Source organism: Pseudovibrio sp. W74, assembly GCF_001623085.1.
Classification (GTDB): domain Bacteria; phylum Pseudomonadota; class Alphaproteobacteria; order Rhizobiales; family Stappiaceae; genus Pseudovibrio.
Genome location: NZ_LMCJ01000064.1, coordinates 1 through 50,568 on the forward strand (window position 1 = coordinate 1; position 50,568 = coordinate 50,568).

General features: G+C 50.1%; 46 protein-coding genes. 28 read left to right on the plus strand and 18 right to left on the minus strand.

Going from position 1 to position 50,568, the window contains the following annotated elements; genetic code table 11:
- Positions 1 to 238: 238 nt before the first annotated feature.
- Complete coding sequence (gene mutS, locus PsW74_RS27065; protein WP_063286239.1) at positions 239 to 2,977, minus strand: DNA mismatch repair protein MutS; 2,739 nt, start codon at positions 2,975 to 2,977, stop codon at positions 239 to 241.
- A 140-nt stretch (positions 2,978 to 3,117) separates the two neighbouring features.
- On the opposite strand from mutS, the gene PsW74_RS27070 reads away from it, so the two are divergent.
- Together PsW74_RS27070 and PsW74_RS27075 are read left to right on the plus strand one after the other, a co-directional pair.
- Entirely contained in the window at positions 3,118 to 5,400 is a 2,283-nt protein-coding gene (locus PsW74_RS27070; protein WP_057463194.1) for an NADP-dependent malic enzyme, read from the plus strand.
- Positions 5,401 to 5,651: 251 nt separating this feature from the next.
- On the plus strand, positions 5,652 to 8,948 hold the full coding sequence (locus PsW74_RS27075) for a hypothetical protein (protein WP_063286238.1): 3,297 nt from the start codon (positions 5,652 to 5,654) through the stop codon (positions 8,946 to 8,948).
- A gap of 35 nt (positions 8,949 to 8,983) precedes the next feature.
- On the opposite strand, the gene PsW74_RS29540 is transcribed toward PsW74_RS27075, so the two are convergent.
- The gene (locus PsW74_RS29540; RefSeq protein ID WP_208986373.1) at positions 8,984 to 9,331 is read right to left on the minus strand and encodes an SH3 domain-containing protein; all 348 of its coding nucleotides are present in this window, start codon (positions 9,329 to 9,331) and stop codon (positions 8,984 to 8,986) included.
- Positions 9,332 to 9,372: 41 nt separating this feature from the next.
- Here PsW74_RS29540 and PsW74_RS27085 point away from each other — a divergent pair, with 41 nt between their 5' ends.
- Together PsW74_RS27085 and trpB are read left to right on the plus strand one after the other, a co-directional pair.
- On the plus strand, positions 9,373 to 10,089 hold the full coding sequence (locus PsW74_RS27085; RefSeq protein WP_063286237.1) for a phosphoribosylanthranilate isomerase: 717 nt from the start codon (positions 9,373 to 9,375) through the stop codon (positions 10,087 to 10,089).
- Positions 10,090 to 10,104: 15 nt separating this feature from the next.
- Positions 10,105 to 11,319 (plus strand): tryptophan synthase subunit beta, encoded by a 1,215-nt coding sequence (trpB, locus tag PsW74_RS27090; RefSeq protein ID WP_057463198.1) that lies wholly within the window; start codon positions 10,105 to 10,107, stop codon positions 11,317 to 11,319.
- 80 nt (positions 11,320 to 11,399) lie between these two features.
- Here trpB and PsW74_RS27095 read toward each other — a convergent pair whose 3' ends face one another.
- Both PsW74_RS27095 and PsW74_RS27100 read right to left on the minus strand, forming a co-directional pair.
- Positions 11,400 to 12,311, minus strand: coding sequence for a bifunctional helix-turn-helix domain-containing protein/methylated-DNA--[protein]-cysteine S-methyltransferase (locus tag PsW74_RS27095; protein WP_063286236.1), 912 nt, complete (start codon positions 12,309 to 12,311; stop codon positions 11,400 to 11,402).
- Positions 12,312 to 12,418: 107 nt separating this feature from the next.
- Positions 12,419 to 12,928, minus strand: a complete 510-nt coding sequence (locus PsW74_RS27100; protein WP_208988185.1) for a DUF2244 domain-containing protein — start codon at positions 12,926 to 12,928, stop codon at positions 12,419 to 12,421.
- A gap of 100 nt (positions 12,929 to 13,028) precedes the next feature.
- Between PsW74_RS27100 and nth the strand changes: the two genes are divergently transcribed.
- Positions 13,029 to 13,748, plus strand: coding sequence for an endonuclease III (gene nth, locus PsW74_RS27105; protein ID WP_063286235.1), 720 nt, complete (start codon positions 13,029 to 13,031; stop codon positions 13,746 to 13,748).
- Between the two features lie 16 nt (positions 13,749 to 13,764).
- Here the strand turns inward: nth and irrA are convergent, their stop codons facing one another.
- A complete protein-coding gene (irrA, locus tag PsW74_RS27110; RefSeq protein WP_057463201.1) occupies positions 13,765 to 14,196 on the minus strand; it encodes an iron response transcriptional regulator IrrA in 432 nt (143 codons plus the stop codon).
- Positions 14,197 to 14,569: 373 nt separating this feature from the next.
- On the opposite strand from irrA, the gene fabA reads away from it, so the two are divergent.
- From fabA to fabI, 3 genes are all read left to right on the plus strand, one after another.
- Entirely contained in the window at positions 14,570 to 15,085 is a 516-nt protein-coding gene (fabA, locus tag PsW74_RS27115) for a 3-hydroxyacyl-[acyl-carrier-protein] dehydratase FabA (protein WP_063286234.1), read from the plus strand.
- A gap of 94 nt (positions 15,086 to 15,179) precedes the next feature.
- Complete coding sequence (gene fabB / locus PsW74_RS27120; RefSeq protein ID WP_063286233.1) at positions 15,180 to 16,397, plus strand: beta-ketoacyl-ACP synthase I; 1,218 nt, start codon at positions 15,180 to 15,182, stop codon at positions 16,395 to 16,397.
- Positions 16,398 to 16,452: 55 nt separating this feature from the next.
- Positions 16,453 to 17,280, plus strand: coding sequence for an enoyl-ACP reductase FabI (gene fabI, locus PsW74_RS27125; RefSeq protein ID WP_057463204.1), 828 nt, complete (start codon positions 16,453 to 16,455; stop codon positions 17,278 to 17,280).
- Positions 17,281 to 17,365: 85 nt separating this feature from the next.
- Here fabI and PsW74_RS27130 read toward each other — a convergent pair whose 3' ends face one another.
- Positions 17,366 to 17,914, minus strand: coding sequence for an SH3 domain-containing protein (locus PsW74_RS27130; protein WP_063286232.1), 549 nt, complete (start codon positions 17,912 to 17,914; stop codon positions 17,366 to 17,368).
- A gap of 249 nt (positions 17,915 to 18,163) precedes the next feature.
- Here PsW74_RS27130 and PsW74_RS27135 point away from each other — a divergent pair, with 249 nt between their 5' ends.
- Positions 18,164 to 19,150, plus strand: a complete 987-nt coding sequence (locus tag PsW74_RS27135; RefSeq protein WP_057463206.1) for a D-glycerate dehydrogenase — start codon at positions 18,164 to 18,166, stop codon at positions 19,148 to 19,150.
- Positions 19,151 to 19,198: 48 nt separating this feature from the next.
- Here PsW74_RS27135 and dnaQ read toward each other — a convergent pair whose 3' ends face one another.
- The 5 genes from dnaQ to PsW74_RS27160 form a co-directional block, all read right to left on the minus strand.
- Positions 19,199 to 19,906 carry a DNA polymerase III subunit epsilon gene (gene dnaQ / locus PsW74_RS27140; RefSeq protein WP_063286231.1) on the minus strand — a complete coding sequence of 236 codons (708 nt, stop codon included), beginning with the start codon at positions 19,904 to 19,906 and terminating at the stop codon, positions 19,199 to 19,201.
- A gap of 2 nt (positions 19,907 to 19,908) precedes the next feature.
- Positions 19,909 to 20,508 carry a dephospho-CoA kinase gene (gene coaE / locus PsW74_RS27145; RefSeq protein ID WP_063286230.1) on the minus strand — a complete coding sequence of 200 codons (600 nt, stop codon included), beginning with the start codon at positions 20,506 to 20,508 and terminating at the stop codon, positions 19,909 to 19,911.
- Positions 20,509 to 21,342, minus strand: coding sequence for a shikimate dehydrogenase (locus PsW74_RS27150; protein WP_063286229.1), 834 nt, complete (start codon positions 21,340 to 21,342; stop codon positions 20,509 to 20,511). It abuts the gene before it with no gap.
- Positions 21,339 to 21,935 carry a Maf family protein gene (locus PsW74_RS27155; RefSeq protein WP_063286228.1) on the minus strand — a complete coding sequence of 199 codons (597 nt, stop codon included), beginning with the start codon at positions 21,933 to 21,935 and terminating at the stop codon, positions 21,339 to 21,341. The genes PsW74_RS27150 and PsW74_RS27155 overlap by 4 nt, the downstream gene beginning before the upstream one ends.
- A gap of 61 nt (positions 21,936 to 21,996) precedes the next feature.
- Complete coding sequence (locus PsW74_RS27160) at positions 21,997 to 22,845, minus strand: pyruvate, water dikinase regulatory protein (protein ID WP_082596851.1); 849 nt, start codon at positions 22,843 to 22,845, stop codon at positions 21,997 to 21,999.
- 427 nt (positions 22,846 to 23,272) lie between these two features.
- Here PsW74_RS27160 and hemE point away from each other — a divergent pair, with 427 nt between their 5' ends.
- From hemE to PsW74_RS27190, 6 genes are all read left to right on the plus strand, one after another.
- Positions 23,273 to 24,301 carry a uroporphyrinogen decarboxylase gene (gene hemE, locus PsW74_RS27165; RefSeq protein ID WP_057463211.1) on the plus strand — a complete coding sequence of 343 codons (1,029 nt, stop codon included), beginning with the start codon at positions 23,273 to 23,275 and terminating at the stop codon, positions 24,299 to 24,301.
- Between the two features lie 32 nt (positions 24,302 to 24,333).
- Positions 24,334 to 24,762: a protoporphyrinogen oxidase HemJ gene (gene hemJ, locus PsW74_RS27170; RefSeq protein ID WP_063286227.1), complete on the plus strand. Its 429-nt coding sequence runs from the start codon at positions 24,334 to 24,336 to the stop codon at positions 24,760 to 24,762.
- Positions 24,763 to 25,029: 267 nt separating this feature from the next.
- On the plus strand, positions 25,030 to 26,295 hold the full coding sequence (gene rho, locus PsW74_RS27175; RefSeq protein WP_057463213.1) for a transcription termination factor Rho: 1,266 nt from the start codon (positions 25,030 to 25,032) through the stop codon (positions 26,293 to 26,295).
- Positions 26,296 to 26,420: 125 nt separating this feature from the next.
- Positions 26,421 to 27,011, plus strand: a complete 591-nt coding sequence (locus tag PsW74_RS27180) for a GNAT family N-acetyltransferase (protein WP_063286226.1) — start codon at positions 26,421 to 26,423, stop codon at positions 27,009 to 27,011.
- Positions 27,004 to 27,594, plus strand: coding sequence for a GNAT family N-acetyltransferase (locus PsW74_RS27185; RefSeq protein ID WP_063286225.1), 591 nt, complete (start codon positions 27,004 to 27,006; stop codon positions 27,592 to 27,594). The genes PsW74_RS27180 and PsW74_RS27185 overlap by 8 nt, the downstream gene beginning before the upstream one ends.
- Positions 27,587 to 28,177 (plus strand): GNAT family N-acetyltransferase, encoded by a 591-nt coding sequence (locus PsW74_RS27190; protein WP_063286224.1) that lies wholly within the window; start codon positions 27,587 to 27,589, stop codon positions 28,175 to 28,177. Before PsW74_RS27185 ends, PsW74_RS27190 begins: the two co-directional genes overlap by 8 nt.
- A 135-nt stretch (positions 28,178 to 28,312) precedes the next feature.
- On the opposite strand, the gene PsW74_RS27195 is transcribed toward PsW74_RS27190, so the two are convergent.
- A complete protein-coding gene (locus tag PsW74_RS27195) occupies positions 28,313 to 30,319 on the minus strand; it encodes a thioredoxin domain-containing protein (protein ID WP_063286223.1) in 2,007 nt (668 codons plus the stop codon).
- Positions 30,320 to 30,414: 95 nt separating this feature from the next.
- Here PsW74_RS27195 and mnmE point away from each other — a divergent pair, with 95 nt between their 5' ends.
- The 5 genes from mnmE to PsW74_RS27220 all read left to right on the plus strand — a co-directional run bounded on the left by mnmE (position 30,415) and on the right by PsW74_RS27220 (position 36,447).
- Positions 30,415 to 31,764, plus strand: coding sequence for a tRNA uridine-5-carboxymethylaminomethyl(34) synthesis GTPase MnmE (mnmE, locus tag PsW74_RS27200; protein WP_063286222.1), 1,350 nt, complete (start codon positions 30,415 to 30,417; stop codon positions 31,762 to 31,764).
- Between the two features lie 286 nt (positions 31,765 to 32,050).
- Positions 32,051 to 33,934, plus strand: coding sequence for a tRNA uridine-5-carboxymethylaminomethyl(34) synthesis enzyme MnmG (gene mnmG, locus PsW74_RS27205; protein ID WP_063286221.1), 1,884 nt, complete (start codon positions 32,051 to 32,053; stop codon positions 33,932 to 33,934).
- Between the two features lie 46 nt (positions 33,935 to 33,980).
- Positions 33,981 to 34,601, plus strand: a complete 621-nt coding sequence (rsmG, locus tag PsW74_RS27210; protein WP_063286464.1) for a 16S rRNA (guanine(527)-N(7))-methyltransferase RsmG — start codon at positions 33,981 to 33,983, stop codon at positions 34,599 to 34,601.
- 11 nt (positions 34,602 to 34,612) lie between these two features.
- Complete coding sequence (locus PsW74_RS27215; RefSeq protein ID WP_063286220.1) at positions 34,613 to 35,440, plus strand: ParA family protein; 828 nt, start codon at positions 34,613 to 34,615, stop codon at positions 35,438 to 35,440.
- Between the two features lie 107 nt (positions 35,441 to 35,547).
- Positions 35,548 to 36,447, plus strand: coding sequence for a ParB/RepB/Spo0J family partition protein (locus PsW74_RS27220; RefSeq protein ID WP_057463221.1), 900 nt, complete (start codon positions 35,548 to 35,550; stop codon positions 36,445 to 36,447).
- 98 nt (positions 36,448 to 36,545) lie between these two features.
- Here PsW74_RS27220 and PsW74_RS27225 read toward each other — a convergent pair whose 3' ends face one another.
- From PsW74_RS27225 to leuS, 4 genes are all read right to left on the minus strand, one after another.
- Positions 36,546 to 36,908 carry a hypothetical protein gene (locus PsW74_RS27225; protein ID WP_063286219.1) on the minus strand — a complete coding sequence of 121 codons (363 nt, stop codon included), beginning with the start codon at positions 36,906 to 36,908 and terminating at the stop codon, positions 36,546 to 36,548.
- 76 nt (positions 36,909 to 36,984) lie between these two features.
- On the minus strand, positions 36,985 to 38,025 hold the full coding sequence (gene holA / locus PsW74_RS27230; protein WP_063286218.1) for a DNA polymerase III subunit delta: 1,041 nt from the start codon (positions 38,023 to 38,025) through the stop codon (positions 36,985 to 36,987).
- A 7-nt stretch (positions 38,026 to 38,032) separates the two neighbouring features.
- Positions 38,033 to 38,644, minus strand: a complete 612-nt coding sequence (lptE, locus tag PsW74_RS27235; protein ID WP_057463224.1) for an LPS assembly lipoprotein LptE — start codon at positions 38,642 to 38,644, stop codon at positions 38,033 to 38,035.
- Positions 38,631 to 41,243, minus strand: a complete 2,613-nt coding sequence (gene leuS, locus PsW74_RS27240) for a leucine--tRNA ligase (RefSeq protein ID WP_063286217.1) — start codon at positions 41,241 to 41,243, stop codon at positions 38,631 to 38,633. Before leuS ends, lptE begins: the two co-directional genes overlap by 14 nt.
- A 212-nt stretch (positions 41,244 to 41,455) precedes the next feature.
- Between leuS and PsW74_RS27245 the strand changes: the two genes are divergently transcribed.
- Positions 41,456 to 42,133, plus strand: coding sequence for a YggS family pyridoxal phosphate-dependent enzyme (locus PsW74_RS27245; RefSeq protein ID WP_063286216.1), 678 nt, complete (start codon positions 41,456 to 41,458; stop codon positions 42,131 to 42,133).
- 62 nt (positions 42,134 to 42,195) lie between these two features.
- Here PsW74_RS27245 and PsW74_RS27250 read toward each other — a convergent pair whose 3' ends face one another.
- Positions 42,196 to 43,116, minus strand: coding sequence for an alpha/beta fold hydrolase (locus PsW74_RS27250; RefSeq protein WP_208988186.1), 921 nt, complete (start codon positions 43,114 to 43,116; stop codon positions 42,196 to 42,198).
- Between the two features lie 141 nt (positions 43,117 to 43,257).
- A complete protein-coding gene (locus PsW74_RS27255) occupies positions 43,258 to 44,256 on the minus strand; it encodes an alpha/beta fold hydrolase (protein WP_063286214.1) in 999 nt (332 codons plus the stop codon).
- A 386-nt stretch (positions 44,257 to 44,642) separates the two neighbouring features.
- On the opposite strand from PsW74_RS27255, the gene ffh reads away from it, so the two are divergent.
- From ffh to PsW74_RS27295, 7 genes are all read left to right on the plus strand, one after another.
- Positions 44,643 to 46,199 (plus strand): signal recognition particle protein, encoded by a 1,557-nt coding sequence (gene ffh / locus PsW74_RS27260; RefSeq protein ID WP_063286213.1) that lies wholly within the window; start codon positions 44,643 to 44,645, stop codon positions 46,197 to 46,199.
- Positions 46,200 to 46,208: 9 nt separating this feature from the next.
- Positions 46,209 to 46,517, plus strand: a complete 309-nt coding sequence (locus tag PsW74_RS27265; RefSeq protein WP_075698472.1) for a chorismate mutase — start codon at positions 46,209 to 46,211, stop codon at positions 46,515 to 46,517.
- 21 nt (positions 46,518 to 46,538) lie between these two features.
- On the plus strand, positions 46,539 to 46,931 hold the full coding sequence (gene rpsP / locus PsW74_RS27270; protein ID WP_063286212.1) for a 30S ribosomal protein S16: 393 nt from the start codon (positions 46,539 to 46,541) through the stop codon (positions 46,929 to 46,931).
- A 36-nt stretch (positions 46,932 to 46,967) separates the two neighbouring features.
- Entirely contained in the window at positions 46,968 to 47,531 is a 564-nt protein-coding gene (rimM, locus tag PsW74_RS27275; protein ID WP_063286211.1) for a ribosome maturation factor RimM, read from the plus strand.
- Between the two features lie 110 nt (positions 47,532 to 47,641).
- Positions 47,642 to 48,346 (plus strand): tRNA (guanosine(37)-N1)-methyltransferase TrmD, encoded by a 705-nt coding sequence (trmD, locus tag PsW74_RS27280; RefSeq protein ID WP_057463234.1) that lies wholly within the window; start codon positions 47,642 to 47,644, stop codon positions 48,344 to 48,346.
- 203 nt (positions 48,347 to 48,549) lie between these two features.
- Positions 48,550 to 49,011 carry a 50S ribosomal protein L19 gene (gene rplS / locus PsW74_RS27285; protein ID WP_063286463.1) on the plus strand — a complete coding sequence of 154 codons (462 nt, stop codon included), beginning with the start codon at positions 48,550 to 48,552 and terminating at the stop codon, positions 49,009 to 49,011.
- A 706-nt stretch (positions 49,012 to 49,717) separates the two neighbouring features.
- Entirely contained in the window at positions 49,718 to 50,044 is a 327-nt protein-coding gene (locus PsW74_RS27295; RefSeq protein ID WP_063286209.1) for a hypothetical protein, read from the plus strand.
- Positions 50,045 to 50,568 lie beyond the last annotated feature (524 nt).

The window sequence follows — 50,568 nt, forward strand, 5'->3', positions numbered from 1 at the left end:
TCTGGATAAGCCACTTTCTTTCCGGGAAACCGGCTATCGTGCCTTATAGGCAAAAGAGGCGATGTTGTTCATTATAAAAAGCCCGGACAAGGCGTGTAGCTGATGCCGAAGACTCATTACTAATAAATAGCGCAGGCATTGCCTGCCGCCTTGCTCATCCCGACTTTCGGGTTTCACATGAAAACACCGCCGGAAATCTCCAGCGGTGCTAAAACTGTTTGTGCTTTCAGTACTCAGCTCAGTTTGAGCTGAGCTGTTTGTGCTTTTGCTTGAGAGCATAGAGCGCTTCCTGGGCCTGACGCGGTGTCATATCATCAGGATCAAAGGTCTCCAGCAGTTCAACAAGCTCATTGGAAACAAAGGCTTCCTCTTGCACTTCCGGCTCCGGAATGGTTTCAAGTGGTTGCGAGAAGGATGCAAAGAGCGGCAGATCATCCAAAAGCGTTTCAGCAGGCTTGTTGGTGTCTTGCTCTTCCAGCTGCGTCAGGATCTTTTGCGCGCGGCTGACAACAGTCTTCGGCAGACCAGCCAGTTTTGCGACCTGAATACCATAGGAACGATCAGCAGCGCCTTCGACGATTTCGTGAAGGAAGACAACATCGCCTTTCCACTCTTTCACACGCACGGTCGCATTGTTGAGACGCTCCAAGCGCTGCGAAAGCGCCGTGATTTCATGATAGTGCGTCGCGAAGAGCGAACGAGAGCGGTTGGTTTCGTGCAGATGCTCAATGGCAGCCCATGCAATGGAAAGACCGTCAAAGGTCGCCGTTCCGCGTCCGATTTCATCCAAAATAACCAGAGAGCGGTCCGTGGCCTGATTGAGAATAGCAGCCGTTTCCACCATCTCAACCATGAAGGTTGAGCGGCCTCTGGCAAGGTCATCAGCCGCGCCAACACGAGAGAACAAGCGATCGACAATGCCAATGTGGGCAGTCGTTGCAGGAACGAAACTACCCATTTGAGCCAGCACTGCGATCAATGCATTCTGGCGCAGGAAGGTTGATTTACCGGCCATGTTAGGACCAGTGATCAGCCAGATCTGGCCGTTTTCATAGCTTCCCTGCGGGCCGAGGTTGGCGTTGTTTGCCACAAATGGTTCGCCAGATTTGCGAAGAGCTTGCTCCACCACCGGGTGGCGGCCACCTTCAATTGTGAAGGCGAGCGAACCATCAACGATTGGACGGATGTAGTTTTCCGCTTCCGCCAAAACCGCGAGAGAGGTTGAAACATCAAGGACAGCAAGAGCTTCAGCCGCAGCTTTAATCAGGCCACCAGCCTCAACAACAGCTTTGGTCAGCTCGTTGAAGATTTCCAGTTCAATCGCAAGGGCGCGTTCTCCTGCGCTTGCGATTTTGCTTTCCAGATCAGCAAGATCAGTGGTCGTGAAGCGCATGGCGCCAGCCATAGACTGACGGTGAATGAAGCGAGCAGGGTCATCCTTCATCGGATCACACTGCGCGGTCGGCGCTTCCATGAACCAGCCAAGCACGTTGTTGTGCTTGATCTTCAGTGAGCGGATGCCAAGCTCTTCAGCCAGATCCGCCTGCATCTGTGCGATGACTTTTCGGCTCTGATCGCGAAGGGCTTTGAGCTCATCGAGGTCTGGATGATAGTCAGGAGCAATAAAACCGCCATCTCGCTTGAGAAGTGGCGGTTCTTCTGCAATCGCGACGCTAAGCTTTTCACCCAGCGCATGCGGTGCTTGCTCCAACTTTTGCACGGCAAAGCCAACTTCCTGAGGGAAGGCACCGCCAGAGGCCAGCAAACCTGCAATTTCTCGCGCAGATTTCATTGCAGACGCGATGGACTGCAAATCACGAGGACCACCACGATCCACTGCAAGACGGGACAGTGCACGAGACATATCCGGTGCGGATTTCAACAGGCTGCGGATATCCTCACGCTGCATGGTGTCGGACGCAAAAAACGCAATGGTGTCCTGACGATGACGGATTTGTTCCGGGTCCGTAAGGGGGCCTGACAGGCGACTGGCGAGCAGGCGAGAACCCGCTCCGGTCACGGTTTTATCAATGGCAGACAGCAAGCTGCCTCGGCGCTCGCCGGACAGGGTTCGGGTCAACTCAAGGTTGGCGCGGGTTGCCGGATCAATCAGCAACTGGCCTGCAGCGGCTTCTTTAACCGGTGGGTCGAGAGGAGGGCGCTCGCCGAGCTGGGTTTTGTCGATGTAAGCCAGAATGCCACTGGCTGCGATCAGTTCAGCACGGGTGTAATTGGCGAACCCGTCCAGCGTACCCACGGAAAAGTAGGTGGAGAGGCGATCCTGAGCGTTTGCGCCATCAAAAAATGTGCGAGGAACAGGAGAAAGGGCAGCGCCAAGTCCTTCGACTGTCGCTCGCAACTCGGTTTCCTGAAGAAGTGCGTCAGCAAGCACTAATTCTGATGGATCAATGCGCGCCAGATCAGCAGCAAGGCGCACATCGTCACTTTCAGCCACGCGGAACATGCCCGTGGACATATCAATCCAGGCGAGGCCATAGAGGTTTCCCTCAGCCGTGCTTCCGCCTTTGACCCGCGCTAACGAGGCAAGGAAGTTGTTTCGTCTGGCATCCAGAAGGCGGTCTTCCGTGATCGTGCCGGGTGTCACCAAGCGCACCACATCGCGGCGAACAACAGATTTGGAGCCACGTTTTTTGGCTTCTGCCGGATTTTCCGTCTGCTCACAGACAGAAACGCGGTGGCCAAGACCGATCAGTTTTTGCAGATAGTCATCAGCGGCATGCACAGGAACGCCGCACATGGGAATATCATCACCATTATGCTTGCCGCGTTTGGTGAGCGTAATTCCGAGAGATTGGGATGCAACTTCTGCATCTTCAAAAAACAGCTCGTAGAAATCACCCATTCGGTAGAACAGGAGACTGTCCGGATTTGCCGTCTTAATCTCAATATATTGCGCCATCATGGGTGTGACGCGGCCTTTTGCTGGGGAAGGCTTTTCAATATCTGCTGTAGTCATGGCGCAGACACTAGCAAATGGTTCTATGTGTTTCACCCGTGTCAGTTTAGTTCACAGCTTGAGAACGAGATTTTACGGGGATAATGTCGTCCAGTGATATTTGAAAAGAACACTGCGCTTGAGGGTGAGGAATTTTTCGCATGCCAACCACTGATAAAACAGCAAGCTCGCAGGTCAGCTTTACTGACCAAGACGCGTTAGCCTTCCATAACGAAGGCAAACCGGGCAAGCTTGAAATCTCGCCAACCAAGCCAATGGCCACTCAGCGCGACCTGAGCCTGGCCTATTCTCCTGGCGTTGCTGTTCCTGTGCTGGCAATTGCAGAAGACGCAAGCAAGGCATACGACTACACCACCAAAGGCAACATGGTTGCGGTTATCTCCAACGGTACCGCTATTCTTGGCCTCGGAAACCTTGGCGCATTGGCTTCCAAGCCAGTGATGGAAGGCAAATCAGTTCTCTTCAAGCGCTTTGCTGATGTGGATTCCATTGACCTTGAAGTGGACACTTCCGACGTTGAGGAGTTCATCGACTCTGTAAAGCACCTCGGCCCTTCCTTCGGTGGCATCAACCTTGAAGACATTAAAGCGCCGGATTGCTTTATCATCGAGCAGCGTCTTCGTGAGATCATGGATATTCCGGTGTTCCATGATGATCAGCACGGCACAGCTATTATCGCTGCTGCAGGCTTGATCAACGCGGTTCATATGACAGATCGCGACATCAAAGATGTGAAAGTGGTCTGTAATGGCGCGGGCGCGGCTGGCATTGCTTGTATCGAGCTTGTTAAAGCGATGGGTGTTCCGCATGAGAATGTGCTTCTCTGCGATACAAAAGGCGTGATTTATCAGGGCCGTGAAGCTGGAATGAACCAGTGGAAGAGTGCGCATGCTGTGAAGACTGACAAGCGCACCCTTGAAGACGCACTAGATGGTGCAGATGTGTTCTTCGGAGTTTCCGTGAAGGGCGCTTTGACACCTGACATGGTGAAGACCATGGCGCCGGACCCAATTATCTTTGCGATGGCGAATCCGGATCCTGAGATTACGCCGGAAGAAGCCAAGGAAGTTCGCCCAGATGCGATTGTTGCAACAGGTCGTTCTGACTACCCGAACCAGGTGAACAACGTTCTCGGGTTCCCGTATATCTTCCGCGGTGCGTTGGACGTTCATGCAACAACCATTAATGATGAGATGAAAGTTGCCTGCGCTCGAGCGCTTGCAGAACTGGCTCGTGAAGATGTTCCTGATGAAGTGGCAGCAGCTTATCGTGGCAGCCGTCCTCGTTTCGGTCCCGAATACATCATTCCGGTTCCGTTTGATCCTCGTCTGATTTCCCGCATTCCTCAAGCAGTTGCACAAGCTGCCATGGATAGCGGCGTGGCACGTCGCCCAATCGTGGACATGGATGCTTATGGTGCGCAGCTACAGGGTCGTCGTGACCCGATTGCCGGTACTTTGCAGCGGATCATCTCCAAAGTGCGCCAAAACCCGAAGCGGATTGTGTTTGCAGAAGGGGAAGAGCCAGCGGTTATTCGCGCAGCTTCTGCCTTTGTTGCGCAAGGGTTGGGTGAAGCGATTCTTGTTGGCCGTGAAGATGAGATCCGCGCCAATGCGACATCTGCCGGTATTGATGTAAACCGCCCGGGCATTCGCCTTGAAAGTGCGCGATCCTCCACCCGCAATGCGGATTACGCAGAATATCTGTACTCTCGCCTGCAGCGTAAGGGCTATCTGCAACGTGATTGTCAGCGTCTCGTCAACAATGACCGTAACTACTGGGCGTCCATTATGGTTGCGCGTGGCGATGCTGATGGCGTTGTAACGGGAACAACACGAAACTATTCTGTTGCGCTGGAAACCGTCAGCCGCTGTATCGATACTAAACCGGGGCATCGCGTGATTGGCGTTTCGCTTGTTGTGACACCGGGCAAAACCGTTCTTGTGGCTGATACGGCTGTTCATGACATGCCGACCTCAGAGGAACTGGCGGATATTGCGGAGGAAGCAGCGCATGTTGCCCGCCGTCTTGGTTCTGAACCACGCGTTGCTATGCTGGCGTACTCTACATTTGGTCACCCGAAAGGTGAGCGGACTGAACGTCTTCAGGAAGCCGTTAAGATCCTTGATCGTCGCCGGGTAGACTTTGAGTATGATGGTGAGATGGGTGCAGATATTGCACTTAACATGGAGAAGATGGCGGCTTATCCGTTCTGCCGCCTGAATGGACCTGCAAACGTGCTTATTATGCCTGCATTCCACTCCGCTTCCATCGCAACGAAATTGTTGGAAGAGCTTGGCGGATCAACACTTATTGGCCCACTGCTGGTTGGCATGGACAAGCCGGTTCAGATTGTACCGATGGGTGCCAAGGATAGCGAGATCTTCAATATGGCAGCGATTGCGGCCTACAACATCACTTAGGTCTGACGGAATTGTGAGATCAGGAAAAGCGTCGCTTCTGCGGCGCTTTTTTATTCCCTAAGCCTCTGATGAAACTACACTTCTATCTGAAAGAAATTATATTAATTACAGATCTCTCAAAAATGGCCAAACAGTCTCAAACCTCTCTTCACCTTGCTATCTAAATGCATGCGAATTGGGTCCGTATTTATAGATATTGTTGGCCTCAACATTGATAGCCTTAAGGGCCTGGGAAAGTTGGGAGTCGATCTATGGTTAAGGGTACGCTCGAAGTTACTGAGTACCAATGGGCGCAGAAGGTTTACAAGCAAAACTCATGGCCGTTCGATGCATATGACGGCGACCCCACTCCTGCTTCGATTGAGGCTCACTGCAAAAGTCGTTCTGCTCAATACAAAGCAGAACTTAAGAGCTACAAGGCGCTAAAACCCACTCTCCAAACAGACGCTCAAATGCAAACATTTGATAGTCTTTGCGAGCAAACTCAAAGTCGCATGAAGAATGCAGACTATCTATCGCAAACTGGCAATTTTCTTGATGCGGATAGCACACTGGATGACATAGCAGCACTTGTTGATGGTGTTGGAATTTTAGTAGGGAAGAGCAGGGCTTCAGAGCAGCAGAAAAACGGTGTAGATGGCAAGCAAACTGCTGATAAAGCAGCTACACGCGTTGATCCTCTACTCGCTGTACAACAACGAGTAGCGGAGTTTTCTGCAAAGTTGAAAGGCTACAAAGCTGAGAGGAAGATACTGGTCTCTAAAGATCAGAAAACCTTGTTCGATCAACTCTTCAAACAAGCTGCTTCAACAATGACATTCGTCACCAGTTTGGTAAAAAATAGAGATGCAGATGGTGCTGATCAGCGACTTTTTGATGCTGAAGCGCAATTGCAAGGTGTGCAGCAAGTACTTGAAATACAGAAGCAAACTGTTCGCGATTCGGAAAGTATCAAAGCCGCTCTAAAGGATGCAAATGCTCGGCTTTCAGGAGTCAATGGGCTTCGCAAAACCATTAAATCCCCTCAGGAGCAGAAAGCGTTCACGGATTCTTCAAAGCAAGCAAAAGGGCAAATTAAGCAGGTTGAGGGCTTACTTAAACGACATGAATTTGATGCCTGTCAGGCTGAGTTGAAAGTCCTTAATAACCTAGTTGAAAAAGCAGAGAGTTACGTCAAATTTGTTCCCGTTGATCCGAGTCTTAGCAAACAATTGAAAACGACACGGATTGAAATCCAATCTTGCTATCAGCAGGTAAATGAAGTTCCTGATAAAACTCTCAAACGGGATTTTGAAAAGAACTATCAAGTCGCGATCAACTTACTTGCAGAGACAGAGGATCTGATTGAAGGGCATGGACGTTCCTCTGAGGAAGATATTGCAGCCAATTTAGCTACACTTAAGACCTTAACTGAAGCATTGATAGATTGCGTGGTCAGCACAAAAGAAGCTGCAAAAAAACAAGCAACTAATCAACCGACAGGAAGACGGTCGCGGCCAAACTCAGCTTCGAAGAATGCAGCTCAAAATGCGCTAAATAAAGCTCTTTCCGATTGCACAGGATCTTTGGATGTGGCTCAAGAAAATCTCAACGAGCTTTTGAGGTCTGGGTCCGAGATCAAAGATGCTGCTCTTGCCAGCAGCTTTGCTCAGTATAACAGTGCGGCGCAGACCTATATCACCGAAGGCAAGCAGTATGTAGCGGATCGGAAACTTCAGGAAGCACGAGGCAAACTTGCTACTTGTGAGGATGCAATCAACTCAATGCGGTTCTTCTTAGAATCCGCTCAAGGTTCTCCCGATTTGCAGGCGTCAGAGCAGCAACCATCGCCTCACGATCAAACTGCCTCACCTAGTCAATCAGATCCCATAGCTTCGCACCAAGAAGCTCAGCTTAATGAAGAACGTCTTTTAGAAGAAACAAGGCAAAGAGCTAGCTCTATTCGCAACGCATTGAAAGAAGCAAGAAAGAGGGAAAAGCGTCTGAAGCAGCAACAGGCATCGATCACTGACCAGCAGCTAATGGCACAATTTGTCTCGATGATTGAGCAAGCAGACAAAACAATCCGAGATGTAGGCGTTATGCTTTCTTCAAGACGTGACGGTCGTATCGAATACTCTGAGCAACGCTTACCCTTGATTGATCAGCTCTATCAAAGAGCCCAGGAAATCCTTGATCTGAATAATACTCCTCAACAACACCCCAAAACGCAGGGTGCTCAAAAAACTAGTGATGATGGAGCAAAACAGGCCTTAACTGATCAACTGAAACAGTTAAAAAATGTGATTGCAGTCTCGGTAGCGAATGAATCCACGATTTCAGATCCAAAAATCCTGGATGAAATTGCAACCTATAAAATGCTTTCTGATCAGATGGTTAGTCAGATTGAATTGTACCTGGAAAACAATGACACAAAAGCTGCCCGAGATACTCTGCAGCAACTTCAAGATGTCAGCAAAAACCTTCAGGCCTGTGTAAAGCAGCAGCTGGGACCGGCACAAGAAGAAAAGCGCGCTGAACCAGAACCCATCACTACTCCAAATATCGCTGAGGCCAAAAAATGGGCAAAATCCTTGAAGGGGTTGAAAGCAAGCATACCTAATGAAGACAAAATCCCAGTTTTTGAGAATTGCCAACTGTTGAGTTCAGAATTGATACCGATGATTGAACGTTCAATTAGATCAGGTAACATGGCAGAAGCAGAGGCTCTCCTTGAGCAAGTTGCTGGCTTAATGCGTGAAGTTCAAGAAATAATGTCGGAAAAGAAGTATATTCTTGTACCTTACAAGCATGCAGCCCCGGGCATTCTGAACAACGTCGACTCTCGCAAAACGCCTAGCGGCCCTAATCCAGAACTCTACTGCGAGGAACAAGACGGTAAGTTTTGTCTGAAGCATGCTCTTAATGCGTGTTTGGGTTTTGGAGCAGTATCTCCGCAAGACATGGAAGATGCTCTTTTACAAAATACCTGTGAAGGTTACAAAAACCAGTCCGATATCATAACTTTTGGGGAAGTACGCGAGTATTATCCTGGCTTAACAATCGAAGAGATGCGCCGTCAGATTTCAGAAGACGCTGATGGCTTTTTCCTTAAATCCGCAAAAAAGCAATTCGAGTTGCTCTACGAGGGAATGACACCTGAAGACTATATTCGAGAACGTGGAGCAGATCCTCATACTGGTATGGCCATAATAAAATCAAAACAACAACAACTCGGAGTGCCTAACCTAAAGGATACCCATCTTGATAAGCCTAACTCAGAAGCAGACCTTCAAGCTAATGTGAAGAAAGTCACAGACCTTACGAAAGACGGCGCCGTAGATCGATTGATTGTAGGAGCAGGAGCTCATTTTATTGCTCTTCGAAGGAATACTGAAGGTGAGTGGTTTGAAGTGGATAGTAAATCCCCCACGGCGAGAAAAGTTGAACTAGAAGAATATGTTAGACTGAAAGCTAAGCAACACAAGGATGAAGCAATCACAATTATGCACTTTGATGGGGATGTGAACGCTGATGCCACCAAGGGAGCTTCTCAACCAAGGAGATGAGTTGAGAAGCTGACAAGGAGGAGTGAGTGCGTCGGTCAGACGCGCCGCATGTAGCCTTTGTAGACCCAACCGATTTGCTCGGAGGTTTGGGCGTCGCGGATGCCTAGCCAGTTGCCTTTGCAATCGGCGATGTTGATTGCTTGATTTGGGATAAGGCGGCCAATGACGTTGTAATTGGTTCCGGGGCCGGTACGAAGGTTAAGCACGCCTGACTTCAATGGCTTAACTGCATAAGTGCCTGCACATGCCTGATCAAACCCGATGGGCACTTTTGGTTGGTGCTGGTAGACTGTCTGTGCTGGGGAGCTGCTTGCAAAAGCAACGAGTGCTCCACATATACCAAGGGTCATCAGATGACCGCAATAAACTCCAGATTTTCTCATTGGTCCCGTCCAGTTCAGGTTCCATAAATGACCAGAACAGGGTGACAAACCCCGATATTTTTGGTCTAACGGTCATTCTGGTATTGCTTGAACACGGTGCAAATATGGTCTCTTCCGCTATGATAAAAATCTGCGGCATCTCTACGAAGGAAACTGCGGACGCGGTTACGAAAGAACAAGTCGATATGATCGGATTTGTCTTTTTTCCGAAAAGTCCGCGTTATGTTCCGATGGCTAAAGCCAAAGAGCTGGCAGACCATGTGCGCGGCAAAACGCAGATTGTTGCGCTTACTGTGAATATGGATGATGCAGGCCTGAAGGAAATTGTCGACACTATCTCACCAGATGTTTTGCAGCTGCACGGGAGTGAAAGCCCTGAGCGCTGTGCCGAAATTCGGGAGATTTTTGGTCTGCCTGTGATGAAAGCCTGTGGGATTTCATCTGCAGAAGACGTGGAGGCACTTGCGCCCTATGTTCCGCATGTAGATCGATTTCTTCTTGATGCAAAGCCACCAAAAAATTCCGATATTCCGGGAGGAAATGGTGTCAGCTTTGACTGGAAACTGCTACAAGGCCTAGAACTTGGAAAGCCTATCATGCTTTCTGGCGGCTTAAGCCCTGAAAACGTCCGCGAAGCTTTGGCAATCTCCGGAGTGAGTGATGTCGATGTTTCATCCGGCGTCGAACGCGAGAAGGGCGTTAAAGACATCGAGTTGATTGAGGCTTTTGTGCGTGAAGCGCGCAGCGTTGCCGAGTGAATTTGGGAAGAATTAATGAACCAGCAAGCCAACACATTGCGTTCCGGTCCGGATGATCGCGGCCACTTTGGTGATTTTGGAGGTCGTTTCGTAGCTGAAACGCTCATGCCTTTGATCCTGGATCTGGAAAAGGCTTACAGTGACGCGAAGGCTGACCCAGCATATGCGGCAGAGCTGGAAAACCTGAACACCCACTATACTGGTCGCCCATCTGCGCTTTATTTCGCTGAACGCCTGACAGAAGAGCTGGGCGGCGCGAAGATTTACTTTAAGCGCGATGAGCTGAACCACACAGGGTCCCACAAGATCAACAACTGTATTGGTCAGATCCTGCTGGCTAAACGTATGGGTAAAACCCGTATCATTGCTGAAACCGGTGCTGGTCAACATGGTGTTGCGACCGCAACAGTTTGTGCGCGCTTTGGTTTGCCATGCGTTGTTTACATGGGCGCAACTGACGTTGAGCGTCAGAAACCAAACGTGTTCCGCATGAAGCTTCTGGGGGCTGAAATTGTTCCCGTTACTGCGGGTGCTGGTACACTTAAGGACGCGATGAATGAAGCGCTACGTGACTGGGTAACCAACGTGGATGACACGTATTACCTGATCGGTACAGCTGCTGGCCCGCATCCTTATCCAGAGATGGTTCGTGATTTCCAGTCTGTGATTGGGGAAGAGACCAAAGAACAGCTGATGAAAGCAGAAGGCAAATTGCCAGATGCTCTCGTTGCTGCAGTTGGTGGTGGCTCTAACGCGATTGGTCTGTTCCACCCGTTCCTTGATGATCCATCCGTTGAGATTTACGGCGTTGAAGCTGGTGGCAAAGGCCTTCAGGGTGAAGAACACTGTGCCTCGCTGAACGCAGGTAAGCCGGGTGTACTGCATGGTAACCGCACCTATTTGCTGCAGGATGATGACGGACAGATCCTTGAAGGACATTCCGTGTCAGCAGGTCTGGATTATCCTGGTATCGGCCCTGAGCACTCCTGGCTGAAAGATACAGGCCGTGTGAACTACGTGCCTGCGACCGATGAGGAAGCTCTGGATGCATTCCAGATGCTGACCCGCGTTGAAGGTATCATTCCAGCTCTGGAGCCAAGCCATGCGCTTGCTCAGGTGATCAAGATGGCGCCGAAGATGGACAAAGACAAAGTGATCGTCATGAACCTTTGTGGTCGTGGTGACAAGGATGTCTTCACTGTTGGCAAGATCCTTGGATTTGACCTGTAAGTCATTTGATTTTCAAATGAAAAAGGCGGGCCTTGTGCTCGCCTTTTTTGTTGCCTGAGATTGAATCGGACGTGAAACGATTAGCCCGTGGCAGCAATACCATCCAGAACGCCGGAAACGCCAGCTTCCCAGCCCAAAATGGCGCGCTTACGAGTGATACCCCAATGGTAACCACACATATTGCCCTTTGCCCCGAGGACGCGGTGACACGGAACGACGAAGGACAGCGGGTTCTTTCCAACGGCTGTTCCAACAGCACGAGAGGCTTTGGGATTGCCGAGGTTATTCGCGATCTCCGAATATGTGGTAGCCTTGCCTAAAGGAATTTTCAGAAGTGTTTGCCAAACGCGGATTTCAAAGTCCGTACCAATGAAGACAACACGAAGCGGCTGATCTTCCTTCCATTTATTTGGTTCGAAGATGCGGGAGACGTAAGGAGCGGTGAGTTGCTGGTTCTCTTCAAACTCAGCAGCTGGCCAGCGCTCGCTCATGTCAGCAAGTGCTTTTGCCTCTTCGCCGGCATCGGCAAAAGCAAGACCTGCCAGACCACGCTCTGTTACCATCAGCAGGACGATCCCAAACGGGCAGGGGTGAAAGCCCCAACTGATCTTTACGCCTGCACCACGCCGTTTGTAGTCGCCGGGCGTCATCGCCTCATGGGTTACAAACAAGTCATGCAAACGGGCAGGGCCTGAGAGGCCAACTTCGAGCGAGGCTTCCAGAATGCTAGCGGAATCTTGTAAAAGAGCGCGTGCGTGATCGATGGTGATGGCTTGCAGGAACTGTTTAGGAGTAATGCCTGCCCACCTTGAAAACACCCGCTGAAGCTGAATTGGCTGAAGGCCGACGCTGTAGGCAAGCTCTTCAAGGGAGGGTTGTTCCCTCCAATTCTCGGAGATGCCTTGAAGAGTTTTCTGGACGACACGATAGTCCTCAAGAGCAGAACTGTCTTCTACAAACGTGCCATTTGCGAGATTGGCTGCATTAAACATCTTGATTCACGGCTCTTAGATTTCGTTTCTCATTGAGTGGAATCTAAATGATCCTCAGCCTGAGAGCCACCCGAAACGCGAGTACATGGGAACAGAGTATTTCAGGCTTAGGCGTGATCAAACCCACGATTGCGTGCGGAGTGGATTGCCTGAGAAAACGCAGAGGCGAAACTTGTCCGGTCATCCGGGTTCAAAAACGCACCAACAATGAGGAAAAGTTGATCAGAACGCACCAAAATGCGCGTAACTCCAACATCATCATCCCGTTCGATATGGAGTTTCATGTGAAACGGATTGAGCACATACTCCTGCACGTCGCCTTTGTACGTGACGTGTTTCAATCTGACCTCAAGCGGGGAAACGCTGATTTCCTCATAGGTTTCAGCCGTCGCAAAGTTGTGCCTGAACGCGAGCCAGAGAAAGAGAATAGGTAATGATAGGAGGATAGGTGCAGGCCATAATCCCATCAGAACAAGCACGAGCGAATAAAAGCCAGCAATCAAGCCAGCGCACCAAAGAACGATGTTCACGCCCCGGCGGGACAGCGAGCGGTGCGGGGTTAGAACAGCCTGAAAGAAAGGGGGATAAGGCTCCCGCTTTTGAAGATCATGGGGCATTGGTGCTATTTCGCACTCTGTTTCATTGCTACTCTTTATCGCTTAAGAGTATAGAGCTTTCATAGCCTACGCAAAGTCACTTATTTCCTTCGAGAGTCCTATGGTTGACGCTACCAAAACAAAGAAGGTTGCATCTTCTTCCAGTACACGCAAAAAGCCGGTTTCCAGATCAAGGTATTCTAAAGCCGAGATCTACGAAATCTTTGCGGCATTTGAAAAAGACAATCCAGAACCGGAAGGGGAGCTTAATCATTCCAACGAGTTCACGCTGCTGGTTGCTGTTGTGCTTTCCGCTCAAGCAACAGATGCCGGAGTGAACAAAGCGACAAAACATCTCTTCCAGATTGCAGATACGCCAGAGAAAATGGTTGCTCTTGGAGAAGATAAGATCCGTGAAGAGATCCGCACAATCGGGCTCTATAAAAACAAAGCAAAGAACACGTTTTTGCTCTCTCAAATGCTGATTGAGCATCATGGTGGGCAGGTTCCGCAAACCCGTGAGGAGCTGGAAGCTTTGCCGGGTGTTGGCCGTAAAACAGCAAATGTGGTGCTGAATATTGCTTTTGGGCAGCCCACAATTGCGGTAGACACGCATCTCTTCAGGATTGCAAACAGGTTAGGGCTTGCCCCCGGCAAAACACCGCTGGATGTTGAGTTGAAACTGGAAAAGATAATTCCGCAAGATTTTATGCAACACGCACACCACTGGCTGATCCTACATGGCCGTTACATCTGTAAGGCGCGCAAGCCGGCGTGCGATCGCTGCATCATCTATGATCTTTGCAAAAGCAAAGAGAAAATCTTGAAGGAAGTTGCCTAAGTAAAAGCAGAGGCTCTTAATGCATCTGCTTTTTACGGAGACGAACAACCACTTCCACGCGGGAAATTTCCATTCCTTCAGGTGGGACTGGCAAGTTGTCTAATGTCAGGCCACTGTCTGGAATATCGATTACACGGTTCTCATCTTCCAGGAAGAAATGGTGATGCTCAGAAGTGTTGGTGTCGAAGTAAGTCTTTGTTCCTTCAACAGCAACTTCACGCAGCAAACCAACTTCAGTGAACTGATGAAGTGTGTTGTAAACTGTCGCCAGAGAGACGGGCACATTCGCAAGGATAGCTTCTTCGTGAAGGACTTCCGCCGAGATGTGGCGATTACCCTGAGAATAAAGAAGCTCAGCCAGTGCCACGCGCTGACGTGTAGGGCGCAGACCTGCGTCTCTTAGCATCCCTGTTACATCTTGATGTTCGTTAGCAATCTGCGAGCTCATTTTTTCCTACTTTAGTTCTTTAGGGTGCTGATGTTTTAACACCTACGCACCAATTCTACCAGCATTAGATTAAAAGCAACCTATTGACCTGCACCCAAGCACTCTCAATATAAGGGAGCATAACCCTTGATACATCAAGCTAAAACCAAGCAGGATTAACCGGACTGCTTATAACAATAATAAGAATAGTATAAGTTTAACACAACTGCGTACATTGAGCACACGCAAACTCACATACATCGCTCTTTCGATATTCGGGCTCGTGTGCTAGGAAGGCCCGAACAGTTAATACTTAGAACCATCGTTACGTTTAGGTAAGGTGAACCCTACGTTTTTCTGGCCTCAAACAAACGACAAATTATGCGGGAATAGAATGCACGAGAAGCGTTCAAGCTACGATAAAGAAGCTCTGCTGGCCTGTGGTCGCGGTGAGCTGTTTGGCCAAGGCAATGCACAGCTGCCACTTCCTCCTATGCTGATGTTTGATCGCGTCACCGAAATTTCTGAGGACGGCGGCGAGTACGGCAAAGGCGTAATTCGTTCTGAATTCGACATTAATCCAGATCTCTGGTTCTTCGAATGTCACTTCCAGGGCGATCCTGTTATGCCTGGCTGTCTTGGTTTGGACGCTCTGTGGCAGATGACTGGCTTCTATCTTGGTTGGCTCGGCGAGCCAGGTCGTGGTCGTGCACTTTCTACCGGTGAAGTTAAATTCACAGGTCAGGTTACTCCTGACGTAAAAATGCTGGAATTCGGTGTTGATATGAAGCGCGTTATGCGCTCCCGCCTGAAACTGGCAATTGCTGATGGCTGGGTAAAAGCTGACGGCGAGACTATTTTTGTTGCGAAAGACCTGCGCGTTGGTCTGTTTCAAGACGAAGCAAAATAAGTAATCAAATTATGCGAGGGTTTGTCATGTGGAATGACGAACCCTTTTTTGGAATTGGGTCCGATTGGACCGCTTAACCCACGGGAGACCTTAGATGAGGCGTGTGGTTGTTACTGGTATGGGTATTGTTTCTCCTCTTGGCAACAATGCTGAAGAAGTGAAAGCAAGCCTTTACGAAGGTAAGTCCGGTATTGTTGCAGCTGAAGACTACGAGAAGCTCGGCTTCCGTTGTCAGGTTCATGGCGCACCTACCTTGGATCCATTGGAAAAACTTGGCCGTCGTACCTCTCGCTTTATGGGTGAAGGCGCTGCATGGAACTACATTGCCATGGAGCAGGCCATTGAAGATGCCGGTCTTTCCGAAGATCTGGTTACCAATGACCGCACTGGCCTGATCATGGGTTCTGGTGGACCATCCACTAAAGCGATCGTTGAAGCTGCGGATATCACCCGTGAAAAAGGCCCACGCCGCATCGGGCCGACCGCTGTTCCGAAAGCTATGAGCTCTACGAACTCTGCTACGCTTGCAACGCCATTTAAAATTCACGGCGTCAACTACTCCATTTCCGCAGCTTGTGCGACAACCAATATCTGTATTGGTAATGCCTATGAGCTGATCCAATGGGGTAAACAAGACGTGGTATTTGCTGGCGGTGGCGAAGAACTGGACTGGACACTCTCCAACCTGTTTGATGCTATGGGCGCAATGTCATCCAAGTACAACGACACTCCGTCTACGGCTTCTCGTCCATATGACAAGAACCGTGATGGCTTTGTTATTGCTGGTGGTGGCGGTGTGCTGGTTCTTGAAGAACTTGAGCATGCAAAAGCACGCGGTGCAAAAATCTACGCGGAAATCGTGGGTTACGGTCAGACTTCTGATGGCCATGACATGGTTGCACCAAGTGGTGAAGGCGCTGCTCGCTGCATGAAGATTGCGCTTAAAGACGTTGATTGTGACATTGATTACATCAATCCACATGCAACCTCTACACCTGTTGGTGACATCAAAGAGATTGAAGCGATCCGCGCTGTGTTCGGCGACAAGGTTCCGCCAATTTCTGCGACTAAAGCGCTTTCTGGTCACTCTTTGGGTGCTGCCGGCGTTCATGAAGCGATCTACTCTTTGCTTATGATGGAAGGCAACTTCATTGCGGCTTCTGCTCATATTGAAGAATTGGATCCGGATTTTGAGGATATGCCAATCGTAAGAGAACGCGTAGATAATGCAGAATTGAATTGCGTTCTTTCAAACGGCTTTGGATTTGGCGGCACCAACGCGACCGTCGTGTTTAAGCGATACAAAGACTGAGTTTGAGGTTCTGAGCTTGCTCAGCTCCTTTAACTTTTGATTAAAGGAGTTTTCTATGAGCAAGCTTATGCAAGGCAAGCGTGGTCTGATTATGGGCGTTGCCAATGACCACAGCATTGCCTGGAGCATAGCCAAAACTCTTGCAGAACAGGGTGCAGAAATGGCGTTTACCTATCAAGGTGACGCCTTCGCCCGACGCGTAAAACCACTGGCAGACAGTGTTGGATGCGATATGCTTCTTCCATGTGATGTGGAAGACATTGATAGCGTGGACAAGGTTTTCGCTCAGCTCCAAGAAAAATGGGGGAGCATTGATTTCCTCGTGCACGCGATCGCGTTTTCTGACAAGTCTGAACTGCGTGGCCGTTATGCAGACACTTCCCGTGATAATTTTGCCCGCACCATGCAGATCTCCTGTTTCTCCTTCACAGAGATTGCAAAGCGAGCGGCTGACTTGATGCCGAACGGCGGTTCCATACTGACGCTGACGTATGGTGGCGCGACCAGCGTGATGCCAAACTATAACGTCATGGGCGTTGCCAAGGCTGCACTAGAGGCATCTGTGCGCTATCTGGCTATGGACTTTGGAGAGCAGGGCATCCGTGTGAATGCGATATCTGCAGGGCCTGTTCGCACGCTGGCTGGGGCAGGTATCTCTGACGCTCGTTTGATGTTCAACTTCCAGCAGGCAAACTCTCCGCTGAAGCAGACTGTTACAACCGAACAGCTTGGTGGTTCTGGTCTCTACCTTCTCTCAGAGTTGTCTGGTGGAGTGACAGGTGAGGTTCACTTTGTGGATTCTGGTTACAACATCGTTTCCATGCCACGCATGAAAGAGTTGAAGACCGCCGACAAGCTGATGCGAGAAAAGGAAACTGTCTAGATTCCTTTTGATTGTTCAGGTGAATAGCAAAAAGCCTCCAAGTTTCCTCAGAGGCTTTTTCTTTAATCTGTTGTTGGAACTGAGATCAATTATTGATTGTCTCGTTTTTATAAACACCAAACAATCTGCTCTGATCAATCCAGCCTTCAAAATCTTTGCCGGAAACGCGGCAGTAACCATCCGTGCATTCGACAACACCAGCAAGGACCAAAGGCTCAAGAAACGCGATGATCTCTTCATTCGGGCCAGGCCGCTTACGAAGAGGGGTGGTTTCAACGGTATTTTCTAGCCAAGGCGTCACCAGTGCAGAGCGGTAGCCAGTCAACAAGGTTTTGAAAACCCAACCGTCTTTGCCTTCCCAATCGCGAATGCGGCGCCAGTCGTCATATTCCTGAATGACTTCAACCGGCAGCCTGCTGCGAACGAAAGTCCAACCAATGTCGTGGTTTCTGCTTGGACCTTTGCGAACGTTCACTCTATCAGATTTAAGACTGACAAAACGCGGAACTGGAAGACCAGATACACCAGAACCTGCAGACTGGGCCTGAGCGGTGATTACGAATGGGGAAACAAAAAGGAATAATAGAAAAGTAGCTGCAAGGGCACTAAGAGTACGAAAGCTTTTATTTTTCATAGTGATACCAAAACTTCCCGTAGGCTAATCCGTAATTTTCACTAAAATCGAGACACAAGTATCATACCTTAGATCTCGCGATTTCCGATAGTGGCTGCTATTAGATGTAGACGTGTTTGACAAGTCTTGTTTTCACCGGAACATTTGGTAATGAAACTTTGACAGCCTGTAAGACCTTTGAGTCATTGACTCATATGGTGATTAGGGCAGGGTTAAAAAACTTCGAATTTTTGACAGAAGGCGGGGACGATGCCAAAAAAGAAGCCTATTGTGGTTGTGACGCGGAAACTGCCGGATGTTGTTGAAACACGCATGCGCGAGCTTTTCGACACACGGTTGAATGAGCAAGATAAGCCGTTCACACAGGCAGAGCTTGTGGAAGCCGTCAAAATTGCTGATGTTCTTGTCCCCACTGTTACAGACCGCATTGACGCTTCGGTTTTGGCTCAGGCTGGCCCTAATCTGAAAATGATTGCCAACTTTGGTAACGGCGTCGACAATATCGACGTTATCTCTGCCAACAATCGCGGTATTGCAGTTACCAATACTGCTGGTGTGATGACCGAAGACACCGCAGACATGACCATGGCGCTTATTCTCGCCGTTCCGCGTCGTCTTTCTGAAGGCATGAAGAAGATTGAGAACAAGGAATGGGACGGCTGGTCTCCAACCTGGATGCTTGGTCGTCGTATCTGGGGCAAGCGGCTGGGTATTATCGGTATGGGCAGGATCGGTCAGGCGGTCGCCAGACGCGCAAAAGCGTTTGGTATGTCTATCCATTACCACAATCGAATTCGCGAGCCTCTGGAGCTTGAAGAGCAGTTGGAAGCTACTTTCTGGGAGAGCCTGGATCAGATGCTTGCGCGCATGGATGTCGTCTCCATCCATTGTCCGCATACGCCGGGTACCTACCACTTGCTTTCCGCACGCCGTTTGAAGCTGATGAAGCCTGATGCGTACATCGTGAACACCGCTCGCGGTGAGATCGTGGATGAAAACGCGCTGATCCGTCAGATTGAGTCAGGTGAGCTTGCAGGGGCGGCGCTGGACGTGTTTGAGCACGAGCCTGCGATCAACCCGAAGCTGGTGGCATCCGACAAGGTGGTTGTGTTGCCTCACATGGGTTCGGCAACAATTGAAGGGCGTATTGATATGGGTGAGAAGGTCATCATCAATATCAAAGCCTTTATGGACGGGCATCGTCCACCGGATCGCGTTTTGCCATCTATGCTCTGATAACAGTTTGAAGCGCTTCAGAAATCTGGAGCGCTTTTTATTTGGAACCTACTTCAGATACTTGATCCAGGCAGGGTCAGACTTCATTCCAGCAAGGAACTTGGCGTGTGCCTCAATTTCTTCCTCTGACAGGGAAGGGGAGAGAGGGTTTGGGCGTTGCTTGGCTGCGACGCGCTTTTTGGGCTCATCATTGAGTTTATCCAGATCGATCGCTTCATCGTCTGGCACCAGACCAAGATTTTTCTGCTTACCGCCGTTCATCTCCAGATAAACTTCAGCCAGCAGTTCCGCATCGAGCAACGCGCCGTGGTATACGCGCTTTGTGTTATCCACGCTGTAGCGCGAACACAAAGCATCCAGCGATACTGATCCGGTCGGGAACTTTCTGCGTGCGAGCTTTAGAGTATCCAGCACCTGCGTATTTGGGATTTTTGGTTTATTACAACGCCCAAGCTCCATGTTGATGAAGCCCATATCGAATGGAGCGTTGTGAATAACCAGACGTGAATCTCCAACAAAATCAAGAAATTCGTCAGCTACATCGACAAACAGCGGTTTGTCTGAAAGGAACTCAGCAGAGAGGCCGTGAATGCGGAACGCTTCTTCTGGCATATCTCGTTGCGGGTTGACGTAAAGATGGCAGGTGCGGCCCGTTGGAATGAAATTTATGAGTTCCACTCCGCCGATTTCAACCAGCCTATCCCCATCAAGCGGATTCAGGCCTGTGGTTTCAGTATCGAAGGAGATTTCGCGCATAATTACACCGTTCTAGAAGCGATAGAAGACACAGCGCGCATAATGGCACCCACTGCACGACGGGCCGGCTCTACGCCTCGGCCAGTGTTGACAATAAAATGCGCTTTTTTGCGTTTTTCTGCGTCGTTTAACTGTTTTGCGTAGATAGCCTCAAATTTCTCTTCTGTCATGCCTGGTCTTTCAAGAACACGCTGACGCTGCACATCATATGGTGCAGAAACCACGACGACTGCATCAACGGCCTTGTGTTTGCCGACCTCGAAGAGGAGAGGGACGTCGAGAACAACGACCTTACGACGATCTAGTTTTGCTTGATGCAGAAACTCAGTTTCAACTTCCTGAACGAGCGGGTGGATGAGGCTTTCCAGAAGCATCATCTTTGCTTTGTCGTGGAGGACGATTTTACCGAGGGCTTCGCGGTCAATCCGACCATCTTTAGCAGTGCCGGGAAAGGCGCTGCCAACAGGTTCAACAGCTTTGCCAGTGTAAAGTGCATGGACCGCAGCATCTGCATCATAAACAGCGGCTCCAGCCTCTGCAAAGAGCTTTGAGGTGGTTGATTTCCCCATTCCAATCGAGCCAGTCAGACCGAGAATAACCATTCAGGTAAGTCCCATTTCTCTCAGGATCATCTCACGAAGCTCGTCGGTGACTTCCGGACGAACTCCAAACCATTTTTCAAAACCCGGTACAGCTTGGTGAAGTAGCATTCCCAGACCATCAACCGTCGAATTGCCACGCTGAGCAGCATCACGAAGCAGTTTGGTTTGTAACGGAGAGTAAACTATATCCGTCACAACTGCCGATTTCGACAGGTTATCAAGATCAATGTTTAATTCTGGTTGTCCAGACATACCAAGAGAGGTCGTGTTCACCAGAAAATCCGCTTCTCCAAGCTTTTCCCCCAGACTATCCCATTCAATTGCGATGGTATTTGGGCCAAAATGATCTGCAAGTTTCTGCGCTTTTTCTAGTGTTCTGTTGGCGATATACACTTCTGTGTATCCTCTGGACAGCAACGCCCAAATAATCGCCCGGGAGGCGCCGCCAGCCCCCAGAACAACGGCTTTATTCCCGTTGTTATCCCAGTTGGGCAGCATTTGGTCGAGATTTCCCAGAAAGCCAAGACCGTCGGTGTTTGAGCCATTCAAAACACCTGCGTCATCCAACCAAAGCGTGTTCACAGCCCCAATCATTTTGGCCGCATCATCCAACTTCTCAGCAGATTTATACGCATGCTCTTTGTTTGGAATTGTCACGTTACAGCCAACAAACCCATGCTCGGCCAGTGTGCTGTAAAAGCTTTCGGCAGTCTCAGGAGGCACATCCTGTGCGATGTAGCTGCCTTCTATGCCGTGCTGCTTGAGCCAATAACCATGTATCAGAGGAGATTTTGAGTGGCCAATTGGATGTCCTGTGACAGCTGCATTCCTCATTTCTTCAAAACCTCAATCTCGCGCAAGAATGAGAGGAGGCTCAGGAGAGGCAGGCCCAACACTGTAAAGTAATCACCCTCAATCTTATCAAAGAGCTGTACGCCTTCGGCTTCCAGCTGATACGCACCAACGCTGGAGAGAATTTCGGACCCGGTTCGCTCAATGTACCAATCCAGAAAATCTTCTGATAACTCACGCACATTCAGAATTGCCGTCGAAATACCTTCCCAGACAACTTCACCGTCTTTAACAACACATGCCGCAGAATGAAGCGCGTGACTTTTGCCAGAAAAGCTCATGAGTTGCTTGAGGGCTGCGTTCAGATCTTCTGGCTTAACGAGGCGCTTCCCTTCGAATGCCAGGATCTGATCAGCGCCAACGACGTAAGCACCATGATTTCGGGCGGAAACTTCTTTCGCTTTCGCAACGGATAATTTAGCTGCAATCACTTCTGGATCCACACCAGTGGAAAGTAATGGCTCTTCTATCTGTCGCTCATCAACATTTGCTGGAATACGATCAAAAATTAAGCCTGCATTTTCTAAGAGAGTCGCGCGAATTTTACTTCCGCTCGCTAAAATCAGTCGAGTCATACTCTGCTTTCTCAATCTGAGGATTTCTTGTGCTGTTTATTGGGATAAAGCGCGATGCTTCTCAATATTCTTCTGTCTCTTTTTGCTCATTTTTATGTTTTCGGAGCAAATCCATGATCTCGGCTGCTGTTTCTTCGATAGAGCGACGCGTTACATCGATGAGCGGCCAACCATTTTCAGCACACAACCGTTTCGACATCGCAATCTCCTGAGCAATTGATTTGCGATCAACGTAGGTGTCGTTGTCTGTTTTGGCATCCAGCGACAAAATGCGGTTCTGGCGGATATCCCGAATACGTTCGGCCGTAGCCATCAGGCCGACCACGAGAGGTCTTTTGGCTTTCAGGAGCTGACGGGGAGGGCGCATATTGGGAATGAGCGGGATGTTAGCCGCCTTAATACCTCTATTTGCCAGATAGATAGAGGTTGGCGTCTTAGAGGTTCGACTGATGCCGACGAGAATAACGTCTGCTTCGTCCAAAGCCCCAGCGATTTGGCCATCATCATGCAGCATGGTGTAGTTCATCGCTTCCATGCGCTGGAAGTATTCCTCATCCATCACGTGCTGTCCGCCCACACGCCACGTTTCTGTGACGTTCAGATAGCTATGGAAGACCTGATAGACAGGCTTGAGAACATTAACGCATGGCAGCCCTAAATCCTGACATTTACGCTCCAGACGGCGGGCATAGGATTGTTCCACAAGGGTGTAGAGAACAATTCCTGGTGCAGATTCAATCTCTTCCAGGACTCTACTCAACTGCTTGTCATGCCGGATCAGCGGGTAAACATGCTCGATGGGCTGAATATTCTCATATTGCGCGGTCGCAGCACGCACAATAGTCATCAAAGTTTCGCCTGTTGAGTCCGAAACCATGTGTAAATGGAAGTAGTTAGAGTGGTTACCCAAGGTATCATCCTCAACATTCCTAAGAGACTTGGAAAAACTAGCCAAATCTCACTGTGCTTTCAAATTAATGCCCGCTGACCCTAATCCGTCAACAATTCCATATTTTGAGAATACTGATTTCGAAACGACTTGGATAAGCGGGATTGCACATTGCCCACGCAAAAGATTCACAGCACAGCATACGGGATAAACTGTGATCTGTGGTTATTTTCCAGATTGTAACCTATTGAATCTTTAGAAAAAACAATTTGTTTTCGACTCTTGTTGAGAGTCTTGCTTGTTTTTGATCTGTGACTTTTCCTATTAGGGTTTTCTCAGTTAGGAATTGTGGAATTAAATTGATCCCTGCTATTCACTCACTAATAGAAATAGAAACTTCCAAATAAGAAGATTCTTTTTAAGCAGGCTTGGGAAAAAGAGGCGATTTATGGAATCTCATGAAAGAGCGGTAATGCGCGTTTTAGCAGGCGAGAAACTAGAGCGCCCACCAATCTGGATGATGCGCCAGGCAGGACGGTATTTGCCTGAGTACAGAGCTGTACGAGCTCAAGCACCGAATTTTCTCGACTTCTGCTACAATACCGATCTTGCGACAGAAGTTACTCTCCAACCCATTCGCCGGTATGGCTTTGATGCTGCCATCCTATTTTCTGACATCTTCGTTGTTCCAGATGCGCTTGGCTACCCTGTAAATTTTGAGGAGGGTCGAGGACCAGTTCTCGAACCACTTTCGACAGAACTCGTTGATAAGCTTGATCAAGCTAGGACGATGGAGCACTTGGCTCCTGTTATCGCCACAGTCGAGCGTTTGAGAGCGGAGTTGCCGACTGAAACCACCCTTCTGGGCTTCTGCGGAGCTCCGTGGACGGTCGCTTGCTATTCTGTGGCTGGTCATACCACCCAGGACCAGTTTGCCGCTCGTATCGGCTCCTATCAGGATCCTGAGCTTCTGACTGCTTTCATTGATCAGCTGGTTGAAGCTTCGATCACGTACCTGGTGGCTCAGTTTGATGGTGGTGCAGATGCACTGCAGATCTTCGACACCTGGGCAGGTGTTCTGGATGACATCGGTTTTGAGCAGTGGTCTGTTGGTCCGACCCGCAAGATCGTTGATGGTGTGAAAGCTCAGCGTCCAAACGCGAAGATCATTGGTTTCCCGAAAGCATCAGCTGCTCGCTTGAAGCGCTATGTTGAAGCCACTGGCGTTGATGCAGTTGGTCTGGACTGGACTGTTCCGGCAGAAGTGGCGCAGGAAATTCAGAAAATTGTTCCTGTACAGGGCAATATGGATCCAATGCGCCTTGTTGCTGGTGGACGTGCGCTGGAAACTGGAATAGATCACGCTCTCGAAGTTTTGGGTAATGGTCCGCACATCTTTAACCTTGGTCATGGCGTTGTTCCGCAAACTCCGCCAGAACATGTTGCTGAGATGGTGAAGCGGGTTAAAGGCCTGTAAGCAGACACTGCAAATTAGATAAGGCGCGGATCATGGATGATGCATATTTCTGGGCGAAGTCCCTCCACATAATTTCTGTGATTGCCTGGATGGCGGGATTGTTCTACTTGCCGCGCCTTTTCGTTTATCATACGACCGCTGAAATCGGTTCTGATCAAAGCGAAACCTTCAAGATCATGGAGCGCCGATTGCTTAAAGCGATTATGGCTCCATCCATGATGGCCACCTGGATTTTTGGCTTGTGGCTGGTTTATCTGCTTGATGCTTATTTTGATCTTTGGTTTATGCTGAAGTTTTCACTGGTTATACTGATGACGATATATCACGTGATGCTTTCACGTCATGTCACCAAGTTTGCGCAGGATCAAAATAAGAATAGTGAGCGCTACTTTAGAATTATTAATGAACTACCGACACTATTAATGGTTGCAATTGTGTTCCTAGTGATCTTTAAACCCTAGGTGATCCGAACATTCGAATTTTAATATTGGAAAATTAGGAGAATTAGTGGGCAATAAGCACTTGCCGAATTCAATTCGATTAGTTATTGTCCCCGCAACTTCACGATGTAGCTTATGTGATCGCTGATCTCCTAGCGATTTTCGAAGGTCGATAAATATCGTATCTAGATGAGCTGCTATTCCCCCCTAACGTTTTGTGTTCGAAAGTTCTTGATCCTTCTAAAGCTAAATCAAGTCCAGAACCCATAGTAAAGACGATCCCTATTGATGCGGGAAATGAAACTCAGAGACCTGAAAACTAAGAGCGCAACTGAACTCCTTGCTTTTGCTGAGGAACATGACGTTGAAAATGCAAGCACCATGCGCAAACAGGAACTTATGTTTGCGATTTTGAAGAGACTTGCAGAGCAAGATATTGAGATCATCGGCGAAGGTGTCGTAGAGGTCCTCCAAGATGGATTTGGATTCCTCCGCTCTCCTGATGCGAACTACTTGCCAGGCCCAGACGATATTTACGTTTCACCTTCACAGATCCGTCGCTTTTCTCTGCGCACCGGTGATACTGTTGAAGGCCAGATCCGTAGTCCTAAAGAAGGTGAGCGTTATTTCGCCCTTCTGAAGGTCAACAAAATCAACTTTGAAGACCCTGAAAAAGCGAGACATAAGGTTCACTTTGATAACCTGACACCGCTTTATCCAGATGAGCGCTTCAATCTTGAAATCGAGAATTCTACCTCCAAGGATATTTCTTCTCGCATTATTGATCTTGTAGCTCCGCTCGGCAAAGGCCAGCGTGCTTTGATCACTGCGCCTCCTCGGACAGGTAAAACAGTATTCCTTCAGAATATTGCGAAATCTATTACCACCAATCATCCTGAATGTTACCTCATCGTTCTGTTGATCGATGAACGTCCGGAAGAAGTAACGGACATGCAGCGTACAGTTGATGGTGAAGTTGTATCTTCAACCTTTGATGAGCCAGCTACTCGTCACGTTCAGGTTGCTGAGATGGTTATTGAGAAGGCAAAGCGTTTGACCGAACATGGTCGTGACGTTGTTATTCTTCTGGATTCCATTACTCGCCTTGGCCGTGCCTACAACACTGTTGTTCCTTCCTCTGGTAAGGTTCTGACCGGTGGTGTTGATGCGAACGCCCTGCAGCGCCCTAAGCGCTTCTTCGGTGCTGCGCGTAACATTGAAGAGGGTGGTTCTTTGACCATCATCGCAACGGCGCTGATTGATACCGGTAGCCGTATGGATGAAGTTATCTTCGAAGAATTCAAGGGTACTGGTAACTCTGAAATCATCCTTGATCGTAAGATCTCTGATAAGCGCGTCTTCCCAGCAGTTGATATTCAACGCTCTGGTACTCGTAAGGAAGAACTTCTTGTTCCTGCTGATAAGCTCAAGAAGACTTTCGTTCTTCGCCGTATTCTCAGCCAGATGGGTACTGTTGATGCTGTTGAGTTCCTGCTCGACAAGCTGCGTCAGACCAAGTCCAATGATGACTTCTTCGACTCTATGAATACCTAGGTTTACTGCCTACCGAATTTTTCGGCCCCGCTCGCCAATTCGGTGAGCGGGGCTTTTTTATTTTTTAAGCCAATTTTTGGCGCTTTTAATAGTTGGATTCGATTACGAAATGAGGGGAGGGGAATATGGAAGAGGTGCTGCTGGATAAATGCCCGCGTGTTGAAACCGAAAGGCTTGTTCTTCGTCGGTGGGAAGAGCGTGATCTGGATGGTGTCATTCGCATGAATGGTGACCCGAGAGTGATGGAGTTTTTCCGATCTCTGAATACGCCAGATGAAGCGCGGCAGTTTCTTGATATTATGATGAGGCAGGAAGAAAAGCATGGTTTCTGTTTTCCCGTGGTGGAAAACAAAGAGACTGGTGCCTTTCTCGGTTTTTGTGGGCTCAACGTTCCTGCCTACAGTGGGCCTTTGCCATGTGAGCCCTGTGTTGAGATTGGTTGGCGGCTTACCCCTGAGACATGGGGAAAGGGCATTGCTGTTGAAGCGGCTAGGTTCTGGCTTAGATTCGGATTCGAAACGCTTCAGCTTAATAAAATTGTGGCCTACACTGCTGTTCAAAATCACAAGTCCCGGAGAGTGATGGAAAAGCTTGGCATGACACATGATCCTGCTGAGGACTTTGATTTTCTGAATGTTTCGGTTGACCATCCTTTATGCCGACATGTTTTGTATCGGTTCTCTGCTGATAGGTTCCGCGAGCAAACCAATGGCTGAGATTGCGATTGATCGGTGTCCACGTATTGAGACTGACCGGCTTATTTTGAGGAAGTGGGAAGAGCGGGATTTGGAGGGGCTTGTTCAGATGAATGCAGACCCACAGGTGATGGAGTTCTTTCCGGCGATGATGTCCCGGCAGGACAGTGAGCGGATGTTTGAGAGGCTCATGGCGAAGCAGGTGAAGTATGGGTTAGGTACTCCAGTTGTTGAAGAACGGGCGTCAGGGAGGTTCTTAGGGCTTTGTGGGCTCGGTGTACCGACCTACCCAGAACCGCTGCCCTTCGACCCGTGTGTGGAGATCGGATGGCGTTTTATACCCGGTGCATGGGGGAGGGGGATTGCTCAGGAATCCTCGCGGATCTGGCTTAGATTCGGATTCGAAACTCTTCGTTTGGGCGAGATTGTAAGTTTCACTTCTGCTATCAATCAGCGTTCTGAGAAAGTTATGCAGAGGCTGGGAATGGTGAGGGATGCTTCGGCAGACTTTGATCACCCTTTGATCGAAGAGGGGCATCCATTGAGGCGGCATGTTTTGTACCGCCTTTCTAAAGAGAAATATTTGGAACGGAAAAATGGTTGAGACATTAATTGATAAGTGCCCACGTATTGAGACCGAGCGTCTCGTGTTGCGGAAGTGGGAAGAGCGGGATCTGGACGGTATGGATGAGATGAACTCAGATCCGCGCGTCATGGAGTTTTTCCCAGATGTGATGTCTCGCGATGAGAGTGCCCATATGCTTGAGCGTATGATGGCTAAGCAGGCTGATTTGGGTTTTGCATGTCCTGTTGTTGAGGATCGGGCTTCTGGTAGGTTTCTTGGTTTTTGTGGTTTGAACATTCCGACCTATCCAAAACCACTTCCGTTTGATCCGTGTGTGGAGATTGGTTGGCGGCTTATCCCTGACGCCTGGGGGAAGGGGATAGCGCAGGAAGCAGCTCGTATCTGGCTTGGATTCGGTTTCGAAACTCTTGAGGTTGATGAGATCGTCAGCTTCACGACGGAGACAAACTTGCGTTCGCAAAAGCTGATGCAACGGCTGGGTATGACGAGGAATCCATCTGATGATTTTAATCATCAAATGTTGGAGGATGACCACCCGTTGGTGCGTCATGTGCTTTACCGTTTAACGAAGGATCGTTTTGAAAGCGTATCCAAGAGCTGAACTTAATTGAATACTCGAACATGGGTGATCTGTGAATTATGTGATGTTTCACGTGAATCACCTATGTTTTCAAAAGTATATTTATGATCGCTGACCTACGTGAAACTGTGAGTCAGCGTTTAATTTATTTGCAGATCAGATCTGCTCTTTCACCTGTTCAGGTGTTGTCGCTGGCAGAGAGCATCCTTTTTCTGAGCAGATGAAGACAGTGGTTTCATCCGTGTTCCAGGACGAGTTTTCCAACTCCATCGGCTTAGCTTCACCAGCAGGAATAACATCTACATAGAGGGCAGGATCAGCTTGAGAATGCAGAGCCTGCATTATTGGATTCGCGTCCGAACCAGTTCCCAAAACCACAAGCGCTTTCTTGAATCGGGTGCGAGTATCGAGTGCTGTGAGTAATGATGCCGTGCCGAAGATGTTGTTTGGAACATCGGCTGCAAATGCATTCAAAGTTCCATCTGCAACATCACGGGAAGATGTGTCACCTGTCAGGATCCAATGTTCAGAGAAGGCGAGAGCGGCTACGGCGTTGTAGTTTGGTGTTGCTTCATCATAAGCGTGATAGGGGCGGAGGATGAGGTCGTCGGCATCCTTATCCGTCATGTAAAAAGCGCCATTAGAGTGTGCAAAACGCTCCTTCAGAATCTTCAGGAACTCTTCTGCCTGTTCTAGGTAGCGCTGCTTCTCAAGCGGATTTGGTTCCGATCTGTACAAAGCGAGAGCTGCTCTTGCACACCATGCGTAGTCAGAAGCAAAGCCAACTTCCAGTCGCTGACCCTGTCGCCAGGAATGGCTGAGCTTTCCATCTTGGAACATATGCTCTGTGATGAACGCAAATGCCTCCTTGGCGGAAGTGCGCATAGATTCACGTGAAACAAGAGAACTTGCTTTTACGAGTGCACAGACGAGCATAGCGTTCCAGTCTGCTAACACCTTGTCGTCTTTGTGAGGTGGAACGCGTGTCGCTCTGTGCTCAAGCAGGATTGCTCTGCAGGTTGCCAGGGCTTCCTCTTCAGCTGCTTCCAGAAGAGCAGGGGAGTGGCGCCGGTTGAGGATGATGTTGCCTTCCCAGTTTCCATCTGGGGTGACGTCGTAGACATTAGAGAACAGTTCGAAGTGTTCTGTTGGGATGAGGTTCTTCAACTCATCATAAGTCCAGACATAGAACTTGCCTTCAACTCCTTCACTGTCTGCATCCATGGAAGATGCGAAGCCACCTTCGGGAAGCTTCATGTCACGCTCTAGCCAATCGACGATTTCTTGGATTCGGATGTGAAACAGTTCATCACCCGTTTCCTGATAAGCCCAGCACAGGTGCTCGATGAATTGTGCGTTGTCGTAGAGCATCTTTTCAAAATGTGGGACCAGCCAAATAGAGTCGACTGCGTAACGAGCCAGGCCACCTCCCACATGATCATAGATTCCACCTTGCGAAATCGCTCGTGTGGTTTTCAAAAACTGCTCACGCATGAAGGTGTTTTTTTGCGCCTTGGCAGTTCTGAAGATGAGTTCCTGAACGGAGGCCTGAGGGAACTTTGGTGCGCCCTTCATGCCACCTTCTTCCTCGTCCTGCATGTTGAAGAGTTGCTTGCCGGCAGCGGTGATCAGGAAGCCAGATAGAGGGGAGGCCTCTGATGGTGGTTTGTTGAGAGCCTGGCTGATGGCTTGCCGGTTCTCCTCGATGGTGTCGCGGTCAGCGATGAAGCTTTGTGAAATTGCAGTTAGGATATCCTTGAAGGCAGGGGAGCCATGTCGTGCTTCATTTGGGAAATATGTACCACCCCAGAATGGATCACCCTCCGGCGTGAGGAACATGGTCAGTGGCCAGCCACCCTGTTGACCAAGCATATGGAGAGCCTGCATATAGATCTGGTCAATGTCCGGGCGCTCTTCGCGGTCTACCTTGATGTTGACGAAATGCTCATTCATGAGAGCCGCTGTTGCTTCATCCTCAAAACTTTCATGGGCCATAACGTGGCACCAATGGCAGGCGGAGTAGCCAACAGACAGCAGAATTGGCTTGTTTGTTTTTTGCGCTTCTTCCAGTGCTTCCTTACTCCACTCCCACCAGTGGACAGGGTTATTTTGGTGTTGAAGAAGGTAAGGGCTTGAAGCGTTCGTTAAGCGATTTCTGCTCATAAAGAGGTGATCCTGAGTTCAAGGTATTGCTTGGCGTAAAGGCTAGGTTTAACGCAGTTCATACGAGATCATACAGTTAAAGAACCGGACGTGGAATGAATACACAACAGGAAACCATCTACGCAGTTTCTAGCGGCGCACTTCCTTCAGGCGTTGCTGTTATCCGTTTATCAGGTCCACAGTCCGGGCCAATCCTGAGAAAGCTGATTAAGGGTAAATTCCCCGTTTCACGTGAATCATGCCTTAAGAAATTATGGGACCCTGTAGATGGTTCTGTTTTGGATCACGCGCTGATTTTGTGGTTCGAAGGCCCTGGAAGTTTCACCGGTGAAGACACTGTCGAGCTACATTGCCATGGCGGGCGAGCTGTTGTTGCGGCGGTGCTACGCGCACTTTCCACCTTTGAAAAGACACGACCAGCTGAACAGGGCGAGTTCACGCGCCGGGCATTTCACAATAACAAACTTGACCTGACTGAGGTTGAAGGTCTCGCTGATCTGATTGATGCAGAGACTGATGCGCAACGTCGACAGGCTCAGCGTCAGATGGATGGGGCACTTGGTGACCTCTATTCGCAGTGGCGCGAAACACTGATCCGCAGCCGTGCGATGATTGAGGCCGAGCTCGACTTCTCTGATGAAGATGATATTCCAGATTCCGTGGCCGATGAAATCTGGGTGGAGCTGGCGAAGCTTCGGGACCAGATTGTCGCCCACCTTTCTGATGCGCGGAGAGGGGAGCGTCTGCGCTCTGGCCTGCAGGTTGTTCTGCTTGGTCCACCGAATGCGGGTAAGTCCAGCTTGATGAATAAACTGGCTCAGCGTGATGTGGCGATCGTGACGCCGGAAGCTGGAACGACCCGCGATGTGCTCGAGGTGCATCTGGACCTTGGTGGTTATCCGGTCACGCTGATTGACACAGCGGGCATTCGTGAGAGTGCTGGCATGATTGAGAAAGAGGGCATTCGCCGTGCTCTCGTTCATGCTGAAAAAGCAGATCTCATTCTCTGGACACATGCGCCGAATGTGACTGCTGAAGAGTTGCCGGAGAGCTTGCTGAAGAATGGTGCAGAGATCTGGCGTCTCAATACCAAGAGTGATCTGGGTTCTGATGCTGATCATGACTCCTTCGAAACGACAGAAGAGATCAATGTCTCCGTTCGTGAAGAGGGTGGCATGAACGCGCTGCTATCAAGCCTCGAGTCGTTTGCGGAACGAAATATCGGATTGATCGAAAACCCGCTTATCACTCGTGAACGTCATCGTTCTCATCTGACCCAATGTGTGGAAGATCTGAACCACGGTATTCAAGCGGAGGGCTTTCCGATTGAATTGAGAGGTGAGGATTTGAGACGAGCAGCTGATCAACTGGGGCGTATCACAGGTCGAATCGACGTTGAAGACTTGCTCGATGTCATCTTCCGTGACTTCTGCGTTGGTAAATAAAAGATGTAGAAGTGCCATGTTTCACGTGAAACATTTATTGGGAATCGTGAGTCAGTGGGGAAAAGCTAGTGAGTCTCGTGGATAACTAATGCTGCGGCATTGGCGACTCACTGCGCTGTTTTCTTTGACCCAGCGCGTGACCTGTTGTATCAAGTCTTCAAGAAAATAGGTAGTTGCCCTTCTAGTTCCCCCAAGTTTTATCTGCGGCCTTCATATGGTCCAGAGGCTCGCAGAGAGTGTGGCTTGTCCTTTCTCTGTTTTTAGATGGGCGAAATGCAGGACCGAAATGTCTGATAATTTTGATCTTGAGTTTAACGTTGTCGTGATTGGCGGCGGCCATGCAGGCTGTGAAGCCGCGGCTGCAGCTGCGCGCATGGGTGCCCATACAGCGCTTATAACTCATCGCTTTGACACCATTGGTGTGATGTCGTGTAACCCAGCTATTGGCGGTTTGGGGAAGGGGCATCTGGTTCGAGAAATCGATGCGCTGGATGGATTGATGGGCCGGGTGGCTGATGCTTCTGGTATTCAATTCCGTATGCTCAATCGTCGCAAAGGGCCAGCTGTGCAAGGGCCGCGCTCTCAGGCTGACCGCAAGCTTTATCGCGAAGCGATGCAGGCTGAGATTAAAGCGATTGATAATCTCGATGTGGTGGAAGGTGAAGCTGACACGCTGATCCGTGAGGGTGATATCCTCAAAGGCGTCGTGCTTGGTGATGGTCGTCGGGTTTCGGCTAAGGCGGTTGTGATAACGACCGGCACGTTCCTGCGTGGTCTGATCCATATCGGCGATAAGCAAATTCCTGCGGGGCGTGACGGTGAAGCGCCAGCGCTTGGTTTGTCTGTATCTTTGGAAGAGATTGGTCTGCGTCTTGGTCGTTTGAAGACAGGCACTCCGGCACGTCTGGATGGGCGCACGATCAATTGGGATATCCTTCAGCAGCAGCCAGGTGATGAAGAGCCTATTCCATTTTCTACACTGACCGACAAAATCCAGATCCGTCAGGTGCCGTGTTACATCACACGTACGACCCCAGAGACGCATCAGATCATTCGCGACAACATTAAACGTTCAGCGATGTATTCGGGCGAGATCCAGGGCAGGGGGCCTCGGTATTGTCCGTCTATCGAAGATAAGATTGTTCGCTTTGGTGATCGCGATGGTCATCAGATCTTCCTTGAGCCTGAAGGGCTGGATGACCCGACGGTCTATCCGAATGGTATTTCGACCTCGCTTCCTGAGGATGTTCAGATCCAGTTTCTGCGCACCATTCCGGGTTTGGAGAAGGTTGAGTACTTCAAACCGGCTTATGCGATTGAGTACGATCACATCGACCCGACTGAACTGACAAACACGCTTGAGGTGAAGAAGCAGAAGGGCCTTTACCTCGCGGGTCAGATCAACGGTACGACCGGTTATGAAGAGGCTGGCGCTCAAGGTCTGTTGGCGGGCTTGAATGCTGCCAGAACGTCTCAAGACGGCGCTGCAGTGACGGTTGGACGTGCTGACGGGTACATTGGCGTGATGGTGGATGATCTCATCACACGAGGCGTTTCTGAGCCGTATCGCATGTTCACATCCCGCGCTGAGTATCGTCTCACACTACGTGCAGACAATGCGGACCAGCGCCTCACACCACTTGGTCTTGAGTGGGGATGTATTGGTGATACGCGTCGAGTCGCTTTCGAAACGAAGATGGAAAAACTGCGGAAAACCAAGGATTTGATACAGTCCGTCAAAATTACACCCAACGAGGGGCGTAAGCATGGCTTGCCGATCAATCAGGATGGTGTGAAGCGCTCTGTCTTTGATTTGTTGGCCTATCCAAATATCACTCTTGAAGACCTCATTGAGATCTTTGATGAGATGAAGGATGTCGATATCAAATGTGCCGAACAAGTTTCTATAGATGCGATGTATGCCGTCTATCTGGAACGTCAGGCCGCTGATATCGCCGCTTTGAAACGGGATGAGGACTTGGTTATTCCTGAGCGGATTGACTATACCTCACTGACCGGACTTTCCAACGAGGTGCGCCAGAAGCTTGAAGCTTTGCGCCCTTCAACCATCGGGCAAGCATCGCGCATGGATGGGATTACCCCAGCGGCGCTGACTTTGCTGCTTGCGTATATTCGCCGCTCAGGCAAAAACATTGCTGGTGCTGTTTAGTATGTCATTCGAAAAAAGGGCTGATTACAGCCAGATTACACCTGTCATGCGTATGTATGAAGATGTTTCACGTGAAACGTTTGAACGCCTAAGTATCTATGTGGACCTCGTTCTCAAGTGGCAACCTGCACAGAATCTGATCGCACCATCTACGATGAACGATATCTGGATGCGGCATGTGGCCGATTCTATACAGATTCAGCGTAGTTTGCCGGATGCACGTTCCTGGATTGATTTCGGAAGCGGTGCAGGTTTCCCTGGATTGGTGACTGCGATGTTGCTGAGGCAGGAAGGGGAAGAGGGCATTGTGCATATGGTTGAAAGCAACCAGCGCAAAGCAGCTTTCCTTCGGACTGTGGCACGCGAGACTGGCTGTAACGTCAAAGTACATGCCGGTAGAATCGAAGCCGTTACGAAAGACTGGCAGGCTCCGATTGAGGGTGTTTCGGCGCGTGCACTAGCTTCTTTACAGGTTCTCTGCGGGTTTTCTTCGCAATTTGTACAGCGTGGCGCGACTGCTGTTTTCCACAAAGGTCAAGATTTTCGCCGCGAAATTGAAGAAGCATCTGCCGATTGGTCAATTGATCTGGTAGAAAAAGTAAGTCTAGTAGATCCGCTAAGTCGCGTTTTGGTTCTATCTAAAATTGACCCGAAAACCGCTAACTAGGGTGCTGTCGGATGAGCTTACTGCCGCAATCTCCACGTGTATTGACTATCGCCAACCAGAAGGGTGGCGTAGGCAAGACGACAACAGCCATTAATCTTGGCACAGCGCTTGCCGCAATTGGCGAACGCGTCCTGATTATTGACCTGGATCCGCAAGGCAATGCGTCGACAGGGTTAGGGATTGATCGCGTCGATCGTGAATATTCTACCTATGATGTTTTGAGCGGAGATTCGACGCTGGAGCAAACTGTTCTGGAAACCGCTGTTCCGCGTTTATGGATTGCTCCATCAACGATGGATTTGCTCGGTGTTGAGTTGGAGATTTCTTCTGCACCTGACCGGACGTTCCGATTACGGAATGCAATTTCAGGTATGGCGCAGGCAGCTGAGATGGGTAGGGCACAAGGGTATTCATATATTTTAGTGGACTGTCCGCCGTCGTTAAACCTCTTGACTATCAATGCCTTATCGGCATCTCACAGCATTCTTGTACCGTTGCAGTGCGAGTTTTTTGCTCTGGAAGGTCTAAGCCAGCTGCTTAGCACCGTTGAGCAGGTGAAGCAGTCTCTGAATTCAGAGCTGAGCATTCATGGTATTGTGTTGACCATGTATGACAGCCGTAACAATCTCTCCAGCCAGGTTGTACAGGATGTGCGTGAGACGATGGGTGATGCAGTCTATGAGACTGTGATTCCACGGAACGTACGTGTTTCCGAGGCTCCATCTTATGGCAAGCCTGCTTTGCTTTATGATTTGAAGTGTTCCGGTTCGCAGGCTTATTTACGACTCGCTTCCGAAATTATTCAGCGAGAGCGTGACATGCGGATGGCGGCTGCCTGATCTGGCTGCCGCTTCTACTTTAAAGAGATTTGTTATTTGACCCGCAGAGCGTGCGGGAAGGGGCTGCTGACTCCCGAGCTCCTAGAATGTAGATAGGTGGAATTGAAATGGCGAAAACTGAGGAAGCAGGGCGTACCAATAAGCGACTAGGGCGCGGCCTTGCAACGCTGTTGGGTGACGTAAACTCAGAGCCAGCTGTCTCCACTCCAGAACGTAACCGTGATGTGCGGAAGGTGCCGATTGAGTACCTTCAGCCAAACCCACGTAACCCACGCAAATCATTTGTAGAAGATGATCTGAATAACCTGACCGAATCCGTTCGTCAGAAGGGGATTGTGCAGCCAATTCTGGTGCGTCCTCGTCCGAATAAGCCGGGTCATTTCGAGATCATTGCTGGTGAACGTCGTTGGCGTGCAGCTCAAAAGGCTGGTTTGCATGATGCACCTGTTGTCATCCGTGAGGTGACAGATCAGGAAGCGCTGGAACTTGCGATCATCGAGAATGTTCAGCGTGCAGACCTGAACCCGATTGAAGAGGCGTTGGGTTATGATCAGCTGATCGAAGAATTTTCCTACAGCCAGGTTGAGCTCTCTAAGGTTATCGGTAAGAGCCGGAGCCATGTGGCCAACACACTGCGTTTGCTGAAACTGCCAAACTCTGTGAAGGACTATCTTGCAGAAGGGCTTCTCACTGCTGGTCATGCACGTGCATTGATCACTGCAGAAGATCCTGCGGCTTTGGCTGAGCTGATCGTGGAGAAGGGGCTCACAGTTCGTGATGCAGAGCGTCTGGCTCAGAACCCGGACTTGTTCCAGAAGAAAGAAGCTGCTCCGAAGCCTGAAAAGGATGCGGATACACGCGCTTTAGAGAAGCGTCTGGCCGATGGTCTGGGTCTTAAGGTGGCTATTGCTCACAAGACTGATAAAGGCACTGGTGAGCTTAAGATCAAGTACAAGAATGTAGAGCAACTGGACGAAGTCTGCCGCTTGCTGGGCATTCAGAACTGATTGTTTCTGCTATCGGAATTTTAGAAAAGGCCGCGTCTCTTAACTGAGGCGCGGCCTTTTTAAATTCGGAAAAGAAATGATTTTTTTGACCAGCAGACTTAGCCTACGACTGGAAGCAGTTTTTCGATGCGTGCACTGACTTCTGCTCTCTTTTTCTCAGCCATATTGCGACGGCCGAACATCAAACCCAGGCAAATGAAGTACCAACGGAAAACCCAATAAGCCAAGAGGATTAGTGCGGGCAGGCCTATGATCAGATTTATGACTGATCCCAGTACCGCGTAGTTCTGCATGAGGTAGCCGATCAAGACACCAAAGCTGAGCAATGGCGGGAAAATCCAGGCCCACAATGATGCTGCTCCAAAAAGCGACAATTGGGGGCGCAGGAGCGCGAAGTTAATTGCCCAAAGTTCATGTTGAGCGAACTTCAGCCTGATCCAGTGGATGAGTGAGTGAGACATAGGAGTGCCTGTGATTTCGCTTTGTGCGAATATTGTTGTTGTTTGTGAGGAAGGTGGCGACCCACCTTCCGCGTGTTTATCGTCGTCTGTTTGAGGCTTTAGCTACCTGAGCAATTGCCAGAAGGGTATGAGACACAATCGCAGTTGAGAGATTGGCGTTGAAGCGGGCCTCTTTGACAGCGTCGTTGAGACGGGTCAGAGCGCGTTCCAGAAAGTCTTCATTCCAGATCTCAACCTGTCTGACAATCTTCGAGCGACGCTTCCAGAAGATCGGAGGGCGGACGCCGCCAATAACATCTTCTACAGCAATGCGTTGATTGGCTTTTAAGCGGCACAGGTGAAGCATTTGGAAGTGTCTAAGGGCTTGAGAGGCTATCACGCCAACGTCCGTCCCTGAGGCTGAGAGGCGCTCCAGGCCGTGGTCCAATGTGATCGTGTCACCCAAAGCAGCAGCATCGATTAGTTCATCCATAGCGAAGGCAGAAGCATCGCCGATGATCTCTTCGACATGATGGACCTCAATGCGATTGTCATTCATCGCGTAGAGACACAACTTCTTGAGTTCTCCGCGGCTTGCAATGCGGTCAGCGCCAAGCAGTGTGTGAAGCGCCATACGGGCTTCTTTGCTGATTTGCAGGTTTGCTGACTGGGTTTCTTCATCAATCAGACGATCTACATCGCGGGCCGTATCTGCAAAGCAGGGGATGGCGACAGCGGTTTTGCTGGCTTCAATCTTCTTGCGCAGGCCTGCTGTCTTCTTCAGGTCTCCGGCCTCAATCACGATGAAGGCAGAAAAGTCGTTGTTTTTGAGAAGCGGTTCGACGGCTGGCAGCACGCTTTTGGTGCCGTTTTCGCGGACCCAGATTGTGCGACGGCCACCAAAGAGGGGAATAGTCAGTGCCTCATCAATCAATCTGCTTGGGTCTGCAGCGATATCAGCAGCATCCAGTTTGACTTGGGAGAACGGATCATCATTCTCGGAGGCTGCTTTGGAGATGAGTGCTTGCGCTCGCTCATTCACCAACCCGGTGTCTGGTCCATAAACAAGAATGAGGTTTACGGAGTCTGGCGGGTTGGCGATGTACCGGTCAATTTCAGCAGCTTTGAGGGCTACCATAGTGGTCCTATTCTACAGGCTCTACAGGATGAGTTGCAAAGAAGCTTGCTATGCGGGTGTTGATGTCGGCAGCGACAACCTTGGTAGCACGGTCTTCTGCATCTCGTTCTGCTCTCAGGTTTGCAAAGCGCTGACTGGAAAAGTCAAAGGATGCAGAGGCAAAGGAGCGGCCAGTGTAGAGCGTACGATCTGTCTGGATATCTGCCAGAACGAAGCTGGTGTTGACGGTGATGTTGTAAGCGGTTGGCACGTCGGCCAGCTGCTCAACACCCACTTCAGCACGGCGCTTGTCTGTCAGGATTTCCAAACGATACTTTGGCGGCAGAGCATCACCACCACGTGTGAACGCGAAAATCAGCTGATTGCGCAGAACCTGATTGATACGCTTGATAGACCCTGAATCCCCATAGCTTGGGAACTTCATGGAAATTGCCGCCATTTGAGCCTGGACGGTCTGAGTCTGCTCCGAGCCATCGCCTAACAGCGTTGGGCTAACGCCATAGAGCGGACGGAACTGGCAGCCAGAAAGAAGAAGGGCACCCGCAACAATTGTTGCCCCGCCGAGTAGAACCCGGCGGGAAGGGCGACCTGATTTAGCAGGGCGATCAAACAACGACATTTACAATCCTCTGAGGTACCACGATGATTTTACGTGGGGCCTTGCCATCCAGAGCTTTCTGAACAGCCTCATGTGCTAGAGTAGCTTCTTCTACCTGCTCTTTGGAAGAGTCTCTTGCTACAGAAAGCTCACCTTTTTTCTTCCCATTGATTTGAATCGGAAGCGTAATGGTGTTTTCTACCAGCAGATCCTCTTGGACAACTGGCCAGTTTGATGTGGATACCAGTCCTTCATTGCCGAGCATGGACCAGCATTCCTCAGAAAGGTGAGGTGTGATTGGTTCCATGAGCTGCAGGAGGAAGCCAGTTGCTTCGCGCAGAGCATATGCCATATCCGGTTTGGACAGGTCTGATTGAAGCGCCTTGCTGATCGCGTTGGTGAACTCATAAAGACGGGCAACAGCACGGTTGAAGCCAAGGCCATCAAAGTCTTTTGTGATGGCAGCCAGAGTTTTATGAGAAGCACGGCGCAGGGCTGTTGCTTCATCACTGAACTCAGCAGGTCTTGCGATGTTGGCTTCGGTCTTTTCTGAGACTTCACCAATGATACGCCATACGCGTTGCACGTGGCGCCATGCACCGATTACGCCATCTTCAGTCCAGATGATGTCGCGCTCTGGCGGGCTGTCAGACAGAACGAAGAGACGTGCTGTATCAGCGCCGTAGGTGTCGATGATGTCGGTTGGGTCAACAACGTTCTTCTTCGACTTGGACATCTTCTCGATGGAACCAATGGTGACTGGAGCGCCGGTTTCTGCGTGAACCGCTTTTCTGTCGCCTTCGGTGCTGATGATGTTGATCTCAGCTGGTGTTACCCATTTTCCATCAGGGTCTTTATAGGTCTCATGGTTCACCATGCCCTGTGTGAAGAGGCCTTTGAATGGCTCTTTCACATCCAGATGTTTGGTGATCTGCATGGCGCGTGCAAAAAAGCGGGAGTAGAGCAGGTGCAGGATCGCGTGCTCGATACCACCGATGTACTGATCAACAGGCAGCCACTCAGAAGCAACCTTTGGATCGGTCGGATTGCTGTTCTTCGGATCAGTGAAGCGTGCGAAGTACCAGGAGGAATCCACGAAGGTGTCCATGGTATCGGTTTCACGCTGAGCATCCTTGCCACAGCATGGGCATTTCACGTTGCGCCATGTTGGATGACGATCCAGCGGGTTGCCCGGACGGTCGAAAGTGACATCTTCCGGCAGAACGATTGGCAGGCTTTCTTTTGGCGCGGGCTGAACACCACAATCATCACAGTGGATGACAGGGATCGGACAACCCCAGTAGCGCTGACGGGAGATACCCCAGTCGCGCAGACGGTAGTTGGTCTCGCGGTGCGCCTGCTGTTTGCCTTTGGCTTCTTGCGCTTCCAGCTTGTCAGAAACAGCATTCTTCGCATCCTCGATGGACATGCCGTCCATGAACTCGGAATTAAAGATGGAGCCTTCGCCGGTGTAAGCTTCGGTGCCAACGTCGAATGTGGCCGGGTCTTCACCTTCTGGCAGCACAACTGCTTTGACTGGCAGCTTGTACTTGTGAGCGAAGTCCAGGTCGCGCTGGTCGTGCGCAGGACATGCGAAAATAGCGCCCGTGCCGTAATCCATCAGGATGAAGTTTGCCACATATACTGGCAGTTCCCAGGATGGGTTCAGTGGGTGTTTGACGCGCAGGCCAGTGTCGAAGCCAAGCTTTTCTGCGGTTTCGATTGCTTCAGCTGTCGTGCCGATACGGCGACATTCAGCAATGAACTCCTGCAGTTCTGTGTTGTCTTCAGCCAGTTTCTGCGTGATCGGATGATCTGGTGACAGGCCCATGAAGGACGCGCCGTACAGCGTGTCTGGACGGGTCGTGAAGATCTCCAGAGTCTCATCACCGGTTGGAGCTGTTTCGGTGAACTCGAAATTGACCTTCAGACCAACCGATTTTCCGATCCAGTTCTTCTGCATGAGACGAACTTTTTCAGGCCATTCAGTCAGAGTGTCGATTGCTTCCAACAACTCTTCGGAATGATCAGAGATCTTGAAGAACCACTGGGTCAGGTCTTTCTGCTCAACTTCTGCGCCAGAGCGCCAGCCTTTGCCGTCGATCACCTGTTCGTTTGCCAGAACGGTCATGTCGACCGGATCCCAGTTTACCTTCGCGTTTTTGCGGTAAACCAAGCCAGCTTCCAGAAAGTCCAGGAACAGGGCCTGTTGCTGTGCGTAATAACTTTCATCGCAGGTTGCGAATTCACGGCTCCAGTCAAACGACAGGCCGATTGTTTTCAGCTGACCGCGCATTGCAGCAATGTTGTCGTAGGTCCAGCCCTTTGGGTGTACCTTCTTTTCAGCTGCCGCGTTTTCCGCAGGCATGCCGAATGCATCCCAACCCATCGGGTGCAAAACGTTGTAGCCGCGTGCACGTTTGAAGCGTGCAACCACGTCACCCATGGAGTAGTTGCGCACGTGCCCCATGTGTAGACGACCGGATGGGTAAGGGAACATCTCTAGTACGTAGTATTTTTCGCGCGGATCATCGTTGTCCGTCTCGAAGACGTTCTTTTCGTCCCATACTTTTTGCCAGCGCGCTTCCGTTGCGCGTGCATTATACCTATCCGTAGCCATTTATTCCGCCGTGTGTTTGATTTTTGCCCTGATCAAGCAAATTAGGTTTGCTCGGACTGTCACCAGAAATTGCCAGCTTGGTCAAGCGGTAGACAGAGGAAAAACCAAGAAGATTTGTCAGAAATTTCTCAATGAAGTGCAACTACTCTTGCATTTAGACCTTAGGGAGCGCATTTCATGTCTCCAATATGGATTTTTCGCTGGAGTTAGGAATGAGTGACGCTGCTGCACTTCGCCTTAAAGAGGTTAAGGAAAACATCGGAAAAGCTGAGACGGATGTTGAACGTCTGAACGGCTCTGTAACGTTGATTGCAGTCTCAAAAACATTCGAAGCTTCAGAGATTAAGCCGGTTTTAGAAGCTGGACAGCGTGTGTTTGGTGAAAACCGGGTTCAGGAAGCGATGGGCAAATGGCCTGGGCTTCGTGAGGAGTTTGAAGGTGTTGAGTTGCATCTGATCGGCCCGCTTCAGTCTAACAAAGCGAAAGAAGCTATTCAGACCTTTGACGTGATCCACACTGTGGACCGGGATAAGATTGCTAAAGCGCTGAAAGTTGAGATGGATAAGCAAGGCAAAGCGCCAAAGCTGTTCATTCAGGTTAATACCGGGGAAGAAGACCAGAAGGCTGGTATTCCTCCAAAGGAAGCAGATGCGTTTATCGCGAAGTGTCGTGATGAGTATGGGCTGGAGATTGAAGGCCTGATGTGCATTCCGCCAGTTGACGAAGCACCGGGCATGCATTTCGCGTTGCTTGAGAAAATCGCAAAGCGGAACGGTCTGGAAAAGCTCTCCATGGGAATGTCTTCTGATTACCCAATTGCTGTTCAACACGGCGCAACACATGTGCGTGTCGGTTCTGCGGTATTTGGTGCGCGCGATTATTCGCAGTAAGCATCACTGAAAATCTTGAATTTTGAACGGGCGAGGGATTTCTCGCCCGTTTTTCGTTTGTATTAAAGTAGTTGATCGCTCAGCCATTGGACTGTGGTGGAGACCACGAGGTCGTTGTTTTGTGGGCTGATGATGTCGCCTGCGATGACGTGGTTGTTGTCGTCACCTGAGCTTTCGATAAGCAGGCGCTGTTTTGGTGCGCCCCATTTGTCATAGGCGACATTGGTGAGTGCTGCGTCGATGGTTTCATCCTTTTCGCTGTAGATGAAGAGGGCAGGTACGCTTGCGTTTGCCGGGTCTTGTTCCTGCAAAACTGAGATTGTGGTTGCCATTGGGAGGAGGGCTACACTTGGGTAGCTGATGGTCCAGCCCATTTGCTCTTCTTTAGATGGTGCCTTGGAAGATGAGCGGGTTTTGCCAATGATCAGAGGGACATAGTGTCTTGCGAACGGCATATCGAGCAGGAAGCCGCCTGCTGCTTTGACACCGAAGTTTGGTGAGACAAACACCATTGCGGCCACATCATCTTTCAGTGGGTGGTCCTGCATGGCGAGCCAAGCTGCAAGTGAGCCACCGGTTGAGGTGGACATGATGATTGTCTTCTCACCAATACGCCGGCCAATTTCTACCGCTTCAGCGAGGTCGTTGACCCAGTCGTTCAATGAGGCTTCTGCCATCGCTTCACCCGAGCGGCCATGGCCAGTCAGGCGGGTGAAGAAAAGATTGGCGCCGATCTCATTTGCAACGCGGTCCGGTACAGGGCGGATCTCATGTTTGCTGGCGGAAAAGCCGTGAACGTAAATGATTGAAAGAGGTGTTTTGCTGTTCTTCTCACCATTGAACCAGATGATCTCTTTGGCCGTGTCAGAACGAATATCCTGAAACTTGGCCTCACTCTCTGAAAGATACACTTCGAGATCATCACCCATAATTTCGGGTTTGAAGGTGATCTCTGTATCGCGTGGTTCTCTTGGGCCTGTCATGAAGGCAATTGTGCCTCCTACGAGTAAAATCAGTACTACAAAAATAAAATATCGAAAGAGCATATGGGGTGCCTTTGTTCCTTAGCGGCACCAGCTTATTCCAGCTTGGGTTGAAATATCAAATCAGAGCATCAGGAAGTTTTATTGAGAGTAGACAGTGGGTACGCCTCTGGAGCCAAGCCACTCGATGATACCGTTGGAGACGAGGAGGTTGTTTTCCGGGTTGATGATGTCGCCTGCGATGACGTGATGATTGCCTGCGGACTCGGTTATGAGGAGGCGGTGCTTTGGTGCGCTCCAGTTATCGAAGAACTTCGCTGTGGTGTGCTCATCTGAGGTTTCGTCACGGATATCGTAGATGAACATGGTTGGGATGGTCGCATTTGCTGCATCCAGGCTGCCCACGAGTTTGACCGTTTCAGCAAGTGGAAGTAAGGCGGTTGCCGGATAGGCGTTGGTCCACGCGTAGATCTCCTCAAAGTTGGCATTCGGATCAGCGACCCGATAACGGCCCACGATGATTGGGGTGTAGTACTCTGCAAGCGGATATGTGAGCAGGGAGGTTCCTGCAGCGGCCAGTTCAAAAACGGGAGAGATGAGGACGATTGCTTCCACGTCCTCCTTTAGAGAATGATCAGTCAGATCCATCCATGCTGTCAAAGAACCTCCAAATGACGTGCTGATAACGATGACTTTGTTGCCGATGGCTTTCCCGATTGTGAGCGCTTCTGCCAAAGCATTGAAGTAGTCATCGACATTCGGTTCTCCCATAGCAGCAGGTGTACGGGCGTGACCGGGAAGCCGTGTGTAATAGAGGTTGGCCTGAATGGAGCTGGCGACGAGATCGGGAACGGGTCTGATTTCATCTTTACTGGCAGAAAAGCCGTGCATGTAGACGACGGAAAATTCGGTTTTGGCTTTGGTGTCGGGGTTTTGCCAGATGATTTGCTTTTCGAGACCGGGCTTAATGTCTGTAAAGCGGCTTTCTACCCGTGCGATGTATTCTTCAGGGTCTTCGCCAATGTCACTTGGGTTGAATGTGATAGAGGGAGACACATAGGTGTTGGTCCAGTAGAGCAGGAAGCCGATGATCAGCACAATAAGAGACAGCAAAAACAGATAGTTCTTTCGGAAGAGCATCGTTAAATCGCCTCTTTTTTTGCTGATAGTGAGTCAGCTTGGCAGGAAACCTAGTGCATCTTTGAGTTTTCCTTTTTATCCAAGCTTATACAATCTCCAACAAATGGCGGTTTTGCTTGACTCGGCACCTGTATTCTCGTAGATACCCGACCTAACTCCTTCTATGTGAAGACCGGAGCCACTGACTGGGACCCGAAAAGGTGTAAAGAGATCCCAGAAGTCAACACCCGACAGCGCGTTGCGCCCTCGGGTGATTTTTTGCTATGTGCAATCGATTTGCCGTGGCAATTTTGGCTTGGTGACACCAAATTCACTAGGAACGAGTGTACGGCACCAGTTGGTTTTCTTCAGGTGTTTGTGCAGAAACGAGATTTTAAAGGAACGACATGTTCGATAATCTGTCAGATCGCCTAGGCGGCATTCTAGATAAGCTCACAAAACGCGGTGCGCTTTCTGAATCCGATGTTAATGAAGCGCTGCGCGAAGTTCGCCGCGCGCTCATTGAGGCTGATGTGGCGCTGCCGATCGTGCGTTCTTTTGTCGACAAGGTGAAACACCGCGCTGTTGGTGCTGAGGTTGTTAAGTCCATTAAGCCGGGTCAGATGGTCGTTAAGATCGTGCATGACCAGCTTATTGAGATGCTCGGTGAGGAATCTCATCCGATCGACCTGAATGCGCCGGCTCCGGTTTGCATCATGATGGTTGGTCTGCAGGGTGCGGGTAAAACCACTGCAACCGGCAAGATTGCACGTCGCCTGACACAGCGCGATAAGCGCAAAGTTTTGATGGCTTCTCTTGATACGCGCCGTCCGGCAGCGCAGGAGCAGCTGAAAGTTCTGGGTGAACAGAACGAGATTGACACGCTTCCTATCATTGAAGGGCAGCAGCCAGTTGATATCGCAAAGCGTGCGCTGAATGCAGCGAAGCTTGGCGGTTATGACGTGGTCATGCTCGATACAGCGGGTCGTGGCCATATTGACGAGCCTCTCATGATTGAGATGGAGCAGATTAAAGCTGCGTCCAACCCGCATGAAGTTCTGCTCGTTGCTGATGCTCTGACTGGTCAGGACGCTGTTAATCTGGCGAAGAGCTTTGATGAGCGTTGCGCGATCACAGGTATCATGCTCACCCGTATGGATGGTGATGGCCGCGGTGGTGCGGCGCTTTCCATGCGTGCTGTTACCGGCAAGCCGATCAAGCTGATTGGTACCGGTGAAAAATCTGATGAGCTCGAAGATTTCCATCCAAAGCGTATTGCTGATCGCATTCTTGGAATGGGCGACATTGTTTCGCTCGTTGAAAAGGCTGCTGAAGCGATTGATGCGGAAAAAGCCGCAGAGATGGCTCGGAAGATGCAGAAGGGTCACTTTGACCTGAACGATCTTTCTGAACAGCTGAAGCAGATGGAAAAGATGGGTGGAATGTCCGGCATGATGGGCATGCTTCCGGGTGTTGGCAAAATGAAGAAGCAGCTTGCTTCCGCCAACCTTGATGAGAACATGTTCAAGCGCCAGATGGCGATCATCTCCTCTATGACCAAGAAAGAGCGTGCCAAGCCTGAACTGCTTAAAGCAAGTCGCAAAAAGCGTATTGCTGCAGGCTCTGGTGTTCAGGTTGCTGAAGTTAATAAGCTTTTGAAAATGCACCGCCAGATGGCCGATATGATGAAGGCCATGGGTAAGGGCAAAGGCAAGGGCATGCTCGGCAAGATGATGGGCGCTATGGGTGGCGGTATGCCAGGCATGGGCGGCGGAATGCCGAACATCGACCCTAAAGCGCTTGAGCAGATGGCCAAATCCGGTCAGCTGCCGGGCGGCATGGAATTGCCTAAAGGATTACCGGGTGGTGGGCTTCCCGGGGGATTGCCAGGAGCTGGCGGCCCTAAATTGCCCGGTCTTGGTGGAGCATCTGGTTTGCCAGGGCTCGGCAAGGGGAAAAAGTAATTGAGCGAGATCGACAAAACTGAAGAAGCCAAGGTGATCCTTGGTGGACTTCGCTCCAGCATCGACAACATTGACGCTGCTCTGGTGCATATGTTGGCTGAACGATTTCGTTGCACACAGGCTGTTGGGGAGCTGAAAGCTACCCATGGTCTTCCACCGGCTGACCCGGCCCGTGAAAAACTTCAGATTGAGCGTCTGCGCCGTCTCGCGGCCGAGGCCAATCTTGATCCTGACTTTGCTGAAAAGTTCCTGAACTTCATCGTGAAGGAAGTCATTCGGCATCATGAAGCTATTGCTGCTGAACACAGCACAGACTGAATACCTAGGAGTAAATAAACAATGGCTACTAAAATTCGCCTCGCACGCGGTGGCACTAAAAAGCGTCCTTTCTACCGTATCGTAATTGCAGACGTTCGCTCCCCACGCGACGGTCGTTTCATCGAAATCGTTGGTCGTTACAACCCAATGCTTCCTAAAGATGCTGACAACCGCGTTGAGCTGAACGAAGAGCGCGTCAAGCATTGGCTTGGTCATGGCGCACAGCCTACTGACCGCGTTCTCCGCTTCCTGGACGCTGCTGGCCTGATGAAGCGTGAGCCACGCAACAACCCAAATAAAGCTAAACTCGGCAAGAAAGCTCAAGAGCGTCTTGACGAGAAGCTGGCTGCAGAAGCTGAAGCAAAAGCTGCTGCTGAAGAAGCAGCTGCAGAAGCACCAGCAGCTTCCGAATAATATAAGCATACCCGATCTGAGAAGGAGACGCCGGCAATGGCAAACAAGCCTGAAGACCGCATTCTAATGGCTCAGATCGGGGCTGCTCACGGCATACGTGGAGAAGTGCGGGTCAAACCATTTGGTGATGACCCGCTTTCTTTTGGCGATTACGGTAAGCTCGAAAATGCTGACGGTAGCCGCAAATTTAAAGTTAAGAAGGCTCGCATTCAAAAAACTGTGGTGGTTACCAAGTTTGAGGGCGTGAATACCCGCAATGAAGCAGAAGTCCTCAATGGGATGAAGCTTTATATTGCTCGCGAAAAACTGCCTGAAACGGAAGACGAAGACGAGTTCTATCACGCTGATCTCATTGGCCTGAAAGCCATTGATGAGAAGGGTGAGGCAATTGGAACTGTGTTGGCTCTTTTGAACTTTGGCGCAGGTGATTTGATTGAAGTTGCCCCGAAGAGCGGCAATTCTCTTATGTTCCCATTCACAAAAGCTGTTGTTCCTACCATTGACCTCAAAGAGGGATATGTGGAGGTCCATGCTCCCGAAGGCTTTTATGATGAAGGTGAAAAAGAACCCGAAGATGGCTCTAAGCCAGAAGCAGGCTGATTTTTCGCATTATCAGATGCAGACATTGCTGAGATCATCAGCGTGATTTTTGCAGTTTGTGCATCAAAATACATTCCAGAGACTGACCTTACTTAAGCAACGGGTATCCTATGGCCTTTCGTGCATCCATCTTGACGCTGTACCCTGAAATGTTTCCGGGAAATCTGGCAATGAGCATGTCTGGACGCGCGTTGGAACGCGGGGATTGGTCTCTTACAGCGAACAACATTCGCGATTACGCGACTGATAAGCATCGCTCTGTTGATGATACGCCTGCTGGCGGTGGTGCTGGCATGGTTCTGCGTCCTGATATTCTTGGCAAAGCTATCGATGATGTGACTGAGGATGAGGATACACGTCCACGGTTGCTCATGAGCCCGCGCGGTAAGCCATTTACGCAGGCAAAGGCTCGTGAACTGGCTGATGGACCGGGTGTGATTATCGTCTGTGGTCGTTTTGAAGGTGTTGATGAGCGCGTCATAGAAGGACGTCAGCTCGAGGAAGTGTCTATTGGCGACTACATTCTCTCAGGAGGAGAAGTTGCTGCTCATGTGGTTTTGGATAGTATTGTCCGTCTTCTTCCCGGTGTTATGGGAAACAAAGAGAGCGGTGAATCTGAAAGCTTTGAGAATGGCTTACTGGAGCACCCACATTATACGCGCCCAGTAGAGTTTGAAGGACAGGAAGTCCCATCTATTCTTAAAAGTGGTAATCATAAACTGATTGATCAGTGGCGCCTTGAGATGTCTGAAAAGATTACTCAAGAAAGACGACCAGATCTTTGGAAGGATTACCTAGAAAATAGCCGTGGATAGCGGGTTTTCTACACTTTTTTCATGACAAACCTTCAAAAATCGGCTAAACCCGCGCCGACTGGAGTGGATTCTGTCTGGCGTTTGCCGCTAGGGTCCTAGTTCCACTTCACTTCCCGGCATAATGCCAAGGTTTGGTGAACACGTCCCGGTGGCTTGACCACTGAGGGACGCTCTGACCAATATTTAAAATGGAAGAAACTGCCATGAATATCATTGAGCAGCTCGACGCCGAAGAAATGGCTCGCATCGAAGAGAAGCGTACGCTTCCTGAGTTCTCTCCAGGTGATACGCTACGTGTTCTCGTACGCGTTACCGAAGGTACTCGTACTCGTGTGCAGGCCTACGAAGGCGTATGCATCGCACGCTCCGGCGGCGGCATCAACGAAAGCTTCACCGTTCGTAAGATTTCTTACGGCGAAGGTGTAGAGCGTGTATTCCCAATCTTCAGCCCAATGCTTGAAGGCGTGGAAATCATTCGCCGCGGTAAAGTCCGTCGTGCGAAACTTTACTACCTGCGTGAGCGTCGCGGTAAGTCCGCACGTATCGTTGAAGCTACCAACGTACGCGCAAAGCGCCTTAACGAAGAAGCTCGTGCGGCTGCTAATGCTGCAAAAGCTGCAAAAGCTGCTGAAAAAGCTGCTGAAGCTAAAGGTTCTGCAGAGTAAGATTTACTCTTCGGCCTCTATGGTTTCTAAAACCCCGCTGAGAAATCAGCGGGGTTTTTTGTGTTCATGCTCGGGTTTTTTGCAGGTTCTGCGGTTTGGTTGGCTTCAGGCATAGCAGCGCCCTCGGTGTCATCCTAAGCGAAGATCCCGAATTTATAGCTGCTTGCTTGTCTTTTTGCTTTTGCCATTCAACTGGATCCCTGTGTGTTTGTTTTGTGCTTGAATGGTAGCGAGGCGGAGGTCGTTGGGTCCCAGATCAGAGCCGAGCACGGCTTTAGATCGTGACGCGGTCAGACCCCGCCTCGCATGTCTTACCAAACCTGAACAGTTGATGGTGGCCGCATCGCGCTACGCTTGTGCTGGATGACGGTGGTGGGGTCTCACCAGCGTATCCTTGCAGCAACACCTTCTTATCATCCTGCAACTTTTCGTTGACAGGTGGTGCGTTCCATTCCACATTCATATGTGAGGCTTCACAACCTCTGAAAAGCGGTAACCGCTCCCGTCAACTAGCGGATTTTTTGTGCCTTTTTTCTGAGGGCGCAAACCCTTTGCTATGAGCGGGAGGGCGGTGAATACAACACCTCTTTCGGGAGGGAATAAACTCGCCTGTCTTTTCCAGGTTGTGAACCTCCCGCTCGCCAGCGGGCCGTCACAAGCTCATTGTCGTGCGGAACTTCAACAGCCAGAAAAGAAGGCTTTGAATATGGACGACTCTGCATGCGCCTGTGGCGCCACAAATACTCTTCAGAATGAAATTGATGACGTGAACTTTGCTGTTTCTGATCTTCAGAACCTTGCTTACATGCAGCATTTGGTGCTGAGCGAGCGGATGAAGAACAGCAGTGAGCGTGACGTTCTCTTCACTTTGCACCATGCATTATCTGACCGCCTAGAGGCACTTGATAAGACCTGCGGAATTTTAACCGATGCGTTGTCCGGCAGATCCTTCCCTAAAGGGTTTTCCGGTCACGCGACACGCAGCGTCGCCTCTCCAACACTGGTCAATACCGATAAGGTGTCTCTTGATTAGATCACTGTGAACGGCACTCCAAGGGCTGCCTCAACTACCCTTGCACAGCCCTTCATGAGTGTCCTGCTGGTCTGCGGCCGGGCGAATTGTGCCCGCAGGCCAGCATCTTCGTGCGTTTGAGTGGAAGCGATTGTGGGTGTGGCTCTGGCTCCCGGATCTGCGCATTGCTTGTCCGGGAGGACGGCGATGGGTGAATTGCGTGAAGAGAAGGTGGTCGGCGTAGTTTTCGGCTGATGCTCATCATCTGCCCGCAGATAAGTGGGCTTACTCTTTAGCCAATTGGTTTCCCCCACTGTCATCCCGGGCGGAGCATAGCGGAGACCCGGGACCCATACTCCCCGTGTTAGAGATTGATTGAGCGCCTCAGTGGAAGATTGAGGCAAGGGGTTATGGATCCCGGCTCGGGGGCCGGGAAGACACCGGTGGGTGGGGTGTTGCAGAAAAACTTATCCCCCTTCTGAATTCCTCCCATACTCTGAACCTATGCCTACGTAACGGGCTGCTGGCGGAGCGACCGTCAGTTT

What these genes read in the sequence shown, in the direction of transcription:
- mutS (WP_063286239.1), bottom strand. Translation starts at nt 2,977, where the DNA reads ATGACTACAGCAGATATTGAAAAGCCTTCCCCAGCAAAAGGCCGCGTC.
- PsW74_RS27070 (WP_057463194.1), top strand. Translation starts at nt 3,118, where the DNA reads ATGCCAACCACTGATAAAACAGCAAGCTCGCAGGTCAGCTTTACTGAC.
- PsW74_RS27075 (WP_063286238.1), top strand. Translation starts at nt 5,652, where the DNA reads ATGGTTAAGGGTACGCTCGAAGTTACTGAGTACCAATGGGCGCAGAAG.
- PsW74_RS29540 (WP_208986373.1), bottom strand. Translation starts at nt 9,331, where the DNA reads ATGAGAAAATCTGGAGTTTATTGCGGTCATCTGATGACCCTTGGTATA.
- trpB (WP_057463198.1), top strand. Translation starts at nt 10,105, where the DNA reads ATGAACCAGCAAGCCAACACATTGCGTTCCGGTCCGGATGATCGCGGC.
- PsW74_RS27095 (WP_063286236.1), bottom strand. Translation starts at nt 12,311, where the DNA reads ATGTTTAATGCAGCCAATCTCGCAAATGGCACGTTTGTAGAAGACAGT.
- PsW74_RS27100 (WP_208988185.1), bottom strand. Translation starts at nt 12,928, where the DNA reads ATGCCCCATGATCTTCAAAAGCGGGAGCCTTATCCCCCTTTCTTTCAG.
- nth (WP_063286235.1), top strand. Translation starts at nt 13,029, where the DNA reads ATGGTTGACGCTACCAAAACAAAGAAGGTTGCATCTTCTTCCAGTACA.
- irrA (WP_057463201.1), bottom strand. Translation starts at nt 14,196, where the DNA reads ATGAGCTCGCAGATTGCTAACGAACATCAAGATGTAACAGGGATGCTA.
- fabA (WP_063286234.1), top strand. Translation starts at nt 14,570, where the DNA reads ATGCACGAGAAGCGTTCAAGCTACGATAAAGAAGCTCTGCTGGCCTGT.
- fabB (WP_063286233.1), top strand. Translation starts at nt 15,180, where the DNA reads ATGAGGCGTGTGGTTGTTACTGGTATGGGTATTGTTTCTCCTCTTGGC.
- fabI (WP_057463204.1), top strand. Translation starts at nt 16,453, where the DNA reads ATGAGCAAGCTTATGCAAGGCAAGCGTGGTCTGATTATGGGCGTTGCC.
- PsW74_RS27130 (WP_063286232.1), bottom strand. Translation starts at nt 17,914, where the DNA reads ATGAAAAATAAAAGCTTTCGTACTCTTAGTGCCCTTGCAGCTACTTTT.
- PsW74_RS27135 (WP_057463206.1), top strand. Translation starts at nt 18,164, where the DNA reads ATGCCAAAAAAGAAGCCTATTGTGGTTGTGACGCGGAAACTGCCGGAT.
- dnaQ (WP_063286231.1), bottom strand. Translation starts at nt 19,906, where the DNA reads ATGCGCGAAATCTCCTTCGATACTGAAACCACAGGCCTGAATCCGCTT.
- coaE (WP_063286230.1), bottom strand. Translation starts at nt 20,508, where the DNA reads ATGGTTATTCTCGGTCTGACTGGCTCGATTGGAATGGGGAAATCAACC.
- PsW74_RS27150 (WP_063286229.1), bottom strand. Translation starts at nt 21,342, where the DNA reads ATGAGGAATGCAGCTGTCACAGGACATCCAATTGGCCACTCAAAATCT.
- PsW74_RS27155 (WP_063286228.1), bottom strand. Translation starts at nt 21,935, where the DNA reads ATGACTCGACTGATTTTAGCGAGCGGAAGTAAAATTCGCGCGACTCTC.
- hemE (WP_057463211.1), top strand. Translation starts at nt 23,273, where the DNA reads ATGGAATCTCATGAAAGAGCGGTAATGCGCGTTTTAGCAGGCGAGAAA.
- hemJ (WP_063286227.1), top strand. Translation starts at nt 24,334, where the DNA reads ATGGATGATGCATATTTCTGGGCGAAGTCCCTCCACATAATTTCTGTG.
- rho (WP_057463213.1), top strand. Translation starts at nt 25,030, where the DNA reads ATGCGGGAAATGAAACTCAGAGACCTGAAAACTAAGAGCGCAACTGAA.
- PsW74_RS27180 (WP_063286226.1), top strand. Translation starts at nt 26,421, where the DNA reads ATGGAAGAGGTGCTGCTGGATAAATGCCCGCGTGTTGAAACCGAAAGG.
- PsW74_RS27185 (WP_063286225.1), top strand. Translation starts at nt 27,004, where the DNA reads ATGGCTGAGATTGCGATTGATCGGTGTCCACGTATTGAGACTGACCGG.
- PsW74_RS27190 (WP_063286224.1), top strand. Translation starts at nt 27,587, where the DNA reads ATGGTTGAGACATTAATTGATAAGTGCCCACGTATTGAGACCGAGCGT.
- PsW74_RS27195 (WP_063286223.1), bottom strand. Translation starts at nt 30,319, where the DNA reads ATGAGCAGAAATCGCTTAACGAACGCTTCAAGCCCTTACCTTCTTCAA.
- mnmE (WP_063286222.1), top strand. Translation starts at nt 30,415, where the DNA reads ATGAATACACAACAGGAAACCATCTACGCAGTTTCTAGCGGCGCACTT.
- mnmG (WP_063286221.1), top strand. Translation starts at nt 32,051, where the DNA reads ATGTCTGATAATTTTGATCTTGAGTTTAACGTTGTCGTGATTGGCGGC.
- rsmG (WP_063286464.1), top strand. Translation starts at nt 33,981, where the DNA reads ATGCGTATGTATGAAGATGTTTCACGTGAAACGTTTGAACGCCTAAGT.
- PsW74_RS27215 (WP_063286220.1), top strand. Translation starts at nt 34,613, where the DNA reads ATGAGCTTACTGCCGCAATCTCCACGTGTATTGACTATCGCCAACCAG.
- PsW74_RS27220 (WP_057463221.1), top strand. Translation starts at nt 35,548, where the DNA reads ATGGCGAAAACTGAGGAAGCAGGGCGTACCAATAAGCGACTAGGGCGC.
- PsW74_RS27225 (WP_063286219.1), bottom strand. Translation starts at nt 36,908, where the DNA reads ATGTCTCACTCACTCATCCACTGGATCAGGCTGAAGTTCGCTCAACAT.
- holA (WP_063286218.1), bottom strand. Translation starts at nt 38,025, where the DNA reads ATGGTAGCCCTCAAAGCTGCTGAAATTGACCGGTACATCGCCAACCCG.
- lptE (WP_057463224.1), bottom strand. Translation starts at nt 38,644, where the DNA reads ATGTCGTTGTTTGATCGCCCTGCTAAATCAGGTCGCCCTTCCCGCCGG.
- leuS (WP_063286217.1), bottom strand. Translation starts at nt 41,243, where the DNA reads ATGGCTACGGATAGGTATAATGCACGCGCAACGGAAGCGCGCTGGCAA.
- PsW74_RS27245 (WP_063286216.1), top strand. Translation starts at nt 41,456, where the DNA reads ATGAGTGACGCTGCTGCACTTCGCCTTAAAGAGGTTAAGGAAAACATC.
- PsW74_RS27250 (WP_208988186.1), bottom strand. Translation starts at nt 43,116, where the DNA reads ATGACAGGCCCAAGAGAACCACGCGATACAGAGATCACCTTCAAACCC.
- PsW74_RS27255 (WP_063286214.1), bottom strand. Translation starts at nt 44,256, where the DNA reads ATGCTCTTCCGAAAGAACTATCTGTTTTTGCTGTCTCTTATTGTGCTG.
- ffh (WP_063286213.1), top strand. Translation starts at nt 44,643, where the DNA reads ATGTTCGATAATCTGTCAGATCGCCTAGGCGGCATTCTAGATAAGCTC.
- rpsP (WP_063286212.1), top strand. Translation starts at nt 46,539, where the DNA reads ATGGCTACTAAAATTCGCCTCGCACGCGGTGGCACTAAAAAGCGTCCT.
- rimM (WP_063286211.1), top strand. Translation starts at nt 46,968, where the DNA reads ATGGCAAACAAGCCTGAAGACCGCATTCTAATGGCTCAGATCGGGGCT.
- trmD (WP_057463234.1), top strand. Translation starts at nt 47,642, where the DNA reads ATGGCCTTTCGTGCATCCATCTTGACGCTGTACCCTGAAATGTTTCCG.
- rplS (WP_063286463.1), top strand. Translation starts at nt 48,550, where the DNA reads ATGAATATCATTGAGCAGCTCGACGCCGAAGAAATGGCTCGCATCGAA.
- PsW74_RS27295 (WP_063286209.1), top strand. Translation starts at nt 49,718, where the DNA reads ATGGACGACTCTGCATGCGCCTGTGGCGCCACAAATACTCTTCAGAAT.